The sequence below is a fragment of the Nonomuraea sp. H19 genome (assembly GCF_052068215.1).
GTDB lineage: Bacteria > Actinomycetota > Actinomycetes > Streptosporangiales > Streptosporangiaceae > Nonomuraea.
Window position 1 is genome coordinate 230,128 of record NZ_JBQHCV010000012.1, and the last position, 56,656, is coordinate 286,783.

The 56,656-nt window shown below is 70.2% G+C and carries 53 protein-coding genes (3 of these 53 only partly in view); 34 read left to right on the forward strand and 19 right to left on the reverse strand.

Annotated elements, in window-relative coordinates:
• A protein-coding gene (locus tag ACTMTI_RS27160) for an alpha,alpha-trehalose-phosphate synthase (UDP-forming) (protein WP_441123349.1) crosses the window boundary here: on the forward strand, positions 1 to 50 show its 3' portion. It extends 1,384 nt beyond the left edge of the window; 50 of the gene's 1,434 nt are visible here — the last part of the coding sequence; its start codon lies beyond the left edge, outside the window; its stop codon occupies positions 48 to 50.
• Here ACTMTI_RS27160 and ACTMTI_RS27165 read toward each other — a convergent pair.
• Positions 1 to 267: the 5' portion of a DUF4235 domain-containing protein gene (locus ACTMTI_RS27165; protein WP_441123350.1), read on the reverse strand. 18 nt of this gene lie to the left of the window's left edge; the window shows 267 of its 285 coding nt (coding positions 1-267); it begins with the start codon at positions 265 to 267; the stop codon falls past the left edge of the window. The genes ACTMTI_RS27160 and ACTMTI_RS27165 overlap by 68 nt on opposite strands.
• Before the next feature lie 79 nt (positions 268 to 346).
• Here ACTMTI_RS27165 and valS point away from each other — a divergent pair, with 79 nt between their 5' ends.
• The gene (gene valS, locus ACTMTI_RS27170) at positions 347 to 2,857 is read left to right on the forward strand and encodes a valine--tRNA ligase (protein WP_441123351.1); all 2,511 of its coding nucleotides are present in this window, start codon (positions 347 to 349) and stop codon (positions 2,855 to 2,857) included.
• 41 nt (positions 2,858 to 2,898) lie between these two features.
• Here the strand turns inward: valS and ACTMTI_RS27175 are convergent, their stop codons facing one another.
• Positions 2,899 to 3,417, reverse strand: a complete 519-nt coding sequence (locus ACTMTI_RS27175; RefSeq protein WP_441123352.1) for an ArsR/SmtB family transcription factor — start codon at positions 3,415 to 3,417, stop codon at positions 2,899 to 2,901.
• A gap of 55 nt (positions 3,418 to 3,472) precedes the next feature.
• On the opposite strand from ACTMTI_RS27175, the gene ACTMTI_RS27180 reads away from it, so the two are divergent.
• The 7 genes from ACTMTI_RS27180 to ACTMTI_RS27210 all read left to right on the forward strand — a co-directional run bounded on the left by ACTMTI_RS27180 (position 3,473) and on the right by ACTMTI_RS27210 (position 8,992).
• Complete coding sequence (locus ACTMTI_RS27180) at positions 3,473 to 4,711, forward strand: MFS transporter (protein ID WP_441123353.1); 1,239 nt, start codon at positions 3,473 to 3,475, stop codon at positions 4,709 to 4,711.
• Between the two features lie 117 nt (positions 4,712 to 4,828).
• Entirely contained in the window at positions 4,829 to 6,175 is a 1,347-nt protein-coding gene (locus ACTMTI_RS27185) for an AI-2E family transporter (protein ID WP_441123354.1), read from the forward strand.
• A gap of 11 nt (positions 6,176 to 6,186) precedes the next feature.
• Positions 6,187 to 6,738 (forward strand): PaaI family thioesterase, encoded by a 552-nt coding sequence (locus tag ACTMTI_RS27190; RefSeq protein ID WP_441123355.1) that lies wholly within the window; start codon positions 6,187 to 6,189, stop codon positions 6,736 to 6,738.
• A gap of 5 nt (positions 6,739 to 6,743) precedes the next feature.
• A complete protein-coding gene (gene dut, locus ACTMTI_RS27195; protein WP_441123435.1) occupies positions 6,744 to 7,175 on the forward strand; it encodes a dUTP diphosphatase in 432 nt (143 codons plus the stop codon).
• 87 nt (positions 7,176 to 7,262) lie between these two features.
• Positions 7,263 to 7,901, forward strand: a complete 639-nt coding sequence (locus ACTMTI_RS27200; RefSeq protein WP_441123356.1) for a DUF3710 domain-containing protein — start codon at positions 7,263 to 7,265, stop codon at positions 7,899 to 7,901.
• 29 nt (positions 7,902 to 7,930) lie between these two features.
• The gene (locus ACTMTI_RS27205) at positions 7,931 to 8,317 is read left to right on the forward strand and encodes an OB-fold nucleic acid binding domain-containing protein (protein WP_441123357.1); all 387 of its coding nucleotides are present in this window, start codon (positions 7,931 to 7,933) and stop codon (positions 8,315 to 8,317) included.
• Positions 8,318 to 8,320: 3 nt separating this feature from the next.
• Entirely contained in the window at positions 8,321 to 8,992 is a 672-nt protein-coding gene (locus tag ACTMTI_RS27210) for a DUF3159 domain-containing protein (RefSeq protein WP_441123358.1), read from the forward strand.
• 81 nt (positions 8,993 to 9,073) lie between these two features.
• On the opposite strand, the gene ACTMTI_RS27215 is transcribed toward ACTMTI_RS27210, so the two are convergent.
• Positions 9,074 to 10,804 carry an HAD-IIB family hydrolase gene (locus tag ACTMTI_RS27215; protein ID WP_441123359.1) on the reverse strand — a complete coding sequence of 577 codons (1,731 nt, stop codon included), beginning with the start codon at positions 10,802 to 10,804 and terminating at the stop codon, positions 9,074 to 9,076.
• A 144-nt stretch (positions 10,805 to 10,948) separates the two neighbouring features.
• Between ACTMTI_RS27215 and ACTMTI_RS27220 the strand changes: the two genes are divergently transcribed.
• The gene (locus tag ACTMTI_RS27220) at positions 10,949 to 11,962 is read left to right on the forward strand and encodes a TIGR01777 family oxidoreductase (protein WP_441123360.1); all 1,014 of its coding nucleotides are present in this window, start codon (positions 10,949 to 10,951) and stop codon (positions 11,960 to 11,962) included.
• Between the two features lie 16 nt (positions 11,963 to 11,978).
• Here ACTMTI_RS27220 and ACTMTI_RS27225 read toward each other — a convergent pair whose 3' ends face one another.
• The 3 genes from ACTMTI_RS27225 to ACTMTI_RS27235 form a co-directional block, all read right to left on the reverse strand.
• Positions 11,979 to 12,572 (reverse strand): hypothetical protein, encoded by a 594-nt coding sequence (locus ACTMTI_RS27225; RefSeq protein WP_441123361.1) that lies wholly within the window; start codon positions 12,570 to 12,572, stop codon positions 11,979 to 11,981.
• Between the two features lie 223 nt (positions 12,573 to 12,795).
• A complete protein-coding gene (locus tag ACTMTI_RS27230) occupies positions 12,796 to 13,455 on the reverse strand; it encodes a potassium channel family protein (protein ID WP_441123362.1) in 660 nt (219 codons plus the stop codon).
• Positions 13,455 to 14,120 (reverse strand): potassium channel family protein, encoded by a 666-nt coding sequence (locus ACTMTI_RS27235; RefSeq protein ID WP_441123363.1) that lies wholly within the window; start codon positions 14,118 to 14,120, stop codon positions 13,455 to 13,457. Before ACTMTI_RS27235 ends, ACTMTI_RS27230 begins: the two co-directional genes overlap by 1 nt.
• 102 nt (positions 14,121 to 14,222) lie before the next feature.
• Between ACTMTI_RS27235 and ACTMTI_RS27240 the strand changes: the two genes are divergently transcribed.
• Positions 14,223 to 16,271: an APC family permease gene (locus tag ACTMTI_RS27240; RefSeq protein WP_441123364.1), complete on the forward strand. Its 2,049-nt coding sequence runs from the start codon at positions 14,223 to 14,225 to the stop codon at positions 16,269 to 16,271.
• On the opposite strand, the gene ACTMTI_RS27245 is transcribed toward ACTMTI_RS27240, so the two are convergent.
• The gene (locus ACTMTI_RS27245; protein ID WP_441123365.1) at positions 16,264 to 17,886 is read right to left on the reverse strand and encodes an alpha/beta hydrolase; all 1,623 of its coding nucleotides are present in this window, start codon (positions 17,884 to 17,886) and stop codon (positions 16,264 to 16,266) included. The genes ACTMTI_RS27240 and ACTMTI_RS27245 overlap by 8 nt on opposite strands.
• Positions 17,887 to 17,949: 63 nt before the next feature.
• On the opposite strand from ACTMTI_RS27245, the gene ACTMTI_RS27250 reads away from it, so the two are divergent.
• A complete protein-coding gene (locus ACTMTI_RS27250; protein WP_441123366.1) occupies positions 17,950 to 19,200 on the forward strand; it encodes a class I SAM-dependent RNA methyltransferase in 1,251 nt (416 codons plus the stop codon).
• Positions 19,201 to 19,228: 28 nt separating this feature from the next.
• Here ACTMTI_RS27250 and ACTMTI_RS27255 read toward each other — a convergent pair whose 3' ends face one another.
• From ACTMTI_RS27255 to ACTMTI_RS27270, 4 genes are read right to left on the reverse strand one after another with little or no spacing between them, the layout of a single operon-like run.
• Complete coding sequence (locus ACTMTI_RS27255; RefSeq protein WP_441123367.1) at positions 19,229 to 19,828, reverse strand: response regulator transcription factor; 600 nt, start codon at positions 19,826 to 19,828, stop codon at positions 19,229 to 19,231.
• Entirely contained in the window at positions 19,825 to 20,943 is a 1,119-nt protein-coding gene (locus ACTMTI_RS27260) for a sensor histidine kinase (RefSeq protein ID WP_441123368.1), read from the reverse strand. The genes ACTMTI_RS27255 and ACTMTI_RS27260 overlap by 4 nt, the downstream gene beginning before the upstream one ends.
• Positions 20,943 to 22,058 carry a sensor histidine kinase gene (locus tag ACTMTI_RS27265; protein ID WP_441123369.1) on the reverse strand — a complete coding sequence of 372 codons (1,116 nt, stop codon included), beginning with the start codon at positions 22,056 to 22,058 and terminating at the stop codon, positions 20,943 to 20,945. The genes ACTMTI_RS27260 and ACTMTI_RS27265 overlap by 1 nt, the downstream gene beginning before the upstream one ends.
• Positions 22,059 to 22,108: 50 nt before the next feature.
• Positions 22,109 to 23,095, reverse strand: coding sequence for a hypothetical protein (locus ACTMTI_RS27270; RefSeq protein WP_441123370.1), 987 nt, complete (start codon positions 23,093 to 23,095; stop codon positions 22,109 to 22,111).
• Between the two features lie 158 nt (positions 23,096 to 23,253).
• Here ACTMTI_RS27270 and ACTMTI_RS27275 point away from each other — a divergent pair, with 158 nt between their 5' ends.
• From ACTMTI_RS27275 to ACTMTI_RS27290, 4 genes are all read left to right on the forward strand, one after another.
• On the forward strand, positions 23,254 to 24,168 hold the full coding sequence (locus ACTMTI_RS27275; RefSeq protein WP_441123371.1) for an LLM class F420-dependent oxidoreductase: 915 nt from the start codon (positions 23,254 to 23,256) through the stop codon (positions 24,166 to 24,168).
• Positions 24,169 to 24,213: 45 nt separating this feature from the next.
• The gene (locus ACTMTI_RS27280) at positions 24,214 to 25,797 is read left to right on the forward strand and encodes a 3' terminal RNA ribose 2'-O-methyltransferase Hen1 (RefSeq protein WP_441123372.1); all 1,584 of its coding nucleotides are present in this window, start codon (positions 24,214 to 24,216) and stop codon (positions 25,795 to 25,797) included.
• Complete coding sequence (locus tag ACTMTI_RS27285) at positions 25,781 to 28,243, forward strand: polynucleotide kinase-phosphatase (protein WP_441123373.1); 2,463 nt, start codon at positions 25,781 to 25,783, stop codon at positions 28,241 to 28,243. Before ACTMTI_RS27280 ends, ACTMTI_RS27285 begins: the two co-directional genes overlap by 17 nt.
• Positions 28,244 to 28,317: 74 nt before the next feature.
• Positions 28,318 to 29,721, forward strand: a complete 1,404-nt coding sequence (locus ACTMTI_RS27290) for a sugar porter family MFS transporter (RefSeq protein WP_441123374.1) — start codon at positions 28,318 to 28,320, stop codon at positions 29,719 to 29,721.
• A 157-nt stretch (positions 29,722 to 29,878) separates the two neighbouring features.
• On the opposite strand, the gene ACTMTI_RS27295 is transcribed toward ACTMTI_RS27290, so the two are convergent.
• Positions 29,879 to 30,724, reverse strand: a complete 846-nt coding sequence (locus ACTMTI_RS27295; RefSeq protein ID WP_441123375.1) for a CAP domain-containing protein — start codon at positions 30,722 to 30,724, stop codon at positions 29,879 to 29,881.
• A 594-nt stretch (positions 30,725 to 31,318) separates the two neighbouring features.
• On the opposite strand from ACTMTI_RS27295, the gene ACTMTI_RS27300 reads away from it, so the two are divergent.
• From ACTMTI_RS27300 to ACTMTI_RS27325, 6 genes are all read left to right on the forward strand, one after another.
• Positions 31,319 to 33,076, forward strand: a complete 1,758-nt coding sequence (locus ACTMTI_RS27300; protein WP_441123376.1) for an ABC transporter substrate-binding protein — start codon at positions 31,319 to 31,321, stop codon at positions 33,074 to 33,076.
• Positions 33,077 to 33,144: 68 nt separating this feature from the next.
• The gene (locus ACTMTI_RS27305) at positions 33,145 to 34,140 is read left to right on the forward strand and encodes an ABC transporter permease (RefSeq protein ID WP_441123377.1); all 996 of its coding nucleotides are present in this window, start codon (positions 33,145 to 33,147) and stop codon (positions 34,138 to 34,140) included.
• Positions 34,137 to 35,021: an ABC transporter permease gene (locus ACTMTI_RS27310; RefSeq protein WP_441123378.1), complete on the forward strand. Its 885-nt coding sequence runs from the start codon at positions 34,137 to 34,139 to the stop codon at positions 35,019 to 35,021. The genes ACTMTI_RS27305 and ACTMTI_RS27310 overlap by 4 nt, the downstream gene beginning before the upstream one ends.
• Positions 35,018 to 35,959, forward strand: a complete 942-nt coding sequence (locus tag ACTMTI_RS27315; protein ID WP_441123379.1) for an ABC transporter ATP-binding protein — start codon at positions 35,018 to 35,020, stop codon at positions 35,957 to 35,959. Before ACTMTI_RS27310 ends, ACTMTI_RS27315 begins: the two co-directional genes overlap by 4 nt.
• The gene (locus ACTMTI_RS27320) at positions 35,959 to 36,834 is read left to right on the forward strand and encodes an ATP-binding cassette domain-containing protein (RefSeq protein ID WP_441123436.1); all 876 of its coding nucleotides are present in this window, start codon (positions 35,959 to 35,961) and stop codon (positions 36,832 to 36,834) included. The genes ACTMTI_RS27315 and ACTMTI_RS27320 overlap by 1 nt, the downstream gene beginning before the upstream one ends.
• Before the next feature lie 11 nt (positions 36,835 to 36,845).
• Positions 36,846 to 39,191 (forward strand): glycosyl hydrolase 2 galactose-binding domain-containing protein, encoded by a 2,346-nt coding sequence (locus tag ACTMTI_RS27325; protein ID WP_441123380.1) that lies wholly within the window; start codon positions 36,846 to 36,848, stop codon positions 39,189 to 39,191.
• On the opposite strand, the gene ACTMTI_RS27330 is transcribed toward ACTMTI_RS27325, so the two are convergent.
• Both ACTMTI_RS27330 and ACTMTI_RS27335 read right to left on the reverse strand, forming a co-directional pair.
• On the reverse strand, positions 39,179 to 39,652 hold the full coding sequence (locus ACTMTI_RS27330; RefSeq protein WP_441123381.1) for a DUF1707 domain-containing protein: 474 nt from the start codon (positions 39,650 to 39,652) through the stop codon (positions 39,179 to 39,181). The genes ACTMTI_RS27325 and ACTMTI_RS27330 overlap by 13 nt on opposite strands.
• A gap of 111 nt (positions 39,653 to 39,763) precedes the next feature.
• Complete coding sequence (locus tag ACTMTI_RS27335; RefSeq protein WP_441123382.1) at positions 39,764 to 40,468, reverse strand: PadR family transcriptional regulator; 705 nt, start codon at positions 40,466 to 40,468, stop codon at positions 39,764 to 39,766.
• A gap of 314 nt (positions 40,469 to 40,782) precedes the next feature.
• Here ACTMTI_RS27335 and ACTMTI_RS27340 point away from each other — a divergent pair, with 314 nt between their 5' ends.
• Complete coding sequence (locus tag ACTMTI_RS27340; protein ID WP_441123383.1) at positions 40,783 to 41,511, forward strand: metal-dependent hydrolase; 729 nt, start codon at positions 40,783 to 40,785, stop codon at positions 41,509 to 41,511.
• Between the two features lie 145 nt (positions 41,512 to 41,656).
• Positions 41,657 to 44,386 (forward strand): aconitate hydratase AcnA, encoded by a 2,730-nt coding sequence (gene acnA / locus ACTMTI_RS27345; protein ID WP_441123384.1) that lies wholly within the window; start codon positions 41,657 to 41,659, stop codon positions 44,384 to 44,386.
• Positions 44,387 to 44,555: 169 nt separating this feature from the next.
• On the opposite strand, the gene ACTMTI_RS27350 is transcribed toward acnA, so the two are convergent.
• The 3 genes from ACTMTI_RS27350 to ACTMTI_RS27360 all read right to left on the reverse strand — a co-directional run bounded on the left by ACTMTI_RS27350 (position 44,556) and on the right by ACTMTI_RS27360 (position 46,041).
• On the reverse strand, positions 44,556 to 45,326 hold the full coding sequence (locus ACTMTI_RS27350; protein ID WP_441123385.1) for a neutral zinc metallopeptidase: 771 nt from the start codon (positions 45,324 to 45,326) through the stop codon (positions 44,556 to 44,558).
• Positions 45,327 to 45,410: 84 nt separating this feature from the next.
• Positions 45,411 to 45,734 carry a type II toxin-antitoxin system PemK/MazF family toxin gene (locus ACTMTI_RS27355; protein WP_441123386.1) on the reverse strand — a complete coding sequence of 108 codons (324 nt, stop codon included), beginning with the start codon at positions 45,732 to 45,734 and terminating at the stop codon, positions 45,411 to 45,413.
• Entirely contained in the window at positions 45,706 to 46,041 is a 336-nt protein-coding gene (locus tag ACTMTI_RS27360) for a hypothetical protein (protein WP_441123387.1), read from the reverse strand. Before ACTMTI_RS27360 ends, ACTMTI_RS27355 begins: the two co-directional genes overlap by 29 nt.
• A gap of 101 nt (positions 46,042 to 46,142) precedes the next feature.
• Here ACTMTI_RS27360 and ACTMTI_RS27365 point away from each other — a divergent pair, with 101 nt between their 5' ends.
• A complete protein-coding gene (locus ACTMTI_RS27365) occupies positions 46,143 to 46,883 on the forward strand; it encodes a sulfite exporter TauE/SafE family protein (RefSeq protein ID WP_441123388.1) in 741 nt (246 codons plus the stop codon).
• A 73-nt stretch (positions 46,884 to 46,956) separates the two neighbouring features.
• Here the strand turns inward: ACTMTI_RS27365 and ACTMTI_RS27370 are convergent, their stop codons facing one another.
• Complete coding sequence (locus ACTMTI_RS27370; protein WP_441123389.1) at positions 46,957 to 47,424, reverse strand: luciferase domain-containing protein; 468 nt, start codon at positions 47,422 to 47,424, stop codon at positions 46,957 to 46,959.
• 33 nt (positions 47,425 to 47,457) lie between these two features.
• Positions 47,458 to 48,390 carry an NADP-dependent oxidoreductase gene (locus tag ACTMTI_RS27375; protein ID WP_441123390.1) on the reverse strand — a complete coding sequence of 311 codons (933 nt, stop codon included), beginning with the start codon at positions 48,388 to 48,390 and terminating at the stop codon, positions 47,458 to 47,460.
• 166 nt (positions 48,391 to 48,556) lie between these two features.
• Between ACTMTI_RS27375 and ACTMTI_RS27380 the strand changes: the two genes are divergently transcribed.
• From ACTMTI_RS27380 to ACTMTI_RS27420, 9 genes are all read left to right on the forward strand, one after another.
• Positions 48,557 to 49,837: a LuxR C-terminal-related transcriptional regulator gene (locus tag ACTMTI_RS27380; RefSeq protein ID WP_441123391.1), complete on the forward strand. Its 1,281-nt coding sequence runs from the start codon at positions 48,557 to 48,559 to the stop codon at positions 49,835 to 49,837.
• Positions 49,838 to 50,027: 190 nt separating this feature from the next.
• Positions 50,028 to 50,660 carry a sigma-70 family RNA polymerase sigma factor gene (locus ACTMTI_RS27385; protein ID WP_441123392.1) on the forward strand — a complete coding sequence of 211 codons (633 nt, stop codon included), beginning with the start codon at positions 50,028 to 50,030 and terminating at the stop codon, positions 50,658 to 50,660.
• A complete protein-coding gene (locus tag ACTMTI_RS27390; protein WP_441123393.1) occupies positions 50,644 to 51,732 on the forward strand; it encodes a hypothetical protein in 1,089 nt (362 codons plus the stop codon). Before ACTMTI_RS27385 ends, ACTMTI_RS27390 begins: the two co-directional genes overlap by 17 nt.
• Entirely contained in the window at positions 51,729 to 52,724 is a 996-nt protein-coding gene (locus ACTMTI_RS27395; protein WP_441123394.1) for an ABC transporter ATP-binding protein, read from the forward strand. The genes ACTMTI_RS27390 and ACTMTI_RS27395 overlap by 4 nt, the downstream gene beginning before the upstream one ends.
• Entirely contained in the window at positions 52,721 to 53,566 is an 846-nt protein-coding gene (locus tag ACTMTI_RS27400; protein ID WP_441123395.1) for an ABC transporter permease, read from the forward strand. The genes ACTMTI_RS27395 and ACTMTI_RS27400 overlap by 4 nt, the downstream gene beginning before the upstream one ends.
• 121 nt (positions 53,567 to 53,687) lie before the next feature.
• On the forward strand, positions 53,688 to 54,110 hold the full coding sequence (locus tag ACTMTI_RS27405; RefSeq protein WP_441123396.1) for a hypothetical protein: 423 nt from the start codon (positions 53,688 to 53,690) through the stop codon (positions 54,108 to 54,110).
• A gap of 207 nt (positions 54,111 to 54,317) precedes the next feature.
• Positions 54,318 to 55,142, forward strand: a complete 825-nt coding sequence (locus tag ACTMTI_RS27410) for an ABC transporter ATP-binding protein (protein ID WP_441123397.1) — start codon at positions 54,318 to 54,320, stop codon at positions 55,140 to 55,142.
• Between the two features lie 16 nt (positions 55,143 to 55,158).
• Positions 55,159 to 56,037 carry an ABC transporter permease gene (locus tag ACTMTI_RS27415; protein WP_441123398.1) on the forward strand — a complete coding sequence of 293 codons (879 nt, stop codon included), beginning with the start codon at positions 55,159 to 55,161 and terminating at the stop codon, positions 56,035 to 56,037.
• A gap of 123 nt (positions 56,038 to 56,160) precedes the next feature.
• Positions 56,161 to 56,656: the 5' portion of an ABC transporter substrate-binding protein gene (locus ACTMTI_RS27420; RefSeq protein WP_441123399.1), read on the forward strand. 632 nt of this gene lie beyond the right edge of the window; 496 of the gene's 1,128 nt are visible here — the first part of the coding sequence; the start codon lies at positions 56,161 to 56,163; the stop codon falls past the right edge of the window.

Consider the following 56,656-nt stretch of genomic DNA (forward strand, 5'->3'; position numbering starts at 1 on the left):
CTGCTTCAGCGACTTCCACGCGTCGTAGCGCTTCTTGGCGGTCCGGTTGACCACGATCTGCGCCACCGACATCCCGACGCCCATGAGGACGGCGTAGCCGATCGCCTCGCCCAGGCTGACCTCGGGCGAGTCTGTGTCGATCGGCGGCTCCTTGCCGGTCGTCTTCACCCAGACGAACCCGAGGATCTTCCTCGCCGCCCAGGCGGTCGCGAGGCCCACCAGGCCGCCGATGACTCGCCAGGCCATGTCGGGCTTGTCATCCGCCATCCCGATCTCCCTTCCCCATTTGTAACGAACACTAGTCTCTACCGCTTGCCAGGCCTGCGAAGCCGTACCATATGGAGGCATGACTCAACAGCGACTAGGCCATGCCACCATGCCGGAAAAGCCGACCCTCGACGGCTTGGAGCAGGTATGGGTAGCTCGCTGGGAGGCCGACGGCACCTACCGCTTCGACCGGTCCAAGCCGCGTGATCAGGTTTACTCCATCGACACGCCGCCGCCGACCGTGTCGGGGTCGCTGCACGTCGGTCACGTCTTCTCCTTCACCCACACCGACATCATGGCCCGCTATCAGCGGATGATCGGCAAGTCTGTCTTCTATCCGATCGGCTGGGATGACAACGGCCTGCCCACGGAGCGGCGGGTGCAGAATGTCTACGGCGTGCGCTGCGACCCGTCACTGCCCTACGACCCGGACTTCGTTCCACCGGAGAAGCCCGGCAAACGCGAGATCTCCATCTCGCGGCGCAATTTCGTGGAGCTTTGCCACAAGCTGACCGCCCTGGACGAGCAGGCGTTCGAGGAGGTGTGGCGGCGGGTCGGCCTGTCGGTGGACTGGTCGCTGCTCTACACCACGATCAGCGACGAGGCGCGCGCGGTGTCGCAGCGGGCGTTCCTGCGCAACCTGCGGCGCGGCGAGGCGTACCTCGCAGAGGCGCCGACGCTGTGGGATGTCACGTTCCGCACCGCCGTCGCGCAGGCCGAGCTGGAGGACCGGGAGTGGCCCGGGGCCTTCCACCGCATCTCGTTCTACGGTGAGCAGGGGCCGGTCTGGATCGAGACGACCAGGCCCGAGCTGATCCCGGCGTGCGTGGCACTGGTCGCGCACCCCGACGACGAGCGCTACCAGCCGCTGTTCGGCACCTCGGTGCTGACGCCGCTGTTCGGGGTCGAGGTGCCGGTGCTGGCGCACCGCCTGGCCGAGCCGGACAAGGGCACCGGGATCGCGATGATCTGCACCTTCGGCGACATCACCGACGTCACCTGGTGGCGGGACCTGCACCTGCCGACCCGGCCGGTCATCGGCTGGGACGGGCGGCTGCTGCCCGAGCCGCCCGAGGGCGTGGAGGCGGAGCCGTACAAAGAGCTGGCCGGCAAGACCGTGCACAGCGCGCGCGAGCGGATCGTGGAGCTGCTGCGCGAGTCCGGCGACCTCGAGGGCGACCCGAGGCCCGTGCAGCGAACGGTGAAGTTCTACGAGAAGGGCGACAAGCCGCTCGAGATCGTCACCACCCGCCAGTGGTACATCCGCAACGGCGGACGCGACGAGGAGCTGCGCCGGCGGCTGCTGGAGCGCGGGAGCGAGCTGATGTGGCACCCGCCGCACATGCGGGTCCGCTACGACAACTGGGTCGAGGGGCTCACCAGCGACTGGCTGATCTCCCGCCAGCGGTTCTTCGGCGTCCCCTTCCCGGTTTGGTATCCGATCGACGAGTCGGGGCAGCCCGTCCACGACGCGCCGATCGTGCCGTCAGAGGACATGCTGCCCGTCGACCCGTCCTCCGACGTGCCGCCCGGCTACACCGAGGACCGGCGCGGCGTGCCCGGCGGGTTCATGGCCGACCCGGACGTCATGGACACCTGGGCCACCTCGTCGCTGACGCCGCAGATCGCCGGCCGCTGGGAGAGCGACGACGACCTGTTCAAGCGGGTCTTCCCCGCCGACCTGCGGCCGCAGGCGCACGAGATCATCCGTACCTGGCTGTTCTCGACCGTGGTCAGGTCGCACTACGAGTTCGACGAGCTGCCGTGGAGCGACGTCGCGATCTCCGGGTGGATCCTCGACCCCGACCGCAAGAAGATGTCGAAGTCCAAGGGCAACGTGGTCACCCCGCTCGACCTGCTGGAGCAGCACGGCTCCGACGCCGTGCGCTACTGGGCGGCCAACGGGCGCTATGGCGTGGACACCGCCTTCGACGCGGGACAGCTCAAGATCGGACGGCGGCTGGCCATCAAGATCCTGAACGCCTCGAAGTTCGTGCTCGGCCTGGCCGAGAGCGAGGGATCGGTCACCGCGCCGCTGGACCTGTCCATGCTGGCGGCGCTGTCGGACGTCGTGCGCGAGGCGGGGGAGGCGTTCGAGGCCTACGACCACACCAGGGCGCTGGAGGCCATCGAGCGCTTCTTCTGGGCGTTCTGCGACGACTACCTGGAGCTGGTCAAGGCCCGTGCTTACGAGTCCGGCGCCGCCGCCGCGTCGGCGCACGCGGCGCTGCGGGAGGCGCTCGACGTGCTGCTGCGGCTGTTCGCGCCGTTCCTGCCCTTCGTGACAGAAGAGGTGTGGTCCTGGTGGCGCGAGGGCTCGGTGCACCGGGCCCCGTGGCCGTCGGCCCTGGAGCGCGGGGCGGGCGACCCGGCGGTGCTGACCGTGGCCTCCGAGGTGCTCGGGCGGATCCGCAAGGCCAAGTCCGAGGCCAAGCTGTCGATGCGGGCCGAGGTGTCCCGGCTGACCGTCACGGGGCCGGAGGCCGAGCTCGTGCGGCAGGCGCAGGACGACCTGTGCGCGGCGGGCAACGTGGAGGAGTTCGTGCTGGACCACGGCGACGAGCTCCAGGTCGAGGTCCACCTGGGCTGACGTCCGGGATGGCGGGGGGACGCCGGGCGTCCCCCCGCCTTTTACGTGTCCCGGGTGACGTCGCGGTGGAGGGAGAGGAACAGCGAGTACGCCTCCCCGTCCGGCGCCGGCTGCCGCATCCGGAAGTCGTCGAGCACCTCCCGCAGCCGCCGAAGCAGCTCGGCGTGCCCCTCGGCGGTGAGCCTGAGTCCCAGCCTGGTGAACTCGCCCTCCTCGACGTCGACCAGCCTGACCTCCTCCAAGAACGCGTCCAGGATCGCCGCGTTGGCCCCGGTCACGCCGCTCTCACGGACGTCCATCTCCCATGACTTACCGGTGGCCCGGTAGGGGATCTCGGTCGAGCCACGCGGGCCGGGGCGGCTGGGCTGGGCGGCCAGGAAGCCGGTGCCGACGAGCTTGCGTACGTGGTGCAGCGTGGTCGCCGGGTTCGTGCCCAGCCTGCCGGCGATCTCTTTGTTGGTGAGCGCCTGGTCCAGGCAGAGCCGCAGGATGCGCAACCGGATGGCGGAGGCCAGCGCGCGGGCCTCGGCTTCGGTGGCGGGGCGGAGATGGGTGCCCATGACGGTCACTCTATAACCGATTGACTTTTATCAATCGGTCGTGGAGTCTCATGCCGTGACCTTGCTGCGTGACCGAGACTTCCGGCGACTGTTCCTGGCCGACGCCGCCAGCCAGGCGGGCGCCCAGGCCCTCGTGCTGGCCCTGCCTCTGGTCGCGGTCTCGGCCCTGCGTGCCTCGCCCGCTGAGCTGGGCGTGCTGGCGGCCTGCCAGACCCTGGCGTTCGCGATGATCGGACTGCCCGCCGGCGCGATCGTCGACCGGCTGCGCAAGCGCGTCGTGATGATCGTCAGCGACTGGGGGCGGGCCCTGGCGCTCGCCTCCGTCCCCATCGCGTGGTGGCTCGACGCGCTGTCGATCCACCAGCTGTACGCGGTCGCGCTCGTTCTCGGCGTGTTCACCGTGTTCTTCGACGTCGCGTACCAGAGCTACCTGCCGCACTTGGTCGAGCGTGAGCGGCTCGTCGAGGGCAACTCCGCTCTGGAGGTCGTGCGCACGATGGCGCAAGTGGGTGGGCCCAGCGCGGGCGGGTACCTGATCCAGCTCTTCACCGCGCCCTTCGCGCTGGTCGCCACAGCGGCCGGATTCGCCTGGTCAGCACTGTGCCTGGCGATGATAGGCAAGCCGGAGCCGCGGCAGGATACACGCCGCACCCGTCTGGGCAAGGAGATCGCCGAAGGAGTCAGGTTCGTCCTCGGGCAGCCGCTGCTGCGTCGCATCGCGGGCTGCACGGCCACCGCGAACCTGTTCGTGGCCATGTCTCAGCCGTTGATCCTGCTGCTGCTGGCCAGGGAACTCGGCCTGGGCGCGGGCGCGATCGGGCTGCTCACAGCCGTGGGAGGGCTCGGCGGGATCACCGGCGCGATGGTCAACGCGAGGCTGGTGCGCCGGCTCGGGCAGGGCCCGGCCATGTGGCTGGGCATCGCCGTGCCGGCGCCGCTGACGTTCGTGCTGCCCTGGATGGAGGCCGACTGGCGGCTGGGACTGTTCGTGCTGTTCGAGTTCTTCGTCGGGGCGGGGGTGGTGGTCTACAACGTCACGCAGCTCAGCTTCCGGCAGTCCATCACGCCCGAGCCGCTCCTCGGCCGGATGAATGCCACCATCCGCTTCCTGGTCTGGGGCACCCTGCCGCTGGGCGGGCTGCTCGGCGGCGCGCTGGGTGAGGTGATGGGGGTCAGGAACACGCTCCTGATCGCCGCGATCGGGTCCTGTCTGGCGTTCCTGTGGTTGTTCACCTCGCCCCTGCGCACGATGCGCGTGCTGCCGGCCGATAGATCGTCGTATACCGGATCCTGACGCCGGCATTGCCGCCGGGCGGCCGGAGGGCGTCGCCCGGGCCCGATCCGCGCCTCGTGAGCCGCGGCGATCGTTTATAGGCGCGCATCCTGGGCCAGGACGTGCCAGGCTTGAACCGTGCTGCCCGACCGCCCAACCAAACTCGTGCCGCCCGTGCTGGCCAAGATGGCCGCATGGTGCGTGTGCCTGATCCTCGTCGGCGTGGTGGTCTACTTCGGCGCCCTGGTCATCGCCCGGCTCTCGTTCGTGGCCCTGCCGGTGGCGATCGCGCTGCTGCTGACCGCGCTGCTGTTCCCGCTGACCAACCGCCTGCGCGGGGCCGGCATGCGGCCGATCTACGCCACCTGGCTCACCATGCTGGTCGCCCTGACCGTGCTCGTCGGCACCGGCTGGCTGGTCGGGGCGCGGGCCAGCGAGGAGTTCCCCAACCTGGTCAACCAGGTGCAGGCGACCGCGAGAGACGTACAGGAGTGGCTCATCACGGGCCCGCTGCACCTCAAACAGGCACAGATCACCGGATACGTCGACGAGATCGCCGCCATGGTCAACGCGCAGCGCTCGGCCATCACCGGCACCGTGCTGAGCGCCGGCGCGGTGGCCTTCGAGGTGCTCGCCTCCATCGTGCTCATGCTGTTCGTGACGTTCTTCCTGCTCAAGGACGGCGACCGGATCTGGGGATGGTTCCTGAGGGGCTTCGGCAGGGTCGCGCCGCGCGTGGACCGGGCCGGGCGGACCGCGTGGACCACGCTCTCCCACTACGTGCAGGGCACCGTGGCCGTGGCCGCGGTTCACGGGCTGGTCATGGGCATCGTGCTGGCCGGAATGGGAGTGCCGCTGTGGGCGCCGCTGGCGGTCCTGATCTTCTTCGCCAGCTTCATTCCGATCGTCGGCATCTTCTTCGCCGGCACGATCGCGACCCTCGTCACGCTGGGCGCCAGGGGGTTCGTTCTCGCGCTGGTCTTCCTCGGGATCCTCATCGTCGAGCAGCAGCTGGAGAACCACGTCCTGCAGCCCTTGATCGTGGGGCGGGTGCTCAACTTCCACCCGCTGGCGATCATCCTGGTGCTGGCCATCGGGGGCATCCTGGCGGGCATCGCCGGAGCGGCCGTGGCGGTGCCGGTGGCGGCGGTGCTCTATCGGGCGTTGCCGGAGCTCCGCCACAAACCGCCCGAGTTGCCGCCGCCCCATGAGGAGGCACCCGGCGGCGAGGGCGCCGGGCCGCACGGTGAGGGCGTGGGGCCGGGCGAAGCCGGGCCGCACCGTGAGGACGAGCCGCGTGAGGGCGGCCCGGAGGCGGGCGCTGAGCGGCGCCCTGGGCCACGTGGGGAGAACGGCAGGCCCCAGGGGGAGAAGGGCCGGGCCCGTGGCAAGAATGGCGGCTCCCCGGGGGACCACCCGGATGACGCGCCCTCGGCGGCGGGCGGGGTGAGGACTGACGACAGTCGGCGGGTGGACAGCGAGTAGCCTCGTCATCCGTGACCCGTTCCTCCCTCACCACCCCGCCACCGGACGCCGGCGCGCCCGCGGTGCACCCCGGCACGCCGCCGGGTGCCGCCCTGGGCTCCCACTACCGCCACTGCTTCGGCTGCGGCTCCGAGCACCCGACCGGCCTGCACCTCAAGGCCAGGACGCCCGACGGCACCACCGTGGAGGCGGAGTTCACGGTGGGCGAGGCGCACCAGGGGGCGCCGATGCTGGCGCACGGCGGCGTGCTGGCCGCCGCCATGGACGAGGTCCTCGGAATGTCCGTCTACCTCTTCCACAAGCCATATGTGACAGGACGGCTGGAGACCGACTACCTTCTCCCCGTTCCCGTGGGCACGACACTCCACCTGCGCGCCTGGTGCAACGGCATCGCGGGCAGGAAGGCGTACCTTGAGGCAGAGGGGCGCATCGGCGCCCCCGACGGACCGGTCGCCGTCCGGGCGGCAGCCCTGTTCATCGAGGTGAGCATGGAGCACTTCGCCAAGCACGGCGATCTGGCCGCCATCGCCGCAGAACATCCTGACTACGAGGTGAATCCTTGAGCAACATGGAGGTCCTCATCCACCGGCTCGACGCCGAGCTGCCGATGCCGTCCTACGCCCACCCGGGAGACGCGGGCGCCGACCTCTACGCGGCCGAGGACGTCGAGCTGCTGCCCGGGGAGCGGGCCGTCGTCGGGACGGGGGTGGCGATCGCCCTTCCCGATGGCTATGCGGCCTTCGTACATCCGCGTTCGGGACTGGCGGCCAGGTACGGGGTCACGATGGTCAACGCGCCCGGCACGGTTGACGCCGGTTATCGGGGCGAGATCAAGGTGACGCTGATCAACACCGACGCCAAGGAGCCGTTCCGGCTGCGGCGGGGCGACCGCGTGGCGCAGCTGGTGATCCAACGGGTCGAGCGCGCGGCGTTCTGCGAGGTCGAGCGCCTGCCAGGATCGGTGCGCGGCGCGAATGGGTTCGGCTCTACAGGACGTTGACCTGGTGAGGGAGCCGGCTGCCGGACGGCAGCCGGAAAAGGCAAACAGGGCCGTCAGGCGGCCCGGTGAGCAGGGAGAGTGAGGAAAGTGTTCCGACGTCGTCGTCGTGAGCAGCCGGAACAGGTGGCCGAGCAGGAGCCGGCCGCCCCCATGCGGGAGTCCGGCCCGTGGGACGCCGACGAGCCCCACCCGGACACCGACAGGATCGATCTGGGCGGCCTGCGGCTGCCGCACAACCCGGACTTCGACGTACGGCTGGCCTCGGTCGGAGATCAGCATGTCGGCGTCGTCGTCCTCTACCAGGAAAGCACGCTGCAACTGCAGGCCCTGGCCGCGCCGCGCAGCTCGGGGCTGTGGGACGAGGTCAAGACCAAGATCTCGGCGCAGGCGAAGAACCTGGAAACGCGGGAGGGGCCGTTCGGCAGCGAGCTGAGCGGCGAGATCAAGGTCGAGGGCACCGCCCGGCCGGCCCGCTATCTCGGCATCGACGGCCCGCGCTGGTTCCTGCTCGCGGTGATCTCCGGCAAGGGCGCGGACGACGAAGCGGTTTCCGGAGCGTTCGTCGACTTCATCAAGGACGTCGTGGTGGTCCGCGGCGACGAGCCGATGGCCCGCGAGGAGCCGATTCCGCTGCGCCGCCCCAACGAGCAGGCGAGCGAGACGGCCGGCGAGCGGCCCGGCCTCAACCCGTTCAGACGAGGGCCCGAAATCAGCGAGATTCGCTAAGAGCTGACATTCGCATAGGCTGAGTCATCATGAGTACGGCAGAGCCTCCGAAACGCGGGGGATTGCGTGGGTTCCTCAGTCGGCTGGCATCACCCCAGTCCGAAATCGAGGCCCAGGAACTGCGGGAAGACGCCGACGAAGTCGGCGCGACGCCGATCGCGTCGTGTGGCGGCCGCCGGCGTTTCTGCGTGGCGGGTACGCTACGTACGGTGACATTGCGTCCGAGGGGCGGCGCCCCTGCTCTCGAGGCCGAGCTCTACGACGGTTCAGACGTGATCGATCTGGTCTGGCTCGGCCGTCGCAAGATCGTCGGCATCGAGCCCGGCCGCACGGTCAAAGCTGAGGGCCTGGTCAGCATGCAGGACGGGCGCAAAGTGATGTTCAATCCACGTTACGAGCTGCGGCCAGGGAGCTGATCAGTGAGTGCTGAGGCGGAAGAGGTCGCCCACGACACCGTCGAGGCCGCGGTGCGAGCCCAGCTCGCCAAGGCATTGGGTGGTGTGCGCGGCATCATCGAGGCGGCGATCCCGACGATCGCGTTCACGCTGTCCTGGATCACCACTGAGGACCTGAAGCTGTCGCTCATCATCAGCGTCTCGCTGGCGGTCCTGCTGCTGCTGGCCAGGATCGTGCAGCGGTCGACGCCGCAGTTCGTGATCAACAGCCTGATCGGCATCGCGATCGGCGCGTTCTTCGCCAGCCGTACGGGTGACGCGAAGGACTACTTCCTGCCCGGCATCCTGTGGAACGCCGGCTACATGGTGGCGATGCTGGTGTCGATCGTCAGCCGGTGGCCGGTCGTCGGGTTCCTGATCGGCTCGGTCACGGGTGACCCGACCGCCTGGCGCCGCGACCCGGGCATCGTGCGCCTCTGCATGCGCCTGACCTGGCTGCTCATGCTGCCATGCGCGGTGCGGGTGGCGGTGCAGGGGCCTGTTTACCTGTTCGGGGGCGGCGACGAGGCGGTCGCCGCGCTCGGCTTGGCCAAGATCGCGATGGGGTGGCCGCTCCAGGTGGCCGCTTTCGGCGCGATGCTGTGGGTGCTCGGCCGCGGCCGCACCCCGCTCAAGCCCCCGGTCGCCCCAGCCTGACCCGCGTGCCGACCCCACCCGACGCTGCGCTCGCCGGTCTGACGCTGCGCTCGTCGGCCGGACGCTGCGCTCGTCGGCGGGTCAGCGGTCGTGGTGATCGGGGTCGAAGTCGGTGGGCTCGGCGGGGAGGGTGTAACGGTCGCCGATGAGATCGGCGACCCGCCGCCTGCTCTCCGCCGGAGCGAGACCGCTCTCGCTCTCCAGCGCCGCCACCTCCCTCGCCAGGTCGGCGTCGCCCAGGGCGTCCCGGATCCACGTGGAGTAGTCCTGTCTGCGCAGGTGGTGCAGCCACGTGTCATCGTCCACGCCCTCGGCCAGCTCGACGAAGGTGTGCAGGTTACGCGCCCGCAGCCGCAGCCGCTCGCCGGGGCCGGTGAAGTAGAAGCTCTTGTCCTTGGCCATGGTGCCCGCCGCGTACTTGCGCCGGTGCCGCGTACGCTCCACCCGGGCCGGAGCCAGCGCGGCGTGCCGCGCGGCCGCCTCGCCGATGTGCCACAACGCGATCTCACCCGCCTCACCGTCCGGCAGCGTGGGAGCGTCGTGCCCGAGGGCGGCGGCGAAGGCCGCCAGCGTGTCCGCGGGCTCCTTGCCCACCGCGACCGTGCTGGTCACCAGCCGCAGTGCGGCCGGGCTCACCGCGTCGGGATGCACGGTGATCAGGAGGAACGCGCCGATGTCGCCGGCCTCGCTGAGCGGCGCCTGCCGTACTTCGGCGGGCATCAAATGATGGGCCTCGTCGGCGATGAGCCAGTGCGGGTGGCCGAGCCTCGCCCGCAGCCCGGCCAGCCTGGGTAGCAACTCGGCGAAGTAGGTCGGCCGATCCCGCAGTTGCAGCCCGATCAGGTTGACCACGACGCTCTGCGCGGGCTGCTCCAGCACGTGCAGGACCTCCTCCACACCCGGCACCCGGTCCGGGTCGCCGAGCACGGTGACGCCCGGGTACTCGGCGTAGTCGCCCTCGGGGTCGACGATCGCGCACTGGTATCCCTCGCCGGTGAGCCGTTCGAGCAGCGCCGTGGTCACCGTGGACTTGCCGCTGCCCGATGGCCCGGCGACCAGCAGCCCGGCGCCGTACGGCGGCAGCCGTACCTCCTCCCCGCCGTCATGACCGAGCAGCACGTGCCGGCGCGGCACCGCCACGGCGTCCAGATCGCCCGACAGCAGCATCTCGGCCAGCTCGGTCACCCCGTCGCCCGCCTCCCCGGCCAGCCGCAGATCGCAGGCGTCCTTGAGCGCGGGCAACGCGTTGGCGACGGCGGCGCCGCATTCGGCGGCGGCCAGGAACGCGTGGTCGTTCTCACCGTCGCCGACCGCGACCACGCTACGCGCCGACAACGCCAGCCGATCCAGCGCGGCCTCCAGTCCGGTCGCCTTGTTCACGCCAGAAGGCAGCACCATGACCGCGCCCTTGTTGTAGATCACCTGCAGCTCCAGGCCGAGCTCGCGGATCGCCGTGAGCACCTGCACGTCGTACGGCTCCCGCGTGGCGACCAGCACCCGCCCGACCCCCAGCGGGCTGGCGCCTTCCCGCCGCAACCGATCGGCCAGTTCCGGGGGAGGGGGATCGGCGAGCGGGTCGGCGGTGCGCTGGTGCGGGTCGTACAGCAGGCCGCCGTTCTCGGCCACGATGAGGTCGAACAGGCCCGGGTGCGGGAAGACGGTCAGCAGGTCTTCGAGTTCGCGCCCGGTGACCAGCAGCAGCTTGATGCCGGCGCGGGAGAGCCGCTCCAGCGCCCGGATCGTTTCCTCGTCCACCTGGCCGTGCCTGGCCAGGGTCTCGTCGTAGTCACAGGCCAGCACGTGGTAACGCATGATCTGCCCACTACCCGGCTGAGGCGGGCGAACCCTCCGTCCGGGTCGTCGGTGCGGTCCGCATTCACCGGCATCAGCATCGCCACCAGACTTTTGAACGTGTTCAACTCGCGCGCTAGGCTCGTCCCCATAGGGGGAAGCCTGATGAAGGTAGTGATACCCGGGGGAACCGGGCAGGTAGGCATGATCCTCAACCGCGCGCTGACCGCCGCAGGCCATGAAGTCGTGGTCCTGACCAGACGGCCGGTGCGCGACCGTGAAGTCGGCTGGGACGGTAAGACCCTGGGTCCATGGGCGGAGGAGATCGACGGCAGCGACATCGTGGTCAATCTGGCCGGACGCAGCGTCAGCTGTCGCTACACCGCAGCCAATCTGCAGGCCATGATGGATTCGCGCGTGCACTCCACCCGGGTTGTGGGTGAGGCGATCGCAGCCGCCGTGCGGCCTCCCCGGGTCTGGTTGCAGATGAGCACTGCCACTGTCTACTCCCACCGCTTCGACGCGCCCAACGACGAGGCGACCGGCGCGCTCGGCGGCACCGAATCCGGCGTCCCGGGCTACTGGGCCTACAGCGTCGAGATCGCAAAAGCGTGGGAGCGGGCGCAGGAGCGAGCCGAAACCCCGTACACGCGCAAGGTCAGCATGCGCTCGGCCATGGTGATGAGTCCCGATCGCGGCGGCGTCTTCGACGTCTTGCTGCGGCTGGTGAGGCTGGGCCTCGGCGGCCCGGTCGCGGGCGGCGCGCAGTACGTGTCCTGGATCCACGACCGCGATTTTGTCCGCGCCGTCGAGTTCCTGGCGGACCGGGACGACCTCGCCGGGCCGGTGAACCTGGCCGCTCCCGTTCCTTTACCACAGCGCACGTTCATGCGCGTGCTGCGCGCCGCGTGGGGTGTTCCGGTGGGTCTGCCGGCAACGAAGTGGATGGCCGAGCTCGGTGCGTTCGTGCTGCGCTCGGACACCGAACTCCTGTTGAAAAGCCGCCGAGTCGTCCCCGGCCGCCTGCTCGAAGCGGGCTTCGCCTTCGACCACGCCCAGTGGCCCGAGGCCGCCGACGACCTCGTGCGGCGCGTGCGCGGCGGGCCTGGCCTCACCAGCTTCCACGAGGTGCTGGCCGGCTTGCGGGCCGCGTGGGCTCGAAGCCGGCGCTGCGGGTGACGCCCGCGCGGGTTCGTCACGCCAAGAGGAGCAGGATGATGATGCCCAGGCCGAGCAGCGCGTCGAGGACGAAACAGAATTCGGCCAGGGAGCGGGCGACGACCTTGTTGGCGCGCCAGTGGGCGACGTCCCAGACGGCGTGACCGATCAGCGCCGCGGCCACCAGATAACCGGCGAACTCCAGGCCGCCGTACTCGGCGGTGAGCGCCACCACGCTGACGGCCAGCATTTGGGGTGCTTGGAGTAAGAAGAGACCGGGTCTGCGCAGCTGGCCGCGTACCAGCCCGACCAGGGTCGCGAGGACGGCGATCGGGCCCAATACGAGCCAGTAGCCGATGCCTGCCATGTCGGCGGCCGTTCCGATGGCGGACAGCGCGATCACCACGAGCCAGACGGCCCTGGGCCGGTCGAGGACCGCCACGGTCAGGTACGACAGCGCGGCGACGGTCACGATGAACGCCCCGCCGGGCCCGCCGTCCTCGTCGAAGAGCGTCGAGGCGGCGAGGGCGATCCCTAGAAAGGTCGGCCAGCGGCCGGCAACCGCCGACGCGATACGACGGATGGTGCTGTGCCGGTGGCCGTTTGTGTACCCGGGGGAGGTATTGGTCATGGTCTGACTATGGCGGCCGGGCTTGCGGGCGCTAAGGGTCTGCGTCCAAGGCGTCCGGAAACTTGGGATGGCTGTCTCATCGCCTGCGCGCACGGGGCACCCGCCCGGCCGGCCACGCTTCAGCGTGATCTGCCGGTCACCCGCAGGTGCGGGCGCGCCGACATCCGGGTGCGCGTGTCTGAGGAGGGCTGTCGAATGCCCGGCCCTGATGCCGGCGTACGGCTCAATGCTGGGAAAGCAAGTGCGCCAGCTCCTGTTCGACCTCCTGGTTGGCCACGAACAGCAGCTCGTCCCCAGCCTCCAGCGGATCGTCCGCCGTAGGCACCATGACCCGTCCCTCGCGCAGGATCGCCACCAGCGCGGCGTCCACCGGCCACGGCACCGAACCCGCCCGCTGCCCCACCACCGGCGCGTCCTCGGCCAGGGTGAGTTCGACCAGGTTGGCCTGGCCCTGGCGGAAGGTCATCAGGCGGACGAGGTCGCCGACGCTGACCGCCTCCTCCACCAGCGCGCTCAGCAGGCGCGGGGTGGAGACGGCCACGTCCACGCCCCACGACTCGTTGAACAGCCACTCGTTGTTGGGGTGGTTGATGCGGGCCACCACGCGTGGCACGCCGTATTCGGTCTTGGCCAGCAGCGACACGACCAGGTTGACCTTGTCGTCGCCGGTGGAGGCGACCACGACGTGGCAGTTGTTGAGGCCGGCCTCGTCGAGGGAGGCGATCTCGCAGGCGTCGGCGAGCAGCCACTCGGCGCGCGGCACGCTGTCGATCTTGATGGCCCTGGGGTCGCTGTCGATGAGCAGGACCTCGTGGCCGTTTTCCAGGAGCTCGGCAGCGATGGAACGGCCGACGGCGCCCGCCCCTGCGATGGCGACCCGCATCAATGCTCCTCTTCCGGTGCCGCGGCGAGCACCTTGTTGATCCGGTCCATGTCGTTCTCCGCGGCGATGACGTGCATCACGTCGCCCTCCTGCACCACGGTGTCCTCCGTGATGGTCACGGCCTCACCCATGCGGTTGATGAAGGCGGCGCGGGTGCGTACGCGCTCCTCCAGGTCGACGACGCGGGTGCCGATCCAGGTCGGGTTGACGGTCACCTCGGCCAGGACGACGGTGCCCGTGGGGTCGCGCCAGAGCGGCTCGGCGCCCTCGGGGAGGATGCGGCGCATGATCTGGTCGGCGGTCCAGCGCACGGTGGCCACCGTCGGGATGCCCAGCCGCTGGTAGACCTCGGCCCGGCGGGGGTCGTAAATGCGGGCCACCACGTTGTCCACACCGAACGTCTCGCGGGCCACACGGGCGGAGATGATGTTGGAGTTGTCACCGCTGGAGACGGCGACATACGCCGCCGCGGACTCGATGCCGGCCTCGGTCAGCACGTCGCGATCGAAGCCCACGCCCGTCACCCGCCGCCCGCGGAACCCGGCGCGCAGCCGACGGAACGCCTGCGGGTCGCGGTCGATGATGGCGACGGAATGGCCGCTGTCTTCGAGGATGTGCGCGAGGGTCGAACCCACCCGGCCACACCCCATGATCACTATATGCATATCCCCCCGCATCTCGCGGTCGGCCGATTGCTCGACTCCAGTATGGCGTGACTGGGGGAGCACCTCGTTTAGTGCCTGCATATAGGGCTAGCATCTCGTTACGTGGCGAAGGTAACGGATCTTGTCAAACGCTTGCTCGTGGGGCGCGCCCTACGAAGCGGGCAGCTCCATGAGCAACTCCTCCCCAAACGGATCGCCCTGCCGGTCTTCGCCAGCGACGCGCTTTCCTCCGTGGCCTATGCCCCGCAGGAGATCCTGGTCATCCTGTCGCTGGCCGGAGTCTCCTTCTACGCCTACAGTCCCTGGGTCGCCATCGCCGTCGTGATCGTGATGCTCACGGTCGTGGCGTCGTACCGGCAGAACGTGCACGCCTACCCCAGCGGCGGCGGCGACTACGAGGTCGCGACCACCAACCTCGGCAAGAACGCCGGGCTCACCGTGGCCAGCGCGCTCATGGTCGACTACGTGCTGACCGTCGCGGTGTCCGTGGCCAACGGCGTCGACTACGTCGGCGCCACCATCCCGTTCGTGGCCGAGCACAAGCCTGCCGTCGCCATCGGCATCGTCATCCTGCTCACCGTGATCAATCTGCGCGGCATCCGCGAGTCGGGCGCCGCCTTCGCCGTCCCCACGTACGCGTTCATGATCGCCGTGCTGGGCCTGATCGTCTGGGGCGGGTACCGGCTGCTGGTGCTGGGTGACCAGCTCGAGGCGCCGAGCGCCCACTTCACCATCGAGCCCGAGCAGACCAATCTGACGACCTTCGCCGCGGCCTTCCTGATCCTGCGCGCGTTCTCCTCCGGCTGCGCGGCCCTGACCGGTGTGGAGGCCATCAGCAACGGCGTGCCTGCCTTCCGCAAGCCCAAGAGCAAGAACGCCGCCACGACGCTGCTCATGATGGGCCTCGTCGCGATCACCATGTTCGGCGGCATCATCGCGCTCGGCCTGGCCTCCGGGGTGAAGGTGGCCGAGCCTTCCGTGGTCGCAGAGGACCTGCTCAGGCCGGACGGCACGCCCGTCGGCCCCGGCTATTACCAGCAGCCGATCATCTCCCAGGTGGCCGACGCGGTGTTCGGCGGCGGGTCGCTGCCGTTCGTGGTGATCTCGGCGGTTACGGCGCTGATCCTCTTCCTGGCGGCCAACACGGCCTTCAACGGCTTCCCCGTGCTCGGCTCGATCCTCGCGCAGGACCGTTACCTGCCGCGCCAGCTCCACACGCGCGGCGACCGGCTGGCCTTCTCCAACGGCATCGTCATCCTGGCGGCGGCCGCGTGCCTGCTGCTGTGGGGGTTCGATGCCGACGTCAGCAGGCTGCTGAACCTTTACATCGTCGGCGTGTTCGTGTCGTTCACGCTCAGCCAGACCGGCATGGTCATCCACTGGACCCGCCATCTGAAGACCGAGACCGACCCCAAGACACGCCACCAGATGCACCGCTCCCGGGTGATCAACTTCTTCGGCGGCGTCATGACGGGACTCGTCCTCATCGTCGTGCTGCTGACGAAGTTCCTGGTCGGGGCGTGGATCGTGGTGATCGCGATGCCGATCCTGTTCCTCATGATGAAGGGCATCAGGCACCACTACGACAACGTGGCGGCCGAGCTGGCGATCACCGAGGACTACGAGCCGACCATGCTGCCCGCCCGCAACCACGCGATCGTGCTCGTCTCCAAGATCCACAAGCCGACCCTGCGGGCGCTGGCGTACGCGCGCGCCACCAGGCCGTCCTCGCTCGAGGCCATCACCGTGGGCGTGGAGGGCGAGGAGGCGCGCCAGTTGCAGGCGGAATGGGAGCGGCGGGGGATCCCGGTGCCGCTGAAGATGCTGGACTCGCCGTACCGGGAGATCACGCAGCCGATCCTCGACTACGTCAAGCACCTGCGGCGGCGCTCGCCGCGCGACGTGGTGACGGTCTTCATCCCCGAATACGTGGTCGGCCACTGGTGGGAGCACCTGCTGCACAACCAGAGCGCGCTCAGGCTGAAGGCGCGGCTGCTGTTCAAGCCGGGCGTGATGGTGACGAGCGTGCCGTGGCAGCTGCACTCCTCCGACCGGCTCAAGGGCAAGCCGGAACCGTTCGCGCCGGGGTCGGTGCGCCGTCCCTGGCATCAGGTGGTCAAGGACGAGGAAGATCAGATCAGGACTAGCTGATCAGGGCGCGCAGCCGGCCGGTGTCGTCCGCGCTCCAGTCCGGCGGAGCCACGACCGCGGCCCAGCCGTCCGCGATGTCGGCCCCGTACCGGTGCCCGTGCCCGGCGGGTACGGACAGCGCGGCCGTCATGTCCACCAGCACCTGCCAGAACGTCACCAGCGGGAACCAGTTCATCTCCGGATTCACGCCCGGCGGCCGCCCCTCGCCCTCCAGCCACTCCGGCTTGTCGTAGATCAGCTCGGGCGACCACCACACGACCGGATCCGTGGTGTTCTGCAGGTAGACCACGCGCGGGTGCGGCCAGGGCCCGGCCGGTTGCCCCAGATCGGCGGGTTGCTGGGCGAACCTGACCGTCCTGCCTGATTGGTAGACCGGCCGCCACACGGGGCTGTCGGGGTCCCGGCCGGTCGTGACGCGCTGCCAGATGGGGTTGGCGTTCGGCGGTCCGACGAACAGCGCGCCGTCCGCCAGGTTGCTCAGGTCGCCGAGCGCCTTCTCCATCTCGTACGAGCCCAGGCTCTCGCCCGACAGCACCAGCCGTGGCCGGTGAGCGGCCGGCAGCCGGGCCCATTTGGCGCGCACCGCCTCGAACAGCGCCCGCCCGCCCGCCGTCGCCTTCTCCCTGTCCACCAGGAACGACGCCCCGCTCGGCAGGTAGGAGTACTGCACGGCGACCATGGCGGAGCGGCCGTTGTACATGTACTCCAGCGTGTCGGAGATGTGCGGATCGACCCAGCCGGTGCCCGTGGTGCCGAGTACGGCGAGCACGGGGCGGTCGAACGCGCCGGTGCGCTCCAGCTCGCGCACCGCCAGCGCGGCCTGCGCTTCGGGCGAGGTGGCGTCCAGGCCGACGTACACCCTGATCGGCTGGGTGGCGGGGCGGCCGGAGAAGGCGGTGAGCCGGGCCGGGGTGATGGCGGTGCCGGTGAAGTGGCGGCCCTCCTTGCCGAGCGACTCCCAGGTCACCAGCGAGCCCGGACCGCCCGACAGCTGGCTCGACGTGGGCTTGCGCACGCCCGGGTAGGAGCCCTCGTTGGTGATCGAGTAAACCTCGTTCACCTTGGCGACGAACCCGGTGAACACCACGTCGTCGGCGAAGACCACGACCATGACGCCGATGGCGAGCACGCCGAGGGCGTGGCCCACGTAGAAGGGGACGAACCGGTCGAGCCAGGCGATCAGCTTGCGGCCGCCCAGGCGTACCAGCCTGGACAGGAGCAGGCTCAGCGTGAACAGGATGACCGTCACAGCCGTGATCAGCATCGGGAACCAGGCGATGCGGGTGTCCATGCCCATGAGCGCCCGCAGTTCGCGCTGCCACCCGAAGCTGTACCACAACGTCACGACGGCCAGCGCCGCGCAGCCGACGATCAGGAGCCGCCAGGCGAGGCGGCGAGTCCCCTCGGGCAGCCGGTACGAGATCACCGCCCGGGCCAGCGCCCCGATCGACGCGCCGACGGCGTACCCCAGGATGCCGGTGATCGCGCCCATCACCCCCTGGTACATCCAGGTGCGGGGCAGCAGCGACGGCGTCAGCGACGCGCAGATGAACAGCGTGGCCACCAGCGTTCCTCCGAAGCCAGGCTGCCGCCGGACCACGCGTGCCGTGTCCACGATCACCTACCGTAATAGATCAGCTCGGAAAGTTGCCATTCGTTCTGGGCATAGGGTGTCGATGTGGAACAGGCATCTCTCGAGCTGACGGTTGGTCCGGTCGCGCACGGCGGCTGGTGTGTGGCGCGCCACGAAGGACGCGTGGTGTTCGTCCGGCACGCATTGCCGGGCGAACGGGTTATCGCCGACGTCACCGAGGAGACTACCCGGTTCCTGCGAGCCGACGCGGTGGAGATCCTCGAGGCGTCGCCGGACCGCGTCGTACCGCCCTGCCCTTACGCGGGCCCCGGCCGCTGCGGCGGCTGCGACTGGCAGCACGCCACGCTCGAGGCCCAGCGCCGGCTCAAGGCGCGGGTCGTGGCCGAGCAGCTGCACCGGCTCGCGGGCATCGAGCGCGAGGTCGTGGTCGAGGAGGTGCCGGGGGCCAAGGACGGGCTCGGCTGGCGTACGCGGGTGCAGTTCGCCGCCCTTCCGACCGGCGAGCTCGGCTTCCGCAGGCACCGCTCGCACGAGATCGAGGTGGTGGACGCCTGCCTGATCGCCCATCCCGAAGTCGAGGCGGTGGGTGCGGAGGAATACGAGTGGCCGGGCGCGGCCGGGGTCGAGGTCATCGCCTCCTCCGGCGGTGACCGGGCCGTCGTGGTCTCGCCCCGGCCGCGGCGCAGCGTCACCGTGCCCGAGCTCGACGCGCCTGCCTCGATCCTGCTCGATCAGGGCAAGGGCCGCACGGTGGCGCGGCGCGGCTCGGGGATGGTGCACGAGAAGGTGGGCGAGCGCGAGTTCCGGGTGGCGGGCAGCGGCTTCTGGCAGGTTCACCCGGGGGCGGCGGAGACGCTGCTGGACGCGGTGCTGGCGTACGCGGCGCCGGAGCCGGGGGAATGGGCGCTCGACCTCTACTGCGGGGTCGGCCTGTTCGCGGCGGGGCTGGCCGAAGCGGTGGGGCCGGAGGGGGCGGTCTTCGGGCTGGAGTCCGAGGCGGCCGCCGTCCGCGACGCCCGCGCCAACCTGCGCGATCTGCCGCAGGCGCGGGTGGAGCGGGGGCGGGTGGAGGAAGCGCTCGACCGGTTCGAGATCGAGCGGGCTGACCTGGTGGTGGTGGACCCGCCGCGGTCGGGGCTGGGGCGCGAGGTGGTGGAGCGGGTCAGCGCGCTGGACGCGCGGCGGATCGTGTACGTCTCCTGCGACCCGGCGACGTTCGCCCGGGACCTGAAGTGGCTGGCCGAACGCGGCTACGCCCTGGCCGACCTGCGTGCCTTCGACGCCTTCCCGATGACCCACCACGTGGAGTGCGTGGGGCTGCTGGTCAGGGCGTAGGTGACACCCACCAGCACGTCGCTGGGTGTCAGAGCCAGCCCATGCGCTGGGCGGTGCGGATGGCCTCCAGGCGGTTTTGCGCGTTGAGCTTGGTCATGGCGCTGGACAGGTAGTTGCGTACGGTGCCCTCCGTCAGGTGCAGCTCGCCGGCGATCCGCGCGATCGTGGCCCCGTCGCCGGCCAGCCGCAGCGCGTCGCGCTCGCGTTCGGTCAGCGGGCTGTCGCCGGCCGCCATCGCCGCGGCGGCGAGTTCCGCGTCCAGGTAGCGGCCGCCTCCCTGGACCTTGCGGATCGCCATGGCCAGCTCCTCGGCCGAGGCGTCCTTGCCGAGGAACCCGCTCACCCCCGCCGCCATGGCCCTGCGCAGGTAACCGGGGCGGCCCAGGCTGGTCAGGATGACGATCTTGCATTGGGAGCTGATCTGCTCGGCCGCGCTCAGGCCGTCCATTCCCGGCATCTCGATGTCGAGCACGGCCACGTCGGGCCGGTGTTCGGCCACGGCGGGCAGGACGGCGTCGCCCCTGCCCACCTGGGCCACGACCTCGATGCCGTCCTCGAGGTCCAGCAGGGCCGCGATGGCGCCGCGGATCAGGTGCTCGTCGTCGGCCAGCAGCACGCGGATGGTCATGCGGGCACCGCCGCGCGCAGCACGTAGCGGCCCTCACGAGTCGGCTCCGCGCGGAGGGTGCCGCCCGCCGCCCGCAGGCGGTCGGCCAGCCCCGCGAGCCCGTTGGGCGCATGCTCGCCCACAGGCCCGCTCACCCCGTCGTTGGACATCTCCAGCACCCCATTCTCGATCGTGATCGTGCAGCGTTCGGCCCTGCTGTGCTTGAGCACGTTCGTGGCGCCCTCGCGGACGACCGTGGCCAGCAGCGTGCGCGTCTCCGGCGTCAGTGACGCCGTGTCCGCGCGCACGGTGCAGCGCACGTCCGCCGCCTCCAGCACCGCCCGCACGCTGGCGAGCACCTCGTCCAGGTCGATGGCCCGGTAGTTCTGCACAGTGGTGCGCACCTCCCGTAACGACCGCCTGGACAGCTCGCGTACCGCGAACATCTCGGCCGCGGCCGCCGCGGGATCCGCGCGCAGGGCCTGCTCGGCGTGGGCCGTCCTGGTCGCGACGTCGGTGAGGCTCTGCCCGAGCAGGTCGTTGAGGTCGCGGGCGAAGCGCAGCCGCTCCTCCGAGACCGCCAGCCTGGCCAGTGCCTCCTCTCCCTCGTGCGCCTCCTTGGCGAGCTGCCAGAGCCGCAGGTTGGCCCACACGGCGCCGACGGAGACCACCGTGAAGAACGCCTGCATCAGCGGCAACAGCAGGATGACCGGGTCGAGCCCGGCGACCAGGCCGAGATAGAGGGTGATGACCGCGACCGACGTGACGGACAGGGCGATGGCGGTGCGCATGCGGACGAACGCCGTCATCAATCCCAGCCACGTCGGGATCGGCCAGACGAGCGGGAAGACGGACAGGACCGCGATGATCGCCCCGGACACCGCCAGGATCGCGGTAGGCCGCTTTCCGCCTCTGACGGCGATCCTGAACGGGCGCGTGCTCAGCACGTTGAAGACCAGCAGCAGCACGGCGCCGCCCACGGCTGCGGGCCACGGCATGCCCTGTTCCCAGCGGGCGTACAGCTCGACATAGCCCATGAGTGCGAACAGCAGGATGATGTCGGTGGAGTAGACGATCAGCCAGCGGACCTTGTCCAGCTTCGTCGCTCCCCGCAGCCGGTCGACGAGCCTGCCCATCACGCAGGCACCGCCGCACGCAGCAGGAACTCGCCCGCCGGGGTAGGCGCCGCGGAGAAGGAGCCGCCCGCCGTGGCCAGCCGCTCCGACAGGCCGCTCAGGCCGTTGCCGGGCGCCGCGGGCTGCCCGCGCACGCCGTCGTTGAGCATCTCCAGCACGCCTCCGTCGATGGTGATGGCGCAGCGCGTGGCGTTGCTGTGCTTGAGCACGTTCGTGCCGCCCTCCCGGACCGCCCACGCCAGCAGCGACCTGGCGGCCGGCGACAGGCCGTCGGCCCTGGCGTCGATGACGCAGCGGGTGCCCGCCGCCTCCAGCGCCGCGCGGACGCCGGCGAGCTCCTCCTCCAGGTCGAGTGCCTGGTAGCCGTGCACGGCCTGCTGCACCCTGGCCAGCGCGTCCCCGGCCAGCTCGCGCACTTCGGCCATCTCGCCCGCCGCTCGCCCCGCGTCCTTGGTCGACAGCTTGGCGGCCAGCTCGCTCTTCAGCGTGATCACCGACAGGCTGTGCCCGAGCAGGTCGTGCAGGTCGCGGGCGAAGCGAAGCCGCTCCTCGGTCACCGCCAGCCGCGCCTTGGCCTCCCTGCTGTTGTGCGCGTCCCTGATCATCCACCAGAGCCAGCGCCACAGCCGCATGGTCCCGATCAGGGTGGCCGTGGCGAGCGCGCTGCCGAGCAGGACGCCCTGCCACCCCTGGCCGGTCACCAGGGAGGTGTAGCCGGTGAACGCGGTCACGACGGCCGCCGAGAGCCAGGCCGTCGCTCGCAGCGGCAGGTAGAGCGAGGCGGCTGACAACCACAGAGGCTCCGGTTGCAGCAACACGCCCCTGGCGTACTCGTTGTACGGCATGAGCACCACGCAGCCCGCCGCGAACACCCCCGCGATCAGCAGTTTCAGTGTGGGGCGTGGCCGGCTGTCGAAGGACTCCCTGAGGAGTAAGGGGAAGAGCGCGTAGAAGCCGATCAGGCACGTGAGGGAGACCGCCGCGACCGCTGGGGAGATCGAGCCGTCCAGCACCGCCGCAACGATGATCACCACGGCGAACAGGGCCATGAACACGGTGAGCCCGTCCATCCAGTAGATCAGGAGTTTCCGCGCCGTGTCCGGACGAGCCACCATCGCCCCCTTCCCCGCTGACAGGAGCCCGCTAGGTCACGGAAATCCTATATTCAGGGCCGGATACCCCAAAGAATCCGCGCCACGTCCCGCGACGGGGTGACGCCGCGTAGTGACAGCCAGGCCAGCCCGTGGCGGGTGGCGTAGCCGGTCAGCGCGCGGGCGTCGGACTCGCTCAGGTCGCCCGCGCCGGCCAGGACGGGGGTCAGGGCGACGCGCGGCCACGCCTGCTCCGCGTCCGGCAGGTCCTGAGCCTGTGCGATCTGGTCCCTGGCCGCGTGGACGGCCGCCGCGAGCCTGCTCAGACGGCCCTCGGAAGCGGTGCGCGGCTCCACGGCGGCCAGCAGGTTGACGGCGCCGACTTCCGCGCCCGCCTGCCGGGTGGTGCGCAGCATCGCGACGTCGTCGTCGGCCAGCCCCGACGGTTTCAGCGGCAGCGTGAAGCTGACCCGCAGCGGCCGTTCGCGCTGCAAGGCGCGGATGGCCCGGGCCCTGCGCAGCACCGCGGCGTCGTCCTCGCTGTCGCGGATCTCGAAGTCGACGGCGGTGGCGTCGAACGCCCCGACCACCCTGCGATAGGCGGCGGCCAGGCCGCCCGGCCTGGTGCAGGTGACGGCCAGCTCCCGGCCGTCCGGGCCGCCCAAGACGGGCGCGGCGTCGCCGCCGAGCGCCCGGAGGCGGTCGATCCCGTCGGCCATCGGGTTGTCGCCGGGGTCGAGAGGGCCGGGGTGCGGGCCGGTCCACTCCGGTACGCAGCCGTCGGCGTCGCCCGCGACCAGGTGGCCGAGCGCGTAGTGCAGCACTCCGGTGCGGCGGGACTGGGCCGGCAGGTCGACATCGGGCTCCCCGGCGGTGTCGACGAAGCCCACGAAGGCGCCGCCCGGCACGGCCGCCACCGCCCGTGAGACGGCGGGGGAGTGCCGCGCGAGCGGCTTGGCCGGCTCCGGAGCGGCGGCGCCCGCGGGAAGCAGGCGGATCGCCACGGCGGTCGCGGCGGTGAGCGCGAGCGCCCCGAGGATCGCGAGAGGACGAGGGAGCATGCCAAGCTCCCTTCCGTGCCGTGGCATGTGACACCCCCAAAGAGAGCGGTACGTGGTCGGTCGGCTACGTACGGCACTTGCGGCGAACGTTAGCAAGCGTGCGCGGCACGGCGCGGCCCTTTTCCGCTTCACGTCCGTTGTGTGCGGATAATGGCGTCATGAAGCTGCGGATCTTCACCGAGCCCCAGCAGGGCGCGACATATGACGACCTGCTCGCAGTCGCCCAGGCCACCGAACGGCTGGGCTTCGACGCGTTCTTCCGGTCCGACCACTACCAGCGCATCGGCCCCGGCGACCCGGGACCGGGCTCGACCGACGCCTGGATCACCCTTGCCGGCCTGGCCAGGGAGACCTCGCGGATCCGGCTGGGCACCCTGGTCACGCCGGCCACGTTCCGGCTGCCCGGGCCGCTGGCGATCAGCGTGGCGCAGGTCGACCAGATGAGCGGCGGCCGGGCCGAGCTGGGCTTCGGCACCGGCTGGTACGACGGCGAGCACGCCGCGTACGGCATCCCGTTCCCGCCGACGGCCGAGCGGTTCGGGCGGTTCGAGGAGCAGCTCGAGATCATCACCGGCCTGTGGACGGCGGAGAAGTCGTACGCGTTCGAGGGCCGCTACTACCGGCTGGCCGACTCGCCCGCGCTGCCCAAGCCCGCGCAGTCGCCCAGGCCGCCGGTGATCATCGGCGGATTCGGCGCCAAGCGCACGCCCCGGCTCGCGGCCACGTACGCCGACGAGTACAACGTGCCGTTCCGCACTCTCGCCGACACTCGTGAGGCGTTCGCGCGGGTACGCGAAGCATGCGAGCAGACCGGGCGCAGCATCCGGCTGTCGGTGGCGCAGACCACCGTCGTGGGCGCCGACCGGGCGGAGGTCGAGCGGCGCGCGGCCGCCATCGGCGAGAACCCGGACACCATGTCCGCGGGCGGCCTGTGCGGCACTCCGGCGGAGGTCGTGGCGAAGATCGGCGAGTTCGCCGAGCTCGGCGCCGAGCGCGTCTACCTGCAGATCCTCGACCTCGGCGACCTCGAGCACCTGGAGCTGATCGCCGCCGAGGTGCTGCCGCACGTCTGAGTAATCGGTTGGCGGCGCTCGGCACGGTTACGGCAGACTTGGGACGTGCTGCTGACGATCACGACCACCGCGAGACCCGCCACCGATCTGGGCTTTCTCCTGCACAAGCATCCCGAGCGGGTGCAGGAGTTCAGCCAGTCGTCCGGCACGGCCACGGTGTTCTATCCGGAGGCGGGCGAGGAGCGCTGCACGGCGGCGCTGCTGCTGGAGGTCGACCCGATCGCGCTGGTCAGGTCCCGCGGCAAGAGCTCGCCCGACTTCAGTCTGTCGCAGTACGTCAACGACCGTCCCTACGCGGCCTCCTCGCTGCTGGCCGTGGCGCTGGGCGAGGTGTTCCGCACCGCGCGGGCCGGCCGCTGCAAGGCCAGGCCGGAGCTGCCCGGCAGGGCGCTGCCGCTGGAGCTGCGGCTGCCCGCGCTGCCCTGCCGGGGCGGGGCCGACCTGGCGCGGCGGCTGTTCTCGCCGCTCGGGTGGGCGGTCGACGCTGAGGCGTTACCGCTCGACGAAGGCTTTCCCGAGTGGGGTGAGTCGCGCTATGTCCGGCTCACCCTGCGCGGCACCTGCCGGCTGGCCGACGCGCTCAACCACCTCTACGTGCTGCTGCCGGTGCTCGACGACGGCAAGCACTACTGGATCGCGCCCGACGAGGTCGACAAGCTGATCAGGGCCGGCGAGGGCTGGCTGCACGGGCACCCGGAGCGCGGCCTGATCACCCGGCGCTATCTGGGGCGGCGCTCGGCGTTGGCCCGCACCGCGCTGGCCAGGCTGGCCGAACTGGGCGACGAGATGGAGGAGGAGCTGGAGCCGCCGGTCGCGGAGGAGGCCCCGGCCGAGGAGACCGCCGCCGACGAGGTGGCCGCCGCGGTGGACGCGAGCGAGGCCGGCGTGCCTGATGCCGCAGCCGTGGCGGACGGGAGCGAGGTGGGCGTGCCTGATGCCGCAGCCGTGGCGGATGGGAGCGAGGTGGGCGTGCCTGATGCCGCAGCCGTGGCGGACGGGAGCGAGGCGGGCGAGCCCAAGCCCAAGCCGCTCAGCGTCCAGCGGCGCGAGGCCGTGCTGGCCAAGCTGGCGGAGCTGGGCGCGGTCAGCGTGGTCGACCTGGGCTGCGGCCAGGGCGAGCTGGTCGGCGCGCTGCTGGCCAGGCCCAGGTTCGCCCGGGTCGCCGGCATGGACGTCTCCTCGATGGCGCTCACCATCGCCGCCCGCAAGCTGCGCCTCGACCGCATGCCCGACGCCAAGCGCGCCCGGCTCACCCTGTTCCAGGGCGCGCTCACCTACACCGACAAGCGGATCAAGGGCTATGACGCCGCCGTGCTCATGGAGGTGGTCGAGCACGTCGACCCGCCCCGCCTGGCCGCGCTCGAACGCGTCGTGTTCGGCCACGCCAGGCCGCAGCACGTGCTCGTCACCACCCCCAACATCGAGCACAACGTGCGCTACGAGTTCCTGACCGGCCTGCGCCACCCCGACCACCGCTTCGAGTGGACCCGCGCCGAGTTCGCCGCGTGGGCCACCAGGGTCGCCGGGGGTTACGGCTACCGAGTCGCGTTCGAGCCGGTCGGCGTTGACGACCCCGAGGTCGGCCCGCCCACCCAGATGGGAGTGTTCACCCGTGATCAGCCTTCCTGAGCTCTCCCTCGTGGTGCTCGTCGGCGTCTCCGGCAGCGGTAAGTCCACCTTCGCCAAGAAGCACTTCAAGCCCACGCAGGTCATCTCCTCCGACTTCTGCCGCGGCCTGGTCGCCGACGACGAGAACGACCAGTCGGCCACCCCGGCGGCGTTCGACCTGCTGCACCACATCGTCGGCGTGCGCCTGGCCAGAGGGCTGCGCACCGTGGTCGACGCCACCAACGTCCAGTACGCCGCCCGCAAGAGCCTCATCGACCTGGCCAGGAAGCACGACGTGCTCGCCGACGCGATCGTGCTGGACGTGCCGGAGGAGGTGGCCATCGAGCGCAACGCGGCCCGGTCCGACCGCGACTTCGGCCGCGGCGTGGTGATCCGCCAGCGCAAGGACCTGCGCCGCTCGCTCGGCAAGATCTCCGGCGACGGGTTCAGGAAGGTCCACGTGCTGCGCGGGCTCGACGCGATCGACAACGCGGAGATCACGTACGAGAAGGCATGGTCCGACAGGACCGAGCTGACCGGGCCGTTCGACATCATCGGCGACGTGCACGGCTGCCGCGCCGAGCTGGAGACGCTGCTCACGAGGCTCGGCTGGGAGGGCGTCAGGCACCCCGAGGGCCGTACCGCGGTGTTCGTCGGCGACCTGGTGGACCGCGGCCCCGACACGCCGGGCGTGCTGCGCCTGGTGATGGACATGGTCGAGGCGGGCACCGCGATCTGCGTGGCGGGCAACCACGAGCAGAAGCTGGTGCGCGCGCTGAACGGCCGCGACGTCAAGGTCGGCCACGGCCTGCGGGAATCGCTCGACCAGCTCGCCGCCGAGCCGCCCGAGTTCGTCGAGCGGGCCAGGACGTTCATGGACGGCCTGCTCAGCCACTACCGGCTGGACGACGGCCGGCTCGTCGTCGCGCACGCCGGACTCAAGGAGGCCTACCACGGGCGCGCCTCCAAGCGGGTACGCGCCTTCGCCCTCTACGGCGACACGACCGGCGAGACCGACGAGTACGGCCTGCCGATCCGCTACCCGTGGGCCGAGGAATACCGCGGCCGCGCCATGGTCGTCTACGGCCACACGCCCACGGTCAAGCCCGAGTGGATCAACAACACGATCTGCCTCGACACCGGGTGCGTGTTCGGCGGCCACCTGACCGCCCTGCGCTACCCCGAACGCGAGATCGTCCAGGTCCCCGCGGAGAAGATCTGGTACGAGCCGGCCAAGCCGCTCGGCGCCGGCGCCGTCCGCGACCCCGGCATGCTCGACATCAACGACGTGATCGGCACCCGGCACGTCGAGACCAGGTTCGGCGCCCGGGTCAAGGTCCTTCAGGAGAACGCGGCCGCCGCGCTCGAGGTCATGAGCCGGTTCGCGGTGGACCCGCGCTGGCTGGTCTACCTGCCGCCCACCATGGCCCCGCCGGAGACCTCCAAGCTCGACGGCTACCTGGAGCACCCGCACGAGGCGTTCGAGGAGTTCGCCGCCGCCGGGGTGCGCGAGGTCGTGTGCGAGGAGAAGCACATGGGCTCGCGCGCCGTCGCCGTCCTCGCCAGGACGCCCGAGGTGGCCGCGGCCAGGTTCGGCGTGGCCGACGGCAGCGCGGGCGCCGTCTACACCCGCACCGGGCGGCCGTTCTTCGCCGACACCGGGCCGCTCGTCGAGCGGCTGCGCGTGGCTTGCGAGCCGTTGTGGGCCGAGCTCGGCTCCGACTGGGTGGTGCTCGACTGCGAGCTGCTGCCCTGGTCGGCGAAGGCCGGCGAGCTGATCAGAAGCCAGTACGCATCCGTCGGCGCGGCCGCCCGCGCCGCGCTGCCCGAGGCGATCTCGGCTCTTGAGGCGGCGGCCGGGCGCGGGCTGGATGTGGGCGATCTGCTTCTTCGCACCCGCCGCCGCTCCCACAACGCTGCCCTGTTCCGCGACGCCTATGCCCGTTACTGCTGGCCGGTCGACGGGATCGAGGGGATCAAGGTGGCGCCGTTCCAGATCCTGGCCTGCGAGGGGCGGGCCACGGCGCTGGAGCCGCACGCCTGGCACCTGTCCACGCTGGCGCTGCTCGACTCCCCGCTGATCGCCAGGACCGAGCACGTGTTCGTCACGCTCGACGCGCCCGAGTCCAGGGCCGCGGCGACCGCCTGGTGGGAGTCGATGACGGCCGCGGGCGGCGAAGGCATGGTGGTCAAGCCCGCCGCGTACGCGCCCGGCCGGGTGCAGCCAGGGGTCAAGGTCCGCGGCCGCGAATACCTGCGGATCATCTACGGGCCCGACTACACCGAGTCGCTCGACGTGCTGCGCAGGCGCTTCCTGGGCAAGAAGCGCTCGCTGGCGCTGCGCGAATACGCGCTGGGCCTGGAGGCGCTGGCGCGGCTGGCGGACGGTGAGGCGGCCTGGCGGGTCCACGAGCCGGTCTTCGCCGTGCTGGCCCTGGAGTCGGAGCCGGTCGACCCGCGCCTTTGAGTAAAGCTTCGGTAAAGCGCCCCTGTTCGGACACGGCCTGAGGGTACGCGCGCCGATCCGGGGAAAGGACCGGCATGGCCGCCACTCAGTTCACCCGTCACGAGCCCTTGGGACACGTCGTGTTCATCACGGCGGCCGCGGCCATCGGCGGGTTCCTGTTCGGGTACGACAGCTCCGTCATCAACGGCGCGGTCGTCGGGATCCAGCGGCACTTCGGGGCGGGGTCGTTCGAGATCGGGTTCGTGGTGGCCATCGCGCTGCTGGGCTCCGCCGTGGGGGCCTGGGCGGGCGGCGGGCTGGCGGACCGGTGGGGGCGCACTCGGTCCATGCAGGTGGCGGCGCTGCTGTTCGCGGTCAGCTCGATCGGTCAGATGCTGCCGTTCGGCATCTGGGACCTCGCGGGCTGGCGGGTGATGGCGGGCTTCGCGATCGGCATGGCGTCGGTGCTCGGCCCCGCGTACATCGCCGAGGTCGCGCCACCGGCCTACCGCGGCCGGCTGGGCTCGTTCCAGCAGCTGGCCATCGTGCTCGGCATCGCGGTCTCGCAACTGGTCAACTACGTGATCGCGCGCCTGGCCGGCGGCGCGGTCAACAACCTCCTGGGGCCGCTGCAGGCCTGGCAGTGGATGCTGGGCGCCTGCGTGGTGCCGGCCCTGCTGTATCTGGTGTTCGCGCTGAGCATCCCCGAGTCGCCGCGCTACCTGATCATGTCGGGACGCACCAGGCGGGCCCGCGAGGTGCTGGCCGAGGTCGAGGGCGGCGACGTGGACCTCGACGCGCGGATCTCGGAAATCCAGCACGTGCTCCGCACCGAACGCGTGCCCGGGCTGAGGGACCTGCGCGGCAAGGCCCTGGGGCTGCTGCCGATCGTCTGGATCGGCATCATCCTGTCGGTCTTCCAGCAACTGGTCGGCATCAACGTGATCTTCTACTACTCGACCGTGCTGTGGCAGTCGGTCGGCGTCAACCAGAGCGACTCGCTGCTGATCAGCTTCTCCAGCTCGATCATCAACATCATCGGCACGTTCATCGCGATCTCGCTGGTCGACAAGATCGGCCGCCGGCCGCTGCTCATGATCGGCTCGGCCGGGATGGCGATCTCGCTGGGCACCGCGGCATGGGCGTTCAGCGCGGCCAGGACGGCGAACGGCGCGGTCTCACTGCCCGACCCGCAGGGGCCGGTCGCGCTCGTCGCCGCCAACGCGTTCGTGCTGTTCTTCGCGCTGTCGTGGGGCGTGGTGGTCTGGGTGCTGCTCGGCGAGATGTTCCCCAACCGCATCCGCGCCGCCGCCCTGGGCGTGGCGGCCGCGGCCCAGTGGATCGCCAACTGGGCGATCACGGTGTCGTTCCCGCCCCTGGGCGCGTGGAACCTGTCCCTGACGTACGCCGGGTACGCGCTGTGCGCGGCGGTGTCGTTCCTGTTCGTCGCGAAATGGGTCAAGGAGACCAAGGGCCGCAAGCTCGAAGAGATGGGTTAGCGTCGGCTCTGTCCGGCTTCACGCCGCTCCTGCTCTCGGCCGCCGAGTAGCACCTGCTGCCCTCGTACGGGGCCTTCCTGCGGCCCGAGGCGCGGATCGGGCCGCAGGAAGGGACTGTGGGCGAGATGAGCCGCCTGCGCGCCTCACCCGGGCAGGACTACTTGGCGGCGAAGTCCTGGGTCCAGTAGATGCGGCCCTGGGAGTTCTTGGCCGCGCCGACGCCGATCAGGGTGAACTTGCAGTTCATGATGTTGGCGCGGTGACCGGAGCTGTTCATCCAGCCCTGGACGACCGAGGCGGCGGACGGCTGGCCGAAGGCGATGTTCTCCGCCCAGGCCGAGCCCCCTGTGAATCCGGCCGCCTTGATGCGGTCCATGAAGGTGCGGCCGTCCTGGGAGTCGTGGTCGAAGTAGTTGTTCTTCGCCATGTCATCGGAGTGGCCGAAGGCGGCGGCGCGTAGCTGCGCGTCGTGCTTGAGCGGCTGGCAGCCGCCCTTGGCCCGCTCGGCGTTGGTCAGGCGGACGACCTCGTTCTCCTCGGCCGTGCCGACCGTTCCCGACGACGGCGGTGGCGTCGTGCTGGTGGGGGACGGCGAGGCGGTGGGCGTGGCGGTGGGCGTGGGGGTGCCGCCCGGGGAGCAGGACAGCCGGGCCGCCTTGGACGTGACGGCGCGGCCGCGGTAGTCGGTGGCGACCGCGTAGTAGGTGCCGGGCGCGCACGGGAGGGCGAGGGTGATGCGGCCGTTCCTGGTGGCCCCGCTCTTGACGACCGGGTCGCGGCCCGGGACGGCCCGCTTGATGCGGATGCGCAGCAGCGCGGGGCTGGAGCAGCCGCGGCGGGCGGCGAACGACTCTATTTTGAGTGCGCCGCTGAGCCGCGGCTTGGCCACGCTCACGCGGCAGGCCGTCGTGTCCGCCGCGGTCGCGGCCTCGGCCGCGGTGATCGGCGTGCAGATGGCCGCGGCGCTCACGAGCCCGGCGAGTACCCCTAGGGGTCTACGCATAGAAGGTTTCCTCCAGTTGCGGTAGACGCTGGATGGCTCCGCATTCTGTCGGGACCGCAACCCATTTGTCATGAAATTCCAGACATTTCTGTGATGCGGCGGTAAACCAAAGTGATCACTGAGGCGTCTGGGGCACACTCGCCGTCTCCTCCGCCGCTCGCCGCCTGCCGTGTCGCGGGCATCGTCGTCCCGCATGCCGGAGCCGGGGCCGGGGCGTCGCGTCGCGAAGCCGGCAGTTGAACCGGTTAGTCGACAGGACGCGGCCCCCCGCCGCATCGTCCCTGGATGCGCCACATCCGCGCCCTCGTAAGCGGTCCCGGTACGCACGTCTCGAAAGCGTCACGGCTATTGACGGCGCAGACATACGGAATTTACGTTCGCGGTACTTATCCGGTTCAGCGGGTCCCGTGACCTGCGTTTCTGAAGAGTGATCGCTCACCGGTCTCACAGGCGGGAGCGTGCTTGCGTCATGGCTGGGAGCGCTCCCAAGGGAGGCTCCGCGAGCGGCGCGGGCCCGTCCGAGCCCGGCCCATTCGGGGGTGTCTAGCACACGTGCGAACCTCCGCGCCGGGCGCGGAGGGAAGGAGAGAAGCGATGCGTAACCGGGCTCGGATCATGATTCCGCTCCTGGCGGCGGGCCTGCTCGCCGCGGCCTGCACCGGCGGCGGATCCACGCCGGCCCCGCCGGCCTCACCAGCGCAGAGCCAGGGCGCGGTGGCCAGCGCCAACCCCGATCAGCTGCCACGCAACGAGACCCTCTACACCACGGGAACCCAGTGGGGACCGCCGGCCAACTTCAACCCCATCAGGGAGTGGGACTCGGCCGTCGGCACCAAGGGCCTGGTGTACGAGACCATGTTCCATTACGACACGAACGCGGCCAAGCTGGTGCCGTGGCTGGCCGCCAGCGGCGCGTGGATCGACGACACCACCTATGAGGTCAAGCTGCGCCCCGGGATCAAGTGGGCCGACGGCCAGCCGTTCACCGCCAAGGACGTCGTCTTCTCCTTCGAGCTCGGCAAGATGGAGACGATCCCGTACCACGACCTGTGGAACTGGCTGAAGAACGCCGAGGCCGTCGACGACCAGACCGTGAAGTTCACCTTCTCCAAGGCCAACTACCAGCAGTGGGACTTCAATCTCTACAGCCGCTCGATCGTCCCCGAGCACATCTGGAAGGGCCGGACGGAGAAGGAGGTCCTCGACGGCGTCAACGAGAACCCGGTCGGCACGGGCGCGTACACGTTCATGAGCAAGGACCAGGATCGCGTGGTGCTGCAGCGGCGCGACGACTGGTGGGGCAAGACGGCGCTCAACATGGAGCCCAAGCCGCGCTACATCGTCGACATCGCCACCCCGAGCAACGAGGTCGCGATGGGCCTGCTGCTGCAGAAGGGCCTGGACCTCAGCAACAACTTCCTGCCCGGCGTGGCCAACCTGGTCCAAGGCAACTTCGGTCTGACGACCTACTACAGCGAGCCTCCGTACATGCTGTCGGCCAACACCGCGTGGCTGGTGCCCAACACGACCAAGAAGCCGATGGACGACCCCGCCTTCCGCAAGGCGCTGGCCTCCTCGATCGACGTCAAGAAGATCGTCGAAGGCGTGTACGGCAACCTCGTCAAGGCCGCGAGCCCGACCGGCCTGCTGCCGCAGTGGGACAAGTTCGTGGACCAGAACGTGGTCGCCAAGTCCGGCTTCGCTTTCGACGCCGCCAAGGCCAAGAAGCTGCTGGCGGATGCCGGTTACAAGGACGGCGACGGCGACGGGTTCGTGGAGAACAAGGACGGCTCCAAGATCAGCCTGACCCTCATCGTGCCGTCCGGCTGGACCGACTGGATGGAGTCGGCCAGGTCCATCGCGGCCAGCGCCAAGACCGCCGGCATCCAGATCACCCCGGACTTCCCCGACTTCAACGCCCTGGTCGAGAAGCGCACCAAGGGCGACTTCGACCTGCTGATCAACAACGAGCGGCAGCTGTCGAACTCGCCGTACACCTACTACGAGTACATGTTCCAGCTCCCGATCCAGAAGCAGCAGAACACCGTCAACTTCGCCCGCTACGAGAACAAGCAGGCCTGGGCTCTCGTCCAGCAGCTCGACCAGGTCAAGACCGACGACGTCGCGAGCATGACCAAGGTCATCTCCCAGCTCCAGCAGATCCATCTCGACGACATGCCGGTCATCCCGCTCTGGTACAACGGCCTGTGGGCGCAGGCCGGCACCAGCGTGTGGAAGAACTGGCCGGCCGCGGCGGGCAGCGCCCCCAAGACCGGCGCCGTCATGTGGCGTAACTGGCTCGAACTCGGCGGTTTCGAGACGCTCACCCAGCTCCAGCCCTCCGGCTCGTGACCTCCTGACCGAACTCGCCATCCCCCGTCCCGCGAGCAGGGGCGGGGGCCTTCACGGAGAAAGATCACGTGCGTCGATATTTCGGCAGGAAACTCCTCATCTACGGATTGACCTTCTTCGTCGCCGTCACGGTCAACTGGATGATCCCGCGCTTCATGCCGGGCGACCCGGTCGCCAGCATGGTCGCGCGGGCCAACGTCACCAAGCCAGAGGCCGTGGAGGCGATGCGGGCCTACTACAACAACCTGTTCGGGCTGGACCAGCCGCTGCTGCAGCAGTACGCCAACTTCTGGGCCGCGCTGCTGCGGGGCGACTTCGGGGTCAGCATCTGGCTGTTCCCGACCCCGGTCAGCACCGTGATCGGCGGCGCGGTGCCGTACACGCTGGGGCTGGTCATCCCGTCGGTGCTGCTGAGCTGGGTGGTGGGCAACCGGTTCGGCGCGTACGCCGCCCGCCGCAAGCTCCTCGACAACACCGTCCTGCCGGTCGGGTACGTGCTGACCGCGATGCCGTACATGTGGCTGGCGGTGCTCCTGGCCTGGGCGCTCGGCGTGATCGCGGGACTCTTCCCGGTCGCCGGCGGCTACAGCTTCTCGATGCGGCCGAACTGGTCGTGGACGTTCCTGCTCGACCTGTTGCACCACTGGACGCTGCCGTTCCTGTCGCTGTTCCTGGTGGCGCTGGGCGGCTGGGCGATCGGCATGCGCAACATGATCATCTATGAGCTGGAGTCCGACTACTCCACCTACCTGTCGGCGCTCGGCGCCCCCGCCCGGCTCATCCGCAGGTACGCCTTCCGCAACGCCGTCCTGCCCCAGATCACCGGCCTGGCCCTGCAACTGGGCGTGCTGATCGCCGGGGCGCTGGTCACCGAGATCGTCTTCGCCTATCCGGGCCTGGGCAGCCTCATCCTCAAGGCCATCCAGAACAAGGACTTCTTCCTCCTGCAGGGCACGTTCCTGTTCATCGTGCTCGGCGTGCTGATCGCCAACTTCATCATCGACATCGTCTACGTCGTGGTCGATCCGCGGACCAGGGCGGGAATGGCGGGTGCGCAGGCATGACGGCACTTCAGGAAGTCGCCCCGCGCGAGCGGGAAGGCGTGCGGCGCGAGGCGATCTACTTCGCGGTGCGCAACGGCAAGCTGATGACCGGCCTCGGCATCGTGCTCGCCCTGCTCCTGCTGGGCCTGATCGGCCCGCTGTTCGTGGACGCCGCGCCCAACGAGTACGGCACCCGCCCCATGAGCCCGCCGAGCGCCGAGCACTGGCTCGGCACGACCACCTTCGGCCAGGACATCTTCGCCCAGTTCGTGCACGGCCTGCGCAGCACCTTCGCCGTCGGTGTGATCGGCGGCGGCATCGCGGCGGTCATCGGCATGATCATCGGCTTCGTGGCCGGCTATCTGGGCGGCATCGTCGACGAGGTGCTCAACATGCTGACCAACATCATCCTGGTCATCCCCACCCTGGCCGTGCTGCTGATCATCAATGCGTACCTCGGCATCAGGAGCGTGGCCGTGCAGGGCCTGTTCATCGGGCTGACGCAGTGGCCGTGGGCGGCGCGGGCGATCAGGGCGCAGACGTTCTCGCTGCGTACCCGCGAGTTCGTGGACCTGGCCAGGATGAGCGGCTCGGGCACCTGGCGGGTCATCACCAGGGAGATCGCGCCGAACATGAGCTCCTACCTGTTCATGACGTTCATCCTGCTGTTCGGCGGCTCCGTCCTCATCGCCTCCTCGCTGGACTTCATCGGCCTCGGTCCCACCGAGGGGGTCTCCCTGGGGCTGATGCTGCAGAACGCCAACCAGTGGAGCGCGCTCCAGCTCGGCCTCTGGTGGTGGTTCGTCCCGCCGGGCGCGGCCATCACCGCCATCGTGGGCGCCCTCTACGTGGCCAACGTCGGCCTCGACGAGGTTTTCAACCCGAAACTGAGGGAGACATGAGTCTGCAGGTCAGCGAGCTGAAGGTCTACTACAGGACGCTGAAGGGCGAGGTCCGCGCCCTGGACGGGATGTCCTTCGAGCTGGCCGACGGCGAGATCCTCGGCCTGGTCGGCGAGTCCGGCTGCGGCAAGAGCACGCTGGGCAAGAGCCTCATCCGCATGGACGGCCGCATGCGCCACATCGGCGGCCGGGTCGTGCTCGACGGCCGGGAGCTCCCCATCGCCGACGACCGGGCGATGAACGACTTCCGCTTCAAAGAGGTCTCCCTCATCCCGCAGTACGCCATGAGCGCGCTCAACCCCACCCGCAAGATCCGCAAGATGGTCGGCGAGCTGCTCAAATCCCGCGGCGCGAGCCTGGACACCGCCGAGCTGGAGCGCCGGATGGACCAGGTCGGCCTGCCCCGCGAGGTGCTCGACCGCTACCCGATCGAGCTGTCCGGCGGCATGAAGCAGCGCATGGTGATGGTCATCTCCACGCTGCTCGACCCGTCCCTGCTGATCGCCGACGAGGTCACCTCCGCGCTCGACGTCTCCACCCAGAAGGCCGTCGCCCGTGCCCTGCTGGGCTTCCGCGACAGCGGCTACGTCAAGAGCATGATCTTCGTCACCCACGACATCGCGCTCACCCACCACATCGCCGACGCCATCATGGTCATGTACGCGGGCAAGCTCGCCGAGAAGGCGCCCGCCGACGTGATCGTCAAGGCGCCGCGGCACCCGTACACGAGGCTGCTCATCGACTCCCTGCCCGAGGTCGGGGTCCGCCACGCCGACCGGCGCCTGGAGGGCATCGCCGGCAGCCCGCCGTCCCTGCTCGACCCGCCGGCCGGCTGCCGCTTCCGCGACCGCTGCCCGATCGCGGGGGAGGAATGCGCGCAGGATCCGCCCGCGGTCGAGATCGCGCCCGCCCACCACGTCGCCTGCTGGAAGGCATGATGCTCACACTCCACGACGTCACCAAGGAATTCAGGATCGGCGCCTTCGGCGGCAAGAGCGTCACGGCCGTGCGGAACGTCAGCTTCGACGTCGTGCCCGGCGAGGTCGTCTCCCTGATCGGGGAGAGCGGCAGCGGCAAGAGCACGATCGGCCGCATGATCCTCGGCCTGAACCCGGTCACCAGCGGCTCGATCACCGTCGACGGCCTGCCGGTACGCGCCGGCAAGGAGTACTATCGCCGCATCCAGGGGATCTTCCAGGACCCGTTCAGCTCGTTCAACCCGGTGTTCAAGGCCGACCGGGTGTTCGCCATGATCAAGGACTCCTACTACCCGGCCGTCCCCAAGCCGGAGTGGGCCCAGCGGGTCCACGCGGCCCTGCGCGACGTGCGGCTCAACCCCGGCCAGGTGCTCGGCAAATACCCGCACCAGCTCAGCGGCGGCCAGCTGCAGCGCCTGCTCATCGCCCGCGCCCTGCTGCTGGACATCAAGCTGCTGGTGGCCGACGAGATCACCAGCATGCTGGACGCCTCCACCCGCATCGACGTGCTCAACCTGCTGGCCGAACTGAAGTCCAGGGGCCTCGGCGTGCTGTACATCACGCACGACCTGTCACTCGGCAACTACCTCGCCGAGCGCACGGTGGTGCTGCGCAAGGGCGGCGTGGTCGAGATGGGCCTGACGGACAAGGTCTTCGGCGACCCGCTGCACCCCTACACGCGCGAGCTGCTGTCCGCGGTGCCGCGCCTGCACCAGGCCTGGGACGACGCCGCGCCCGTCGGCACCTGCCTCTACCACGAGCGCGGCGCCACCGAGGGCCTGATCGAGGCCGAACCCGGCCATTTCGTGGCCTGCGCCCAGCTCGAAAACTGCTGAAGGAGACCTACTTGACGTACCGTCCGTTGCACGCCGGCTGGACCCTGTCGTCGCAGGACATCGCCGAGGTTCCGGCGACCGTGCCCGGCTGCGTGCACACCGATCTGCTCGCGGCCGGGATGATCGACGACCCCTACCTGGACGACAACGAGCACCGGCTGGCCTGGATCGGCCGCACGGAATGGACCTACCGCACCACCTTCACCTGGTCCCCGGATGAGCACGAGCGCACGGACCTGGTGTGCGAAGGGCTGGACACGGTCGCCACGCTCACCCTCAACGGAGTGCGCCTCGCGAGCACCGCCAACCAGCACCGCTCCTACCGTTTCCCCGTCCGGCACCTGCTGCGCGACGGCGACAACGAGCTGACCGTGCACTTCGGCTCGGCCTACGCCTACGCGGAGGAACGGCGGGCGGCGCTGGGGGCGCGGCCGGGCGCCTACGACGAGCCCTACCCGTTCATCCGCAAGATGGCCTGCAACTTCGGCTGGGACTGGGGACCCACGCTGGTCACGGCGGGGATCTGGCGCCCGATCGGGCTGGAGAGCTGGAGTGGCGCCCGCCTGGCCGAGGTGCGCCCGCTGGCGTACGCGGACGGCCGCGTCGACGTGCACGTCCGCGTCGAGCGAACCACCGAGGAGCCGCTCACCCTGTCCGCCGAGATCGCCGGGATCTCCGCGGAGCAGCGCGTCGACGGGCGGGCCGCCGTCCTCTCGCTCGAGGTGCCCGATCCCGCCCTGTGGTGGCCGCGAGGGTACGGCGACCAGCCCCGCTACGACCTGGCCGTCCGCCTCGGCGACGACGAGTGGCATGGGAAGATCGGATTCCGATCGGTCGAGCTGGAGCGCGAGGCGTTCACGCTCAAGGTCAACGGCGTCCCGATCTTCGTCAGGGGCGTCAACTGGATTCCCGACGACTGCTTCCCCACCCGGATCACGCGGGAGCGGCTGGCCGAGCGGTTCGGGCAGGCCGCGGCCGCCGGGGTCAACCTGCTGCGGATCTGGGGCGGGGGACTGTACGAGAGCGACGACTTCTACGGCCTGGCCGACGAGCTGGGCCTGATGGTCTGGCAGGACTTCCCCTTCGCCTGCGCCGCCTACCCGGAGGAGGAGCCGTTCCGCTCCGAGGTCGCCGCCGAGGCCAGGCAGAACGTCGCCAGGCTCGCCCCGCATCCGAGCCTCGTGCTGTGGTGCGGCAACAACGAGAACATCGTGGGCCACGCCGACTGGGGCTGGCCGGACGAGCTCGAACTCCGCAGCTGGGGCGCGGGCTTCTACTACGACCTGCTCCCCGAGATCGTCGCCGAGCTCGACCCCACGCGCCCGTACTGGCCGGGCAGCCCGTACTCCGGCGCGCCAGGGCTGCCGCCCAACGACCCCGCCCGCGGCACGGTCCACATCTGGGACGTCTGGAACAGCGAGGACTACACCCGGTACGCCGCCTACCGGCCGCGCTTCGTCGCCGAGTTCGGCTTCCAGGGGCCGCCCGCGTACGCCACCCTGCGCCGCGCCTCCTCCGACGACCCGCCGACTCCGGACTCCTCGCACCAGAAGGCCATCGACGGGCAGGCCAAGCTGCTGCGCGGGCTGGGCGAGCACCTGCCGGCGCCCGAGACGTTCGACGACTGGCACTACCGGACGCAGCTCAACCAGGCGCGGGCGATGGCGTTCGGGATCGAGCGGTTCCGCTCGCTCATGCCGGTGACGATGGGCACGATCGTCTGGCAGCTCAACGACTGCTGGCCGGTGACGTCGTGGTCGGCGATCGACGGCGACGGCCGGCGCAAACCGCTGTGGTACGCGCTGCGCCGCGCGTACGCCGACCGGCTGCTCACCGTCCAGGACGGCGAGCTGGCGGTGGTGAACGACGCCGCCGAGCCCTGGTCGGGCGAGCTGAGCCTAGTGAGGCAGACCCTCACCGGCGAGCCTCTCGCGAAGGAGAGCGTCGCCGTCTACGTGGCGCCCAGGTCGGTGACCAGGGTGGCGCTGCCGCCGTCGGTCGCCGCCCCCGAGGACCCGGCACGCGAACTGCTGGCCGCCCGCCTGGGCGCCGCCCGCACGGTGCGCCTCTACGCCGAGGACACAGCCGCGCAATTCCCGGACGCGGCCTTCGACGCGCGCGTCGAACGCGCCTCCGGCGGCTACCGGGTCGTCGTGACCGCGATCAGCCTGCTGCGCGAGCTCGCGATCTTCCCCGACCGGCTCGACCCGGACGCGAGCGTGGACGACCAGCTCGTCACCCTGCTACCGGGTGAGAGCGCGGTCTTCCACGTCACCACCGCCCGCGACCTCGATCCCGTGGCGCTGACGAGCTTCCCCGTCCTGCGGTGTGTGAACGAGGCGGGTCAGCGCCGGTAGTGGAAGCGCCGGTGGACGACACTGAAGATCATGGCCACCAGCCACACCATGAAGATCACCTTGAAGATGCCGAACCCGCCGAAGATCAGGCCCAGCATCATGAACACGAAGAGCATCGGCACGAACGGGCCGGGCCCGTGAGGGCGCCGCCCCGGGCGGCGTGACCATTGCCGGCGCATGTCGCGCCGCACGTGGCGCATGGACTGCAACTGCTGGTGGTGCGCCCGCATCGCCTCGCGCCAGGCGTCCATCTCGTAGTGCGGGACGGGCTCGCGGACGGCGGGCCCCGGCAGGTCGGCCGTGACCTTCGCGAGGTCGCGGGCGGTCTTGGCGGTCAGCGTCTGGTCGAGCCGCTCGTCGAGCTCCTCGTGGGTCAGGCGGCCCTGCGCGAAGTGCTCGCGCAGGGCGGCCATCGTCTGCTCGCGCTCGGCGTCGCCGATGCGGAGATCATTGCGGTCCACGCCTGTTCCTCACTCTCACCGAACCGACCACCCGGTGCGGCGCCGGTCGCGTTCATGGCCTCACTCCGTTAGGCGGCTCGGTTGCCTATGCCGCCTGTACTCCATTGCGGGTCACTCGTCGCCCGGTTCGTCGTCGGCCAGGATCTGGTAGAGCTTGCGCCGGGTCTCTACCAAAGTCTTACGCGCTTCCCGGATTTGTGCGTCGTTTCCGGTTTGGAGAATTTGCATCATTGCGAAGGCCGACTGCCGAGCGATGTGCCACAGATCGGCGGTGTTGTCGTCGATGTCCGGGCGCATCTCGTCCCACGGGGCGCGTACCTCGTCGGCGTGCGCCTCGATGTAGTTGCGGCCCTCCTCGGTGAGGCGGAAGCTCTTGCGGCCCTCGTTCTCCTCCGAGATCACCAGGCCCTCGTCGGTGAGCTGCTGCAACGCCGGGTAGACGGCGCCGGGGCTGGGCTTCCAGCCGCCTTCGCTGCGCTCGGCGATCTCCTGGATGATCTGGTAGCCGTTACGCGGCTCCTCGGCCAGCAGCGCCAGGATCGCGGCGCGCACGTCGCCCCGCTTGGCCTTGCGGCCCCTGCCGCCCCAGCCGCCGCGGTGGCCACCGCCCCACGGGGGCCCGCCCCAGGGGCCGCGGCCGAAGTCGAACGGGAACGGGCCGGGCGGCCCGCCTCGGCGGCTGCGCTGCCGGTGCTCGTGGTGCCGGCCGCCCATCTGTTCGAAGGCGTCGGCCACGACCTTGAACGCCTCGCGGGCGGCCCGCTTGTACTCGTGTGCGCCGGGCCAGGGACCGCCGTGCGCGTGGATGGAAGTCATGTTTCCTCCTATATCGTGATCTATTCTCGATGCGTCAAAGATATATCGATACTGTGTCGCTAGCAAGCCCGGGTGTTGAGTGAGCTAGATCACGAAAAAGTTGCGGAATCCGGGAACAGGATCAGGGAGGGGCTCGTTGTTCAGAGCAGACGAGGTCGTTCCGCGTCGGCAGGGCTGGGGGGTGCTGTCGCCGCGGAGACGACCTCGTCTGCGTTTGGGGTCAGGGTGGGGCCGCGTGGCAATGTGCGGCCATGGAGCCGGTCATGCGGCATGCCTCAGCGCGTAAAGCGCTTCTTTGCCGTACAGTCCCGATCATGATGGGGCACACGCACGCGATGACGGGGGCCATCGCCTGGCTGGGGCTGGCGCCGCCCCTTGCCGCACTGCCGCTGCTGAACGAGTCCTCCCGCTTCGTCGAGACCGGGATCATGGCCGGCGCCCTCAATCCCGCCGAGCTGGTCGCCGGGGCCATCATCTGCGCGGGCGCCGCGATGCTGCCCGACCTCGACCATCCGAGCGCCACGATCGCGCAGACCTTCGGCCCGGTCACCTGGGTGCTCAGCAAGGGCGTGTCGTGGATCAGCGGCGGGCATCGCGGGGCCACGCACTCACTGGTCTTCGCGGTGGCGCTCGGGCTCGGAGCCCACTGGCTGGCCAACACCTATCCCATCGGCCGCGACATCATGGTCGTCCTCCTCATCGGTCTCGCCCTGCGCGCCATCGGCGTCGGGATCCCCGGCAACAAGATGGGGTCCGCCATGGTCAACATCGGGCTGACCGCCGGGCTCTACGCCGTCTTCCTGTCGCTGTCGGTCGGTTATGCCTGGCTGGGGCTGGCGGTCGGGGTCGGGTGCCTGATGCATGTCGTCGGCGACTGCATGACCGAGCGGGGATGTCCGGTGCTGTGGCCACTGGGGGCCAAGTTCGTGCTGCCATGGAAAATCGGCATCAAGACGGGCAGGAAATTCGAGCAGAAGATCCTCGCCCCGGTGCTGTCCGTGGTGATCATCGGGCTGCTGTTCTGGCGCCTCGCGCCTGTTTAACTTGATGTCGAGATATCCTTGGAGATATCTTGACGTCGAGACATCCCCCGCGGCCTGCGAGTTAGGGTTACCTAACGTACTTGTCGTTCCGGCTGTGCGGCAGGATTTGGACTTGAACACATCTCTGATGAGGAGGCGAATCACCGTGTCCGCGAACAGCTTCGGCAGCCGTGACACGCTGCGCGTCGGCGACGCGTCATATGAGATTTTCCGGCTTGATGCCGTCGAGGGCGCCGCACGCCTCCCGTACAGCCTGAAGATCCTGCTGGAGAACCTCCTCCGCACCGAGGACGGCGCCAACATCACCGCCGACCACATTCGGGCGCTGGGCGGCTGGGACCCCAACGCGACGCCGAGCGTGGAGATCCAGTTCACGCCCGGGCGCGTCATCATGCAGGACTTCACCGGCGTGCCCTGCGTGGTGGACCTGGCCACGATGCGCGAGGCCGTACGCGACCTCGGCGGCGACGCGGCCCGCATCAACCCGCTCGCGCCCGCCGAGATGGTCATCGACCACTCGGTCATCGTCGACTTCTTCGGTCACCCCGATTCCTTCCAGCGCAACGTCGAGCGCGAATACGAGCGCAACCGCGAGCGCTACCAGTTCCTGCGCTGGGGCCAGACGGCCTTCGACGAGTTCAAGGTCGTCCCGCCCGGCACCGGCATCGTCCACCAGGTCAACATCGAGCACCTGGCCCGCGTCGTCATGACCCGCGACGGCAAGGCGTACCCGGACACCTGCGTCGGCACCGACTCGCACACCACGATGGAAAACGGCATCGGCGTCCTCGGCTGGGGCGTCGGCGGCATCGAGGCCGAGGCCGCGATGCTCGGCCAGCCGATCTCCATGCTCATCCCGCGCGTGGTCGGCTTCAAGCTCAGCGGCAAGCTGCCGGCCGGCGCCACCGCCACCGACCTGGTCCTGACGATCACCGAGATCCTGCGCAAGCACGGCGTGGTCGGCAAGTTCGTCGAGTTCTACGGCGAAGGCGTCTCCTCCGTGCCGCTGGCCGACCGGGCCACGATCGGCAACATGAGCCCCGAGTTCGGCTCCACCTGCGCGATCTTCCCGATCGACGGCCAGACCGTCGACTACCTGCGCCTGACCGGCCGCAGCGAGGAGCAGATCGCCCTCGTCGAGGCGTACGCCAAGGCCCAGGGCCTCTGGCTCGACCCGGCCGCGCCCGAGCCGGTCTTCTCCGAATACATCGAGCTCGACCTGGCCACCGTCGTCCCGTCGATCGCCGGCCCCAAGCGCCCGCAGGACCGCATCGCCCTGTCGGCCGCCAAGACCACCTGGCGCCACGACGTGCAGAACTACGTAACCGACGACGTCGAGGAAGAGGGCGAAGAGTCCTTCCCGGCCTCCGACGCGCCCGCCTCCAACTCCCGCGCCAACGGCGGCCGGCCGCACAAGCCGGTCCCGGTCACGCTGGCCGACGGCACCTCGTTCGAGATCGACCACGGCATCGTCTCGATCGCCGCGATCACCTCGTGCACCAACACCTCCAACCCGTTTGTCATGCTCGGCGCGGCGCTGCTGGCCCGCAACGCCGTCGACAAGGGCCTGACCCGCAAGCCGTGGGTCAAGACCTCGCTGGCCCCCGGCTCGCAGGTCGTCACCGGCTACTTCGAGCGCTCCGGCCTCCAGCCGTACCTCGACAAGATCGGCTTCAACCTCGTCGGCTACGGCTGCACCACCTGCATCGGCAACTCGGGGCCGCTGCTGCCGGAGATCTCCGAGGCCATCCAGGCCAATGACCTGGCCGTCACCGCCGTGCTGTCGGGCAACCGCAACTTCGAGGGCCGCATCAACCCCGACGTCAAGATGAACTACCTGGCCTCGCCGCCGCTCGTGGTGGCCTACGCGCTGGCCGGGACCATGGACCTCGACCTCGACACCGAGCCGCTCGGCATCGGCAATGACGGCGAGCCGGTCTATCTGAAGGACATCTGGCCGTCGCCGGAGGAGATCTCCGCGGTGGTCAACTCCTCCATCGGGCGCGACATGTTCGAGCGCGACTACGCCGACGTCTTCAAGGGCGACGACCACTGGCGCTCGCTGCCGATCCCGACCGGCGACACCTTCGAGTGGGACCCCTCCTCGACGTACGTGCGCAAGGCCCCCTACTTCGACGGCATGCCAGAGAAGCCCGAGCCGGTCACGGACATCGCCGGCGCCCGCGTCCTGGTCAAGGTCGGCGACTCGGTCACCACCGACCACATCTCGCCCGCGGGCTCCATCAAGGCCGGCACGCCTGCCGCCCAATACCTGCGCGCCAACGGAGTCGAGGTCAAGGACTTCAACTCCTACGGCTCGCGGCGCGGCAACCACGAGGTGATGATCCGCGGCACCTTCGCCAACATCCGCCTGCGCAACCAGATCGCCCCCGGCACCGAGGGCGGCTACACCCGCGACTTCACCCAGGCGGACGGCCCGGTGTCGTTCATCTACGACGCCTCCGTCAACTACGCCGCCCAGGGCACGCCCCTGGTGGTGCTGGCTGGCAAGGAATACGGCTCAGGCTCCTCACGTGACTGGGCGGCCAAGGGCACGGCGCTGCTGGGCGTCCGCGCCGTCATCGCCGAGTCGTACGAGCGCATCCACCGCTCCAACCTGATCGGCATGGGCGTGCTCCCGCTGCAGTTCCCGGACGGCGCCTCGGCCGAGTCCCTGGGGCTGACGGGCGAGGAGACGTTCGACATCACGGGCGTCGAGGAGCTCAACAAGGGCGGCATCCCGCGCACGGTGCACGTGAAGGCCGGCGACGTCGAGTTCGACGCGGTGGTCCGCATCGACACCCCCGGCGAGGCCGACTACTACCGGCACGGCGGCATCATGCAGTACGTCCTGCGCTCCCTGCTCGCCAAGTGACTTCCCACGCCCCCGCCCGGTCATGAGCCGGGCGGAGGCGGGGGACCCCTCGGCTGCTTCGCTGAGCCGGGGGTTGGGGCGCGCGATCCTCACGCGCCCGCATCGGGGGAACCACCCGACACCTGAAGAGCCGCCCGGCGGAACACCCTCCGCCGGGCGGCTCTTTGCGTCAGGCGACCTTCGAAGCGGGCGCCGACCAGGTGTCGCAGGAGGCGGGGGAGACGGCCCCGTAGCCGCGCTGCAGCCAGTAGACGCGGTTGGCGCCCTTGCCGTGCGTGCGGTATTCGTCCTCGTCGCCGCTGGCCCGGGTGGCATCGACCAGCGCCGCCCAATCCCGCTGCGTGCGTGCCAGCGAGCCCCAGACGCTGCCCAGGAACACCCCGGCCAGGCAGTCGGCCTGGAGCTCGTAGCGGCGCTTGAGCTCCTCCTGGCCGGCCTTCTCCGCGCGGGCCCGGACTTCGTAGGCGCGCCGGATGCCGACGAGGCTCTGCAGGTGGTGCCCGTACTCGTGGGCGGCGATCTTGAACGGGTAGAGGTCGGTCCTGTCCTCGATCCAGCGGCCGACGAGCGGGAACACGAGCGTGCCGCGCTCGGTGCAGTAGAAGGCGTCCGCATGCGTCGGCCACGGCAACCCGCAGACGGTGCTCTCAGGCTCGTCGTAGTAGCGCACGACAGGCTTCCGGAACGCCAACCCCGCCCGGTCGAAATACGCGGCCCACGACTTGTCCAGGCATTTCATGACCGTCTCGAGGTACTGCCGCGTCCGCGGAACGCCCCCCGACGTGATCGGCGTCTCGGGACACGACGTGGCCGCCAGCTTCCCGGCCTTCTTGGAGAACGGGCTCTTGACCGGGGCCGCCTGCGCGGCCTGCGCGGATAAGCAGGCGATCGCCAGAATCGCGATGAAGGCTGTGGCTCGCTTGATCGGAAGGGAATGCACGGTCGGCAGCTTAACGAGCGGCGGCATGTGGCACGATGAGAGTGCCACCCGGCGAACCTCTTTTTCGCCGGGCGGCGACACTCACTACATCGAGTCCATGATCCAGTCGGTGACCTCGCGGACCACCTCGTCGGGAGCGATCCCGATCCTTCTCCTGAACCGCTGAGGCGACACGCTGCGCACGTGCTCGACCATGGCCCAACTCGGCTTCTCCAGACCTGTGCCGTCACAGCTGATGGGAATGTGGTTGTCCCATCCCCTGTTGGTCGTCGTCAGCGGAATGATGATCTTCACTGGCGTCGAGGCGTTGAATCCGTCGTTGCTGACGACCAGCACCGGGCGGGCGAAGCCTTGTTCGCGACCGACTGGATCGCCCAGGTCAGCGAGCCAAATCTCGCCCTGGATCACCCTCATCTCTCTCCTCTGAGAACGTGATGAGCCCTTCCCACTCGGGTGCGATACGGGAAGTGCGTGGCGGCGGGCCTTGGACCAACTCGGATTCGGCGAGGTAGTCTGCCCAAGCTTGCGGGTCCCTCTGTCGTGTCTCTTCCATCTGTTCCGCGACACGCTGCCAGCGCTGCTTCTTCTCCATCTCCCGGATGGCGTGGTCGATGATCGCGGTCATGGGCTCACCTGCCTTCTTCGCCAGTGCCGCGATTCTGTCCCTGGTCTTGACGCTGACGCGTATAGTCGTCGCTTTCGGCTTCATGGCCATACCCCAAAGGCTACGTCGGCGTCTGCGGGCAGACGCTACACCTGGCCGATTACGCTCGCACCATGAACGGCAACAGAGCGTAAAGATGGTTGACTTTCGCCATGACTGACACGGCATTGGTGCTGATCCTGGGCAGTTTTGCGGTTTTCGTGGGTGCGATCGTCCAGGGTGGCGTGGGTTTCGGCTTGGGGCTGGTCGCGGCTCCCGTGCTCACCATGCTGGGCCCCGATCTCATGCCCGGTGCCATCCAGGTGGTCAACATGACGTTGCCGCTGTTCACGCTGGCTGCGGAGTGGCGGAAGGTGGACTGGCCGGGATTGGGGTTCGCGCTGCTCGGCAGGATCCCGGGCAGCGTCCTGGGTGCCGTCATCGTTGTCTACGTTTCTGTCTACGCCCGAGGCATTTTCGTTGCCGTCATGGTGCTGATCGCGGCAGGGCTGACGGCCAAGGCGCTGAGCGTGCCCCGCAACGGCGTGACGGTCACCTCCGCCGGCTTCGTGTCGGGCGTCACCGGGACCGCGACGGGCATCGGCGGGCCGCCGATCGCGCTGGTCTACCAGAACGCCAAGGGGCCGCAGATCAGGGCGACGCTCGCGATGTTCTTCTTCCTGAGCGCCGCGCAATCGCTGGCCGTGCTGGCCATCGTGGACGAGCTGCCCGCTCAGGCGCTGACGACCGGCGCGGTCCTGATCGTGCCCATGGTGCTGGGTTTCCTGGTGTCGGGGCCGGTGCGGCGCTATCTGGACGGCGGCAAGGTACGGGTGGCCGTCCTGGTCGTGGCGGCCGCCTCCGCGCTGGCGCTGATCGCGCAGAACGTGCTCACCTGGTTCCTGGCCGGGTGAACGGCCGAGCCCGCGGGCCGGTCATGGGGTGGGCGCCGGGGGGTTCCGGTCGGCCGCGGGGACGACCGGATCCTCAGCCAGGGGTCCTGCCGGTGGCGTACCGGTAGGACGCCGCAACGACGCTCTTGGCCACCTCAAGCTCTTGTGCCGTGCGGGGGCCATAGAGCATCACCACGTTGATCGTGGGCGAGTACAGCGGATGACGTTCGCCCCACCCCCTGGCGATGAGCTCCCGCTGGTCCTCTTGGGACAGGGCCAGGTGCAGGCTGCCGTCGATGTGGATGTGGGCGAACTCGGCGACCAGGCGGGGCGGCAGGAGCACCGCTCCCTGCGGTGGCAGCACGTCGTCTGCCAGGAAGAAGGCGATGGAGCGGGGCTCGGAGATCTCGCTGGGCCTGATCTCGGCGGCGGGAAGCTCGGTGCTCATCCACTGCTCGAGCTGCTCGCGGATCTCGCCGGGGCTGGTTTGGCTGAGCTGGACGTGCGGAACGGACGGGCCGGTACGGGGCCGGTCACCGGCACGGGCGGGAAGCGACAGCATGACGGGGTCCTCGCATTCAGGTCGGTGGGGAGTTCAAAAAGTGATGACGATCTTGCCGCGCGTGTACCTGCCGGCGGCCAGGTCGCGCATGGCCTGCCCGGCACGGTCGAACGGGTAGGTCGCGGCCACCTCGATGCTCATCCGGTCCGCTGCGGCCCGCTCGGCCTGCCGGGGCAGGTCACCGATCGACGCCGTCATCCGGACGTAGACGGGAACGATCCCGTCCACTTCCGCCGGGCCGTACAGGGTGGAGACCAGCCGGCCGCCGGGCCGCACGATCCCGGCCGTGGGCGTGAGCGCCGGACCGGCGTTGATCAGATCGACGACCACGTCGAGGCCCTCCGGGTGGAGCTGCCGGACCTTGGCGGGGGTGTCGCCGCCGGTGTGGTCGATCGTCTCGTGCGCGCCGAGCCCGCGGATGTAGGCCGTGTCGGCGGGGGCGGCGGTGGCCAGCACGCGCACGCCGGACTCGGCGGCCTGCTGGACCACGAGCGCGCCCACGCCACCGGTCGCACCGACGACCAGCACGGTGTCGCCGGGCTCGAGTGCGGCGGCGGCCAGCACGCAGTGCGCGGTCATCGCCACCGTGGGCAGCGCGGCGGCCTGGACCGGGGGCAGGGCCCGCGGCCGGTGGACAAGCTCAGGGCCGTCGCCGACCAGCACGTACTCGGCGATCGTCCCTGAGGCCGCGCCGGCGTAGGCGATCACCTCGTCACCGACGGCGAATCGCGACACCCCTTCTCCCACGGCCGACACCACGCCGGTGGCGTCCATGCCGAGCACGAACGGATGCCTCACCGGGAACATCTCACGCAGCTCGCCCGTGACCAGCTTGACGTCGAAGGGGTTGAGCGCCGCAGCCTGCACACGTACCAGCACCTGGCCAGGACCGGGCGACCGATCGGGCACCTCGCGGATGCGCAGCCGGTCCACGGGACCATAGGCGGGGGCGACAAGAGCTTTCATGACGGGACTCCTCAGGTGCGCCGCCGGCCGGACGGCCTGCGGGCGGAAACCGGACGGGTGAAAGCCTGCTCGTCGCTCGCCGTCCCGCTCACCGCCCGTTCGGGCGGCATCCACTGCTCGAACGGGCAGCACCCCCACCTACCCGGGATCGCCTAGCATCTGGCTCATGGAGCTTCCTGACCCGCGTGCTGTGCTGGCGGCCACCGCGTCGGTGCTGCAAGCGCCGGTCGGCGCCATGCTGGAACCCCTGTCACAGGTGCTGGCGGAGCTCCTGCCGCACCGGGCGGTGGCCATGCTCACCGGCGACTGCGCCCGGCATCCCATGAAGGCCTACGGCGAGACGGCGATCACCGAGAAGATCACCAGCGCCGAGCTGGCACGTGTGGGCGGCACGGTCGGCGTGGGTGAGCCGTGGTCCGGCCACGTGCGCCTGGCCGGCGAGGACCGCCCAGCGCTCGCCGTCGCCTCCCGCCCGCCCGGGGCCTCGGGCGCCCTGCTCGTGGTGGTGACCTCCGGCGCGAACGCGCCCGCCGGTCCCGTACGCGACCTGGTGCAGCGGCTATGGGACCTCGTCGCCCTGCAGCTGATGCGCCGGGCCGAGAACCTCCCGCCTGCCGATCTCAACGGCAACCGATTGGCGGCCGGAGAGCGGGCCCGCGCCATCGCCGAGCTCACCAACACCCACGCCGCCACACTCCAATCCCTGCTCAGCACGTTGCGCAGCCGTACGCTCGACGACGCCGCCGCCCGGCGCAACGCCACCGACCTGGCGGTGTCAGCGCTGATCGAGCTGCGCGCCGCGGCCGACCTCGACTCCTCGCTGAGCGAGGAGCCGGCCGGGTCAGCCTTCGACCGGCTGACCGGCAAGCTGGCGCCGCTGACCCGCTACAGCCAGGTGTCACTGGAGCTGGCCGGCCCACGCGACCGTGACCGCGCCCTGCCCGGCGACATCGCCAACGCCTCCCAGGCCCTGGTACGGGGCGCCGTCGTGACCATGCTCGACCAGGACGGCCTGACCAGGATCCGCGTGACGTGGGAGCCGGCGGAATCCGAACTCCAGCTCGTCGTCCGCGACGACGGGCCGGGCACACTGACCGCCGACGCCCTGCCCGTGCGCCGCCTGACCGAGCTGGCAGTCGCCGTTGGCGGCCGCCTCTCCCTCGACGCCGTTCCCGGCTGGGGCACCACGATGAGCGCGGCGCTGCCGCTCGCGCCGCCCGCGCCCGAGACTCCGGACCCCGCACTGGGCGCACTCAAGCCGCGCGAGCGGGAAGTGCTCGAACGACTGGCGCGCGGCCTGCGCAACCGGCAGATCGCCGAGGACCTGCTGATCAGCGAGCACACCGTGAAGTTCCACGTGGCCAACATCCTGGACAAGCTCGGCGTGGGCACCCGCACCGAGGCGGCGGCCCTCGTACACTCCTCCGGCCTGGCCCCACTCACCTGATTCCCGCGAACAGCCTCCGACGCCGACCTGCCCATCACCAGCCCCCACGCTCCGGGGCGCCGCTCCTGTGGCCGATCACCGCACCGCCGGCCCAGGGGAGCGGCGCCGGTCTGGTGAGGTGGCGAACCGCGCCACGGAGTCACTTCGACGGCCGGTGTCACATGTGGCGCGCCGGCGGTGCTCTACAGATGTGAACGTTGTAGGGCATGGTGGGAGCGCACCGGCCGCCGCACTGCCGGCCGCCCTGTCCAGGGAAGGACACGGCGCGGTGACCAGGCGAGCCGAGCGTAAGGACGGCGTGGTGATGTCGGGTCCTCCGGGACAAAGGGCTGTCCGAGCCGACCTCGAACAGGTCTTCCGCACGGCCTATCCACGGGTCGTCGCGGTCGCCGCCCGGGTGCTCGGTTCCCGGGACGAGGCCGAGGACGTGGCTCAGGAGGTGTTCCTGACGTTCGGGCGCTCCTCGGTGCCGGCCGGCGAGGCAGTGCGATGGTTGTCCGTCGCCGCGGCGCACACCGCGCTGAACCACCTCCGCTCCGGCCGTCGTCGCGCCTCCCGTGAAGAGGCCGCCGACGGTGGCGATGCCGTCTGCCCGGATGTCGCCGACGCGGTCGTGGCCCGCGACGAGCGCCGCCGCGTGCGGGCGGCGCTGGCGCGGCTCCCCCGCAAGCAGGCCGTCGCCCTCGTCCTGCGGCACAGCGGCCTCAGCTACGCCGAGGTCGCCGCCGCTCTCGATCTTTCCCCCGGCAGCGTGGGCACCACCGTGCGACGCGCCGAGTCCGCCCTGCGCAAGGAGCTGAACCGTCATGCGTCATCCGACTGACGGCACGCTGCGCCGGCTCGTGGACGAGCCGGACGGCGTCGCCGACGCCGACCGCGAGCACATCGCCGGCTGCCCGGTATGCCTGTCCGGGCTGGCAGCCGCCCAGGAGGACGCGGCGGTCGCCGGCGCGGCGCTGAGCGCCGGGTTCGCCGTGGACGTGGATGAGGGGTGGCGCCGCCTGTCGCACGCGGTCGCCGCCGAGGGGCGGTCGGGGACGGCCCCGGCCGCCCCCACCCGCCGCTGGCCTGCGGCGCTGCGCAGCCCGGTGGTCGCCGTATTCGGCGTCGTCGCCCTCCTGACGGGGGTCAGTGCCGCGGCTGCGGCGGACTGGCTGCAGATCTTCCGGACCGAGCAGATCGCCCCGGTCACCGCCCCCCAGGCCGACCTGGTCAAAATGCCCGACCTGTCCGCCTTCGGTGAGCTCAAGGTGACCGAAGAGGTCAACGTACGCAAGGTCGCCGACGCCGCCGCCGCGGAGAAGGCCACCGGTCTTTCCGTCCCGCGGGTGAGCGGGCTGCCCCGCGGTGTGACGGGAGCACCCACGTACCACGTTGGCGGCCGGGTGAGCGCGGTGCTCACCTTCTCGGCCGAGAAGGCGGCGCGGACCGCCGCGGCAGCCGGCAAGACGGCGCCACCACCGCCCCCGGGCCTCGACGGCAGCCAGTTCCGGTTGGTCGCCGGCCCAGGGCTCGCCGCGGTCTGGTCGGAAGGCCGCCCCATGCCGGCCCTGATCGTGGCGCGCGCGGTCGCACCCACCGCGTACTCCTCGGGCGTCCCGTTCAAGACGGCCCGCGACTACCTGCTGTCCCTGCACGTGCTGCCGGAGAACGTCGCGTCGCAGCTGCGCAGCTTCTCCGGCGACGGGACGACGCTGCCGCTGTTCCAGTCGCTCGAGCGAATGACGGTCTCCGCCGCCGATGTCGGGGGAATGCCGGCTACGGTGCTCGCCTCGCCGGACGGCACGATGGCGGGCGTGGTCTGGATGGAAAACGGCGCCGTCACCGCGGTGGCCGGCTCGCTGAGTGCCGACGAGGTGCTGTCGGTGGCCCGAGGGCTGCGGTGGGACCGGTGATCGCGGACTCCACCGCCCGGCAGGGCGGCTCCTCCCTCGACCCCGCGGAGCAGCTGTTCGCCGAGCTGCCCCCCGCACCGGCGGTGTGGTGCTCGGGCCTGCGCAAGCGGTACCGGCGGCAGACCGCGGCCGACGGCGTGTCCTTCACCGTCGGCCGCGGCGAAGTGGTGGGCCTGCTCGGACCGAACGGAGCGGGCAAGACCACCGTCATCAAGATCCTGCTCGGTCTGGTCCGGCCTGACGCGGGGGACGTGCTGCTGCTCGGGCGACCGGCGCGGGACCCGCACGCCCGGGCCCGCGTCGGCTACCTTCCGGAGCTCTTCCGGTACCAGCCGTGGCTCACCGCCGCCGAGGTGCTGGCCCTGCACGTCCGGCTCGCGGGCGTCTCGGTGCCGGCCCAGGAGCGGCGCGAGTGCCTGGCCACCGTCGGCCTCGCCGACCGCGCCGGTGACCGGGTGGGCGGCTTCTCCAAGGGCATGCAGCAGCGCCTCGGGCTGGCCGTCGCGCTGGTGGCCCGCCCAGAGCTCGTCGTCCTCGACGAGCCCACCAGCGCCCTTGACCCGATCGGCCGGGCCGATGTGCGGGACCTGGTGCTGTCACTCAAGGCCCGCCAGGTCGCCGTCCTGCTCAACTCGCACCTCATCGGCGAGGTCGAGCGGGTCTGCGACCGGGTGGTCATCCTCGACAAGGGCCAGGTCGCCGCATCCGGCACCCTGGCCGAGCTGCTCGGCCGGCGCGAGCTGCGGCTGCGGCTCGACGGGGTGAGCACGGAGGCGGAGGCACGGCTGGCCGCCGCCGGCCGGCTCACCCGCAGCGGAAACTCGTTCACCGTCGCACTGCCCGCCGACCAGGACACCACCATCGTGCCGGACCTCGTGGCCGATCTGGTCGGCCTCGGGGTGCGCGTGCACGCCGTCGAGCCCGTGCGGATCAGCCTCGAGGAACGGCTGCTGGACATCCTCCGCGCCGATCCCGGCGGTGACCGCCGATGACCGCCCGGACCGTGCTCGCCATCGCCGCCCTCACCCTCCAAGAGGCCGCCCGCCGGCGCGTGCTGCGCTCGCTCGCCGTGATGACGATCGTGCTGCTCGCGCTCAGTGCCTGGGGGTTCTCCCGGCTCGACGCGACTTTCGGCGGGCTCACCAGCGGAGAGGCCCGACTGGCCGCCTCCCAGGTGCTCAACCTGGTGATGTTCGGCCTGAGCCTGATTGCCGCGCTCGGCACGGCGTTCCTCGCCGGCCCCACCCTGGCCGGCGAGATCGAGTCAGGGACGGCGCTGGCGATGCTGGCGCGGCCGGTCCGCCGCTCGGCGGTGCTGCTGGGCAAGTGGCTGGGGCTGGTGGCCTTCGGCAGCGGCTTCGTGGCCGTGGCAGGACTCGCCCAGTTCCTCATCGTCTGGGCCACCGTGGGCTACTGGCCACCGCGGCCGGTGACCGGCCTTGCCCTGCTCGCGGCGCAGACGACGGTGCTGCTCACCCTGGGCCTGCTGCTGTCCACCGTCATCTCACCGATGGCGTCGGGCATCGTGGCGGTCGGCCTTTTCGGCGCCACCTGGATCGCGGGCGTGGTCGGCGGGGTGGGCCAAGCTCTCGGCAACGAAGGCATGGCCCAGGTCGGCACCGTCTCCCGGATACTGCTACCGACCGACGGCCTTTGGCGCGGGGCCATGCACGGATTGCAGGACCCGACCGTGCTGGCGCAGTTCCCCTCATTCGCCGACTTCCCATTCCTGAGCCAGGCCCCGCTCACCACCGCCTACCTCGCCTGGACCGGCCTGTGGGTCGTCGCCCTCCTCGGGCTCGCGGCGGTGGCCTTCCAGCGCCGCGACTTGTGAGCCGCCCACGTCCAGCCGGCCAACTGAAGCGCTCAGTCACAGCCCCGGCATCGGAGCGGCCTTCGTCACACGGCTCCGCGAGGCCTGGTTACGCATCGCGAGGCCTGGCTACACTTCCGGGGTGACCCTGGCCGAAGAAGAAGATCCCCAGGTCTGGCACCGAATCCGTCCCGATTCGACGGAACGGCGGATGCTGGAGCGCCTCAGCGCGAGGTTTGCCGTCCAGCTTCGTCCGCGGACGCTCCTGCTGCCGGACGGGAGCCGGGTGGAGGTCGAGGGAGTCGACGCGGACAACCGCTTCCTGGTACAGCTCGTCGCGAATCAGGGGACGTACAAGTCGCATCACCGCAACAAGGTCATGGCGGACATGTTCAAGCTCGTGTGGCTCAGCCGCTCGATCCTGCCTGGCAGCCGAGCCATCCTGTGCGTGAGTGAGGCAGTGTCCCAGGCCTTCTCGGGCTGGGTGGCCACCGCAGCCCGGGACCTGGGCGTCGAAGTGCTGCTGTTCCAGGGCGACGGGGACATCGTGCCGCTGGTCGAGTGATGACCCCCGCGGAGCCGTAACACCCTGGCAACAGAAGTGTCGAAGCTACGCAATGTAGCCTCCTTAGCGTCCTAGCTACTCGGATTTCCGCGGTGCAGATACGAACTCGCGCCGCACGCTCTCCGGCGTTCGAAGTGGTGTCAGCGGTTGGGAGAGCGTCATGGTTCCTGGTATGCCTATTTGCCGTCCCGAGTGCCAGGTCGTCGCATGAGCGCGGCAGCGATCGAGGTGCGCGGCGCCCGCCGGGTCTACGGTTTCGGAGCTTCGGCGATGGTGGCGCTCGACGACGTCGGCCTGTCCATCGAGCCCGGCCGGTTCGTCAGCATCATCGGCCCCAGCGGCTGCGGGAAGTCCACGCTTCTCCGCCTGCTCGCCGGGCTGGAGCCGGCCGACCGCGGTGAGGTCAGCATCTACGGGGTCAGCCCGGAAGAGGCCTGCGCGGCGAAGATGGTGGGGCTCGTGCCCCAGACACCGGCCCTCCTGCCATGGCTGTCGGTGCTGAAGAACGTCACGCTGCCCCAGAAGGTCAACCGGGCTGCCGGCCGGCGGCGGTCGGCCATCGGCCAGGCGACGCATCGCGGCACTCCGACGTGCCCCGATATGACAGAGCTTCTTAGCAAGGCGGGCCTCGCCGAAGCCGCGCACAAGCTGCCGGGCCAGCTCTCGGGTGGCATGCAGCAGCGGACTGCCATTGTCCGGGCTTTCGGCCTGCAGCCCGACGTTCTCCTGATGGATGAGCCCTTCTCGGCGCTCGACGAGTTCACCCGCGAGAGCCTGCAGGAACAGCTGCTCGATCTTTGGGACGAGCTGAAGACGACCGTCGTCTTCGTGACCCACTCGGTCAGCGAAGCGGTCCGGCTCTCCGACATGATCGTCGTCATGGCGCCGAAGCCCGGCCGCATCACCGACGTCGTCACCGTCGATCTGCCCAGGCCACGGGGGCGTGACCTGCTCAAAACGCCCGAGTTCCACCGATTCGAGGATCTGATTCGAGACAAGCTCCGTGCCGCCTGGCACACGCACGCCGCGTGACGGGAGGAATACCGACGTGACTTCCCTCGACGATGTCATCGCAACCTTGCCGGAAGCCGAGCGCCCCGTCACGGAGCCCGCCGCCGGACCGTCCCGCTACAGCCTGAGCCATCCGAGATCGCGGATCGGTTTTGTGCGTCCGAAGATCTGGCTCCCGCTCGCCGTCATGTTGTGCGTGCTCGGCGCCTTGTGGGAGTGGGGCGCCCGCTCGATGCCCTATCTCCTGCCGAAACTTTCCTCGGTCGCAGAGGCGCTGGCCGAGGAGCCGGACTACTACCTCGGCAACGCCTGGGTCACACTCCAGGAGGCGCTCCTGGGGCTCGCCCTGGGGTTCGCCGCGGCGTTCGTCCTGGCGGTCGTGGTCAGCGAGCTTCCGTGGGCGCGACGGGCGATCATGCCGGTCGCGGTCGTCCTCAACGTGACACCTCTGGTCGCCATCGCGCCGGTTCTCGTGGTGGCCTTCGGTTTCGGGCCCGAGCCCAAACTGATCGTCACCGGCCTGATCTGCTTCTTCCCGATCCTCATCAACACCTCGGTCGGTCTGCGGGCCGTGCCACTCTCGGTCGTGCAGGTCTATCGCACGCTCAACGCGTCGCGGCGGGAAATGCTGTGGCGCGTCCGGGTGCCGAGCTCGCTGCCGTACCTGTTCGCCGCGCTGCGCATCGTCTTCCCCCTGTCCATCGTGGGTGCCGTGGTCGCCGAGCTTTCGGCCCCCGGCGCGGCGGAAGGGCTCGGCACCGCGATCAGTCTGGCCTCGACCATGAATCGGCTTCCTGTCGTGTACGCGTCGATCTCGATCCTGGCGGTGATGGGGTCGGTCCTGCTCCTCGTCGTCACGATCGCCGAACGCAGGGCCCTGCACTGGCACGAGAGCACCCAGGGCGCGGCCGACTGACGTCCCCGGCCGCGACCGAGCGGCCGCGCCGACGTCTGCTCGGCATCTTTCCCGGCGCCACGTGCCCCGGGCGACAAACCTCACCAACGTCTGTCATGCGCTTGGCGCATGCGAGGAGTAATCATGGAGAAACGCTTGCTGCGCGCCCTTGTGGCCGCCGCCACTGCCGTTGTCGCCGCTTCCGGGCTCACCGGGTGCTCCGGCGACACGAGCAGCGCCGAGGGCGCGCCGGACGGAACCACGAGCAGCGCCCAGGCCACGGCGGGCGGAACCGCCATTTCCGCCGCACGCTGCGCCCAGAACAAGGCGGCCGGCAAGATCACCTACTTGACGGGCTACTACTACCAGGCTTCGGCGTCCATCCTGGAGTATCTCGCCGCGGAGAAGCTGGGCTATTTCGATGCCCTGTGCCTCGACGTCGACATCAAGCCCGGGACCGGCAACACCGGTCAGAACACCAAGCTCCTGGCCAGCGGGCAGGTCACCATCAGCCCGGTCAGCGAGCAGGACGTGATCCAGGCCCGCGACAACGGGGTCGGCATCCTCGGCATCTCCGCCTATTCGAACGCCGGCCTCGAGGTGCTGATGACGATGCCGGCCATCACCGATCTCAAGCAGC

Coding starts and splice junctions, on each gene's coding strand:
- ACTMTI_RS27295 (WP_441123375.1), bottom strand. CDS start 30,724: ATGCGTAGACCCCTAGGGGTACTCGCCGGGCTCGTGAGCGCCGCGGCC.
- ACTMTI_RS27235 (WP_441123363.1), bottom strand. CDS start 14,120: ATGCATATAGTGATCATGGGGTGTGGCCGGGTGGGTTCGACCCTCGCG.
- ACTMTI_RS27390 (WP_441123393.1), top strand. CDS start 50,644: ATGCGTCATCCGACTGACGGCACGCTGCGCCGGCTCGTGGACGAGCCG.
- ACTMTI_RS27315 (WP_441123379.1), top strand. CDS start 35,018: ATGAGTCTGCAGGTCAGCGAGCTGAAGGTCTACTACAGGACGCTGAAG.
- ACTMTI_RS27260 (WP_441123368.1), bottom strand. CDS start 20,943: ATGGGCAGGCTCGTCGACCGGCTGCGGGGAGCGACGAAGCTGGACAAG.
- ACTMTI_RS27400 (WP_441123395.1), top strand. CDS start 52,721: ATGACCGCCCGGACCGTGCTCGCCATCGCCGCCCTCACCCTCCAAGAG.
- ACTMTI_RS27320 (WP_441123436.1), top strand. CDS start 35,959: ATGCTCACACTCCACGACGTCACCAAGGAATTCAGGATCGGCGCCTTC.
- ACTMTI_RS27370 (WP_441123389.1), bottom strand. CDS start 47,424: ATGCTGTCGCTTCCCGCCCGTGCCGGTGACCGGCCCCGTACCGGCCCG.
- ACTMTI_RS27410 (WP_441123397.1), top strand. CDS start 54,318: ATGAGCGCGGCAGCGATCGAGGTGCGCGGCGCCCGCCGGGTCTACGGT.
- ACTMTI_RS27290 (WP_441123374.1), top strand. CDS start 28,318: ATGGCCGCCACTCAGTTCACCCGTCACGAGCCCTTGGGACACGTCGTG.
- ACTMTI_RS27335 (WP_441123382.1), bottom strand. CDS start 40,468: ATGACTTCCATCCACGCGCACGGCGGTCCCTGGCCCGGCGCACACGAG.
- ACTMTI_RS27215 (WP_441123359.1), bottom strand. CDS start 10,804: ATGCGTTACCACGTGCTGGCCTGTGACTACGACGAGACCCTGGCCAGG.
- ACTMTI_RS27225 (WP_441123361.1), bottom strand. CDS start 12,572: ATGACCAATACCTCCCCCGGGTACACAAACGGCCACCGGCACAGCACC.
- ACTMTI_RS27300 (WP_441123376.1), top strand. CDS start 31,319: ATGCGTAACCGGGCTCGGATCATGATTCCGCTCCTGGCGGCGGGCCTG.
- ACTMTI_RS27340 (WP_441123383.1), top strand. CDS start 40,783: ATGATGGGGCACACGCACGCGATGACGGGGGCCATCGCCTGGCTGGGG.
- ACTMTI_RS27380 (WP_441123391.1), top strand. CDS start 48,557: ATGGAGCTTCCTGACCCGCGTGCTGTGCTGGCGGCCACCGCGTCGGTG.
- ACTMTI_RS27255 (WP_441123367.1), bottom strand. CDS start 19,828: ATGACCATCCGCGTGCTGCTGGCCGACGACGAGCACCTGATCCGCGGC.
- valS (WP_441123351.1), top strand. CDS start 347: ATGACTCAACAGCGACTAGGCCATGCCACCATGCCGGAAAAGCCGACC.
- ACTMTI_RS27310 (WP_441123378.1), top strand. CDS start 34,137: ATGACGGCACTTCAGGAAGTCGCCCCGCGCGAGCGGGAAGGCGTGCGG.
- ACTMTI_RS27220 (WP_441123360.1), top strand. CDS start 10,949: ATGAAGGTAGTGATACCCGGGGGAACCGGGCAGGTAGGCATGATCCTC.
- ACTMTI_RS27375 (WP_441123390.1), bottom strand. CDS start 48,390: ATGAAAGCTCTTGTCGCCCCCGCCTATGGTCCCGTGGACCGGCTGCGC.
- ACTMTI_RS27365 (WP_441123388.1), top strand. CDS start 46,143: ATGACTGACACGGCATTGGTGCTGATCCTGGGCAGTTTTGCGGTTTTC.
- ACTMTI_RS27265 (WP_441123369.1), bottom strand. CDS start 22,058: ATGGTGGCTCGTCCGGACACGGCGCGGAAACTCCTGATCTACTGGATG.
- dut (WP_441123435.1), top strand. CDS start 6,744: ATGGAGGTCCTCATCCACCGGCTCGACGCCGAGCTGCCGATGCCGTCC.
- ACTMTI_RS27230 (WP_441123362.1), bottom strand. CDS start 13,455: ATGCGGGTCGCCATCGCAGGGGCGGGCGCCGTCGGCCGTTCCATCGCT.
- ACTMTI_RS27275 (WP_441123371.1), top strand. CDS start 23,254: ATGAAGCTGCGGATCTTCACCGAGCCCCAGCAGGGCGCGACATATGAC.
- ACTMTI_RS27205 (WP_441123357.1), top strand. CDS start 7,931: ATGAGTACGGCAGAGCCTCCGAAACGCGGGGGATTGCGTGGGTTCCTC.
- ACTMTI_RS27175 (WP_441123352.1), bottom strand. CDS start 3,417: ATGGGCACCCATCTCCGCCCCGCCACCGAAGCCGAGGCCCGCGCGCTG.
- ACTMTI_RS27360 (WP_441123387.1), bottom strand. CDS start 46,041: ATGGCCATGAAGCCGAAAGCGACGACTATACGCGTCAGCGTCAAGACC.
- ACTMTI_RS27270 (WP_441123370.1), bottom strand. CDS start 23,095: ATGCTCCCTCGTCCTCTCGCGATCCTCGGGGCGCTCGCGCTCACCGCC.